Origin of the sequence: Enterobacter cloacae complex sp. IR5403 (genome assembly GCF_049238705.1) — a bacterium.
GTDB lineage: Bacteria > Pseudomonadota > Gammaproteobacteria > Enterobacterales > Enterobacteriaceae > Enterobacter > Enterobacter hormaechei_C.
On sequence record NZ_JBMKHP010000006.1, the window covers coordinates 171844 to 229514 of the forward strand.

Annotated in this window: 54 protein-coding genes (2 of these 54 only partly in view); 34 read left to right on the forward strand and 20 right to left on the reverse strand. The window is 55.7% G+C overall.

Features of this window, described 5'->3' with window-relative positions; translation table 11 throughout:
• The 6 genes from cheZ to ACOTW6_RS11210 form a co-directional block, all read left to right on the forward strand.
• A protein-coding gene (cheZ, locus tag ACOTW6_RS11185) for a protein phosphatase CheZ (protein WP_003859718.1) crosses the window boundary here: on the forward strand, positions 1-464 show its 3' portion. 181 nt of this gene lie to the left of the window's left edge; 464 of the gene's 645 nt are visible here — the last part of the coding sequence; its start codon lies off the left edge, out of view; its stop codon occupies positions 462-464.
• A 150-nt stretch (positions 465-614) separates the two neighbouring features.
• Positions 615-1763 carry a flagellar biosynthesis protein FlhB gene (flhB, locus tag ACOTW6_RS11190; RefSeq protein ID WP_062933460.1) on the forward strand — a complete coding sequence of 383 codons (1149 nt, stop codon included), beginning with the start codon at positions 615-617 and terminating at the stop codon, positions 1761-1763.
• Positions 1756-3834, forward strand: coding sequence for a flagellar biosynthesis protein FlhA (gene flhA / locus ACOTW6_RS11195; protein ID WP_003859723.1), 2079 nt, complete (start codon positions 1756-1758; stop codon positions 3832-3834). The genes flhB and flhA overlap by 8 nt, the downstream gene beginning before the upstream one ends.
• Entirely contained in the window at positions 3834-4226 is a 393-nt protein-coding gene (gene flhE / locus ACOTW6_RS11200) for a flagellar protein FlhE (RefSeq protein WP_062933461.1), read from the forward strand. The genes flhA and flhE overlap by 1 nt, the downstream gene beginning before the upstream one ends.
• 261 nt (positions 4227-4487) lie before the next feature.
• A complete protein-coding gene (locus ACOTW6_RS11205) occupies positions 4488-6071 on the forward strand; it encodes an MFS transporter (protein WP_003859727.1) in 1584 nt (527 codons plus the stop codon).
• A 4-nt stretch (positions 6072-6075) separates the two neighbouring features.
• Positions 6076-7215, forward strand: coding sequence for a glycoside hydrolase family 88/105 protein (locus tag ACOTW6_RS11210; RefSeq protein ID WP_026080697.1), 1140 nt, complete (start codon positions 6076-6078; stop codon positions 7213-7215).
• A 34-nt stretch (positions 7216-7249) separates the two neighbouring features.
• Here the strand turns inward: ACOTW6_RS11210 and argS are convergent, their stop codons facing one another.
• A complete protein-coding gene (argS, locus tag ACOTW6_RS11215; RefSeq protein ID WP_032648767.1) occupies positions 7250-8983 on the reverse strand; it encodes an arginine--tRNA ligase in 1734 nt (577 codons plus the stop codon).
• A gap of 238 nt (positions 8984-9221) precedes the next feature.
• Between argS and ACOTW6_RS11220 the strand changes: the two genes are divergently transcribed.
• Positions 9222-9782: a VOC family protein gene (locus tag ACOTW6_RS11220; RefSeq protein ID WP_015570274.1), complete on the forward strand. Its 561-nt coding sequence runs from the start codon at positions 9222-9224 to the stop codon at positions 9780-9782.
• Positions 9783-9860: 78 nt separating this feature from the next.
• Positions 9861-10604, forward strand: a complete 744-nt coding sequence (cutC, locus tag ACOTW6_RS11225) for a copper homeostasis protein CutC (RefSeq protein WP_062933462.1) — start codon at positions 9861-9863, stop codon at positions 10602-10604.
• A gap of 174 nt (positions 10605-10778) precedes the next feature.
• Here cutC and cmoB read toward each other — a convergent pair whose 3' ends face one another.
• Genes cmoB through ACOTW6_RS11250 form a run of 5 tightly spaced genes read right to left on the reverse strand, consistent with a single transcriptional unit; the run spans position 10779 to position 14359 of the window.
• The gene (gene cmoB / locus ACOTW6_RS11230; RefSeq protein ID WP_213789254.1) at positions 10779-11750 is read right to left on the reverse strand and encodes a tRNA 5-methoxyuridine(34)/uridine 5-oxyacetic acid(34) synthase CmoB; all 972 of its coding nucleotides are present in this window, start codon (positions 11748-11750) and stop codon (positions 10779-10781) included.
• A complete protein-coding gene (cmoA, locus tag ACOTW6_RS11235; RefSeq protein ID WP_003859735.1) occupies positions 11747-12490 on the reverse strand; it encodes a carboxy-S-adenosyl-L-methionine synthase CmoA in 744 nt (247 codons plus the stop codon). The genes cmoB and cmoA overlap by 4 nt, the downstream gene beginning before the upstream one ends.
• A 40-nt stretch (positions 12491-12530) precedes the next feature.
• On the reverse strand, positions 12531-12926 hold the full coding sequence (locus ACOTW6_RS11240) for an MAPEG family protein (protein WP_003859737.1): 396 nt from the start codon (positions 12924-12926) through the stop codon (positions 12531-12533).
• Positions 12927-12977: 51 nt separating this feature from the next.
• Positions 12978-13796, reverse strand: coding sequence for a DUF72 domain-containing protein (locus tag ACOTW6_RS11245; RefSeq protein WP_062933464.1), 819 nt, complete (start codon positions 13794-13796; stop codon positions 12978-12980).
• Positions 13793-14359, reverse strand: a complete 567-nt coding sequence (locus tag ACOTW6_RS11250; RefSeq protein ID WP_017384353.1) for a hydrolase — start codon at positions 14357-14359, stop codon at positions 13793-13795. Before ACOTW6_RS11250 ends, ACOTW6_RS11245 begins: the two co-directional genes overlap by 4 nt.
• Positions 14360-14622: 263 nt before the next feature.
• Here ACOTW6_RS11250 and aspS point away from each other — a divergent pair, with 263 nt between their 5' ends.
• The 6 genes from aspS to ruvB all read left to right on the forward strand — a co-directional run bounded on the left by aspS (position 14623) and on the right by ruvB (position 19877).
• Positions 14623-16395, forward strand: coding sequence for an aspartate--tRNA ligase (gene aspS, locus ACOTW6_RS11255; RefSeq protein WP_062933465.1), 1773 nt, complete (start codon positions 14623-14625; stop codon positions 16393-16395).
• A 1-nt stretch (position 16396) separates the two neighbouring features.
• A complete protein-coding gene (nudB, locus tag ACOTW6_RS11260; RefSeq protein WP_032653994.1) occupies positions 16397-16840 on the forward strand; it encodes a dihydroneopterin triphosphate diphosphatase in 444 nt (147 codons plus the stop codon).
• 26 nt (positions 16841-16866) lie between these two features.
• Positions 16867-17607: a YebC/PmpR family DNA-binding transcriptional regulator gene (locus ACOTW6_RS11265; protein WP_003859747.1), complete on the forward strand. Its 741-nt coding sequence runs from the start codon at positions 16867-16869 to the stop codon at positions 17605-17607.
• Between the two features lie 34 nt (positions 17608-17641).
• The gene (gene ruvC / locus ACOTW6_RS11270) at positions 17642-18163 is read left to right on the forward strand and encodes a crossover junction endodeoxyribonuclease RuvC (RefSeq protein ID WP_014884319.1); all 522 of its coding nucleotides are present in this window, start codon (positions 17642-17644) and stop codon (positions 18161-18163) included.
• A gap of 80 nt (positions 18164-18243) precedes the next feature.
• The gene (ruvA, locus tag ACOTW6_RS11275; RefSeq protein ID WP_003859751.1) at positions 18244-18858 is read left to right on the forward strand and encodes a Holliday junction branch migration protein RuvA; all 615 of its coding nucleotides are present in this window, start codon (positions 18244-18246) and stop codon (positions 18856-18858) included.
• A gap of 8 nt (positions 18859-18866) precedes the next feature.
• Positions 18867-19877: a Holliday junction branch migration DNA helicase RuvB gene (ruvB, locus tag ACOTW6_RS11280; RefSeq protein WP_003859753.1), complete on the forward strand. Its 1011-nt coding sequence runs from the start codon at positions 18867-18869 to the stop codon at positions 19875-19877.
• Positions 19878-19936: 59 nt separating this feature from the next.
• Here the strand turns inward: ruvB and znuB are convergent, their stop codons facing one another.
• Positions 19937-20722, reverse strand: coding sequence for a zinc ABC transporter permease subunit ZnuB (znuB, locus tag ACOTW6_RS11285; RefSeq protein ID WP_006811034.1), 786 nt, complete (start codon positions 20720-20722; stop codon positions 19937-19939).
• A complete protein-coding gene (znuC, locus tag ACOTW6_RS11290; RefSeq protein ID WP_121478810.1) occupies positions 20719-21474 on the reverse strand; it encodes a zinc ABC transporter ATP-binding protein ZnuC in 756 nt (251 codons plus the stop codon). Before znuC ends, znuB begins: the two co-directional genes overlap by 4 nt.
• A 77-nt stretch (positions 21475-21551) precedes the next feature.
• On the opposite strand from znuC, the gene znuA reads away from it, so the two are divergent.
• The 3 genes from znuA to lpxM all read left to right on the forward strand — a co-directional run bounded on the left by znuA (position 21552) and on the right by lpxM (position 24920).
• Positions 21552-22496: a zinc ABC transporter substrate-binding protein ZnuA gene (gene znuA / locus ACOTW6_RS11295; protein ID WP_003859760.1), complete on the forward strand. Its 945-nt coding sequence runs from the start codon at positions 21552-21554 to the stop codon at positions 22494-22496.
• 15 nt (positions 22497-22511) lie between these two features.
• Positions 22512-23831 carry a murein DD-endopeptidase MepM gene (gene mepM / locus ACOTW6_RS11300; RefSeq protein ID WP_121478811.1) on the forward strand — a complete coding sequence of 440 codons (1320 nt, stop codon included), beginning with the start codon at positions 22512-22514 and terminating at the stop codon, positions 23829-23831.
• A gap of 117 nt (positions 23832-23948) precedes the next feature.
• Positions 23949-24920, forward strand: coding sequence for a lauroyl-Kdo(2)-lipid IV(A) myristoyltransferase (lpxM, locus tag ACOTW6_RS11305; RefSeq protein WP_121478812.1), 972 nt, complete (start codon positions 23949-23951; stop codon positions 24918-24920).
• Between the two features lie 43 nt (positions 24921-24963).
• Here lpxM and pyk read toward each other — a convergent pair whose 3' ends face one another.
• Both pyk and ACOTW6_RS11315 read right to left on the reverse strand, forming a co-directional pair.
• On the reverse strand, positions 24964-26406 hold the full coding sequence (gene pyk / locus ACOTW6_RS11310) for a pyruvate kinase (RefSeq protein WP_003859767.1): 1443 nt from the start codon (positions 26404-26406) through the stop codon (positions 24964-24966).
• 114 nt (positions 26407-26520) lie between these two features.
• On the reverse strand, positions 26521-27390 hold the full coding sequence (locus tag ACOTW6_RS11315) for a MurR/RpiR family transcriptional regulator (protein WP_003859769.1): 870 nt from the start codon (positions 27388-27390) through the stop codon (positions 26521-26523).
• 356 nt (positions 27391-27746) lie between these two features.
• On the opposite strand from ACOTW6_RS11315, the gene zwf reads away from it, so the two are divergent.
• The 8 genes from zwf (at position 27747) to ACOTW6_RS11355 (ending at position 39291) form a co-directional block, all read left to right on the forward strand.
• On the forward strand, positions 27747-29222 hold the full coding sequence (gene zwf / locus ACOTW6_RS11320) for a glucose-6-phosphate dehydrogenase (protein ID WP_045328651.1): 1476 nt from the start codon (positions 27747-27749) through the stop codon (positions 29220-29222).
• A gap of 233 nt (positions 29223-29455) precedes the next feature.
• Positions 29456-31267, forward strand: coding sequence for a phosphogluconate dehydratase (gene edd, locus ACOTW6_RS11325; protein ID WP_063133351.1), 1812 nt, complete (start codon positions 29456-29458; stop codon positions 31265-31267).
• A gap of 39 nt (positions 31268-31306) precedes the next feature.
• Positions 31307-31948 carry a bifunctional 4-hydroxy-2-oxoglutarate aldolase/2-dehydro-3-deoxy-phosphogluconate aldolase gene (gene kdgA / locus ACOTW6_RS11330; protein WP_003859774.1) on the forward strand — a complete coding sequence of 214 codons (642 nt, stop codon included), beginning with the start codon at positions 31307-31309 and terminating at the stop codon, positions 31946-31948.
• Between the two features lie 337 nt (positions 31949-32285).
• Positions 32286-34799: a DUF2345 domain-containing protein gene (locus ACOTW6_RS11335; RefSeq protein ID WP_421766253.1), complete on the forward strand. Its 2514-nt coding sequence runs from the start codon at positions 32286-32288 to the stop codon at positions 34797-34799.
• Complete coding sequence (locus ACOTW6_RS11340) at positions 34796-36910, forward strand: T6SS effector phospholipase Tle3 domain-containing protein (protein WP_213789255.1); 2115 nt, start codon at positions 34796-34798, stop codon at positions 36908-36910. Before ACOTW6_RS11335 ends, ACOTW6_RS11340 begins: the two co-directional genes overlap by 4 nt.
• Positions 36911-36919: 9 nt before the next feature.
• Positions 36920-37627 (forward strand): T6SS immunity protein Tli3 family protein, encoded by a 708-nt coding sequence (locus ACOTW6_RS11345; RefSeq protein WP_062933471.1) that lies wholly within the window; start codon positions 36920-36922, stop codon positions 37625-37627.
• Positions 37628-37714: 87 nt separating this feature from the next.
• Positions 37715-37897 carry a PAAR domain-containing protein gene (locus ACOTW6_RS11350; protein WP_371306718.1) on the forward strand — a complete coding sequence of 61 codons (183 nt, stop codon included), beginning with the start codon at positions 37715-37717 and terminating at the stop codon, positions 37895-37897.
• A complete protein-coding gene (locus ACOTW6_RS11355; RefSeq protein WP_062933472.1) occupies positions 37897-39291 on the forward strand; it encodes a hypothetical protein in 1395 nt (464 codons plus the stop codon). The genes ACOTW6_RS11350 and ACOTW6_RS11355 overlap by 1 nt, the downstream gene beginning before the upstream one ends.
• Positions 39292-39352: 61 nt before the next feature.
• On the opposite strand, the gene purT is transcribed toward ACOTW6_RS11355, so the two are convergent.
• Positions 39353-40531: a formate-dependent phosphoribosylglycinamide formyltransferase gene (gene purT, locus ACOTW6_RS11360; RefSeq protein ID WP_062933473.1), complete on the reverse strand. Its 1179-nt coding sequence runs from the start codon at positions 40529-40531 to the stop codon at positions 39353-39355.
• Positions 40532-40702: 171 nt separating this feature from the next.
• On the opposite strand from purT, the gene ACOTW6_RS11365 reads away from it, so the two are divergent.
• Complete coding sequence (locus ACOTW6_RS11365) at positions 40703-41353, forward strand: tellurite resistance TerB family protein (protein WP_062933474.1); 651 nt, start codon at positions 40703-40705, stop codon at positions 41351-41353.
• Between the two features lie 75 nt (positions 41354-41428).
• Positions 41429-43504 carry an oligopeptidase B gene (gene ptrB / locus ACOTW6_RS11370; RefSeq protein ID WP_062933475.1) on the forward strand — a complete coding sequence of 692 codons (2076 nt, stop codon included), beginning with the start codon at positions 41429-41431 and terminating at the stop codon, positions 43502-43504.
• On the opposite strand, the gene exoX is transcribed toward ptrB, so the two are convergent.
• The 3 genes from exoX to ACOTW6_RS11385 form a co-directional block, all read right to left on the reverse strand.
• Entirely contained in the window at positions 43486-44148 is a 663-nt protein-coding gene (gene exoX, locus ACOTW6_RS11375; protein WP_015570288.1) for an exodeoxyribonuclease X, read from the reverse strand. The genes ptrB and exoX overlap by 19 nt on opposite strands.
• Before the next feature lie 24 nt (positions 44149-44172).
• Positions 44173-44823, reverse strand: a complete 651-nt coding sequence (locus ACOTW6_RS11380; RefSeq protein WP_062933476.1) for a nitrilase-related carbon-nitrogen hydrolase — start codon at positions 44821-44823, stop codon at positions 44173-44175.
• Positions 44824-44934: 111 nt separating this feature from the next.
• A complete protein-coding gene (locus tag ACOTW6_RS11385; protein WP_003859784.1) occupies positions 44935-45165 on the reverse strand; it encodes a DNA polymerase III subunit theta in 231 nt (76 codons plus the stop codon).
• Positions 45166-45302: 137 nt separating this feature from the next.
• Between ACOTW6_RS11385 and yobA the strand changes: the two genes are divergently transcribed.
• From yobA to ACOTW6_RS11400, 3 genes are read left to right on the forward strand one after another with little or no spacing between them, the layout of a single operon-like run.
• Complete coding sequence (yobA, locus tag ACOTW6_RS11390; RefSeq protein ID WP_213789271.1) at positions 45303-45674, forward strand: CopC domain-containing protein YobA; 372 nt, start codon at positions 45303-45305, stop codon at positions 45672-45674.
• Between the two features lies 1 nt (position 45675).
• Positions 45676-46545 (forward strand): copper homeostasis membrane protein CopD, encoded by an 870-nt coding sequence (gene copD, locus ACOTW6_RS11395; protein WP_421766254.1) that lies wholly within the window; start codon positions 45676-45678, stop codon positions 46543-46545.
• 16 nt (positions 46546-46561) lie between these two features.
• Positions 46562-46900 carry a YebY family protein gene (locus tag ACOTW6_RS11400; RefSeq protein ID WP_003859787.1) on the forward strand — a complete coding sequence of 113 codons (339 nt, stop codon included), beginning with the start codon at positions 46562-46564 and terminating at the stop codon, positions 46898-46900.
• A 124-nt stretch (positions 46901-47024) separates the two neighbouring features.
• On the opposite strand, the gene ACOTW6_RS11405 is transcribed toward ACOTW6_RS11400, so the two are convergent.
• The gene (locus tag ACOTW6_RS11405) at positions 47025-47222 is read right to left on the reverse strand and encodes a hypothetical protein (protein WP_213789256.1); all 198 of its coding nucleotides are present in this window, start codon (positions 47220-47222) and stop codon (positions 47025-47027) included.
• Between the two features lie 45 nt (positions 47223-47267).
• A complete protein-coding gene (locus tag ACOTW6_RS11410; protein WP_047051764.1) occupies positions 47268-48248 on the reverse strand; it encodes a VirK/YbjX family protein in 981 nt (326 codons plus the stop codon).
• Between the two features lie 167 nt (positions 48249-48415).
• Here ACOTW6_RS11410 and pphA point away from each other — a divergent pair, with 167 nt between their 5' ends.
• Positions 48416-49060 (forward strand): protein-serine/threonine phosphatase, encoded by a 645-nt coding sequence (pphA, locus tag ACOTW6_RS11415; protein ID WP_121478816.1) that lies wholly within the window; start codon positions 48416-48418, stop codon positions 49058-49060.
• Positions 49061-49094: 34 nt separating this feature from the next.
• Here pphA and ACOTW6_RS11420 read toward each other — a convergent pair whose 3' ends face one another.
• From ACOTW6_RS11420 to yebS, 4 genes are all read right to left on the reverse strand, one after another.
• Positions 49095-49334, reverse strand: a complete 240-nt coding sequence (locus ACOTW6_RS11420; RefSeq protein WP_006811010.1) for a YebV family protein — start codon at positions 49332-49334, stop codon at positions 49095-49097.
• 105 nt (positions 49335-49439) lie between these two features.
• The gene (gene rsmF / locus ACOTW6_RS11425) at positions 49440-50837 is read right to left on the reverse strand and encodes a 16S rRNA (cytosine(1407)-C(5))-methyltransferase RsmF (RefSeq protein ID WP_414665502.1); all 1398 of its coding nucleotides are present in this window, start codon (positions 50835-50837) and stop codon (positions 49440-49442) included.
• A gap of 122 nt (positions 50838-50959) precedes the next feature.
• Positions 50960-53593, reverse strand: coding sequence for a PqiB family protein (locus ACOTW6_RS11430; protein WP_213789257.1), 2634 nt, complete (start codon positions 53591-53593; stop codon positions 50960-50962).
• Complete coding sequence (yebS, locus tag ACOTW6_RS11435) at positions 53562-54845, reverse strand: membrane integrity lipid transport subunit YebS (protein ID WP_062933521.1); 1284 nt, start codon at positions 54843-54845, stop codon at positions 53562-53564. The genes ACOTW6_RS11430 and yebS overlap by 32 nt, the downstream gene beginning before the upstream one ends.
• A 132-nt stretch (positions 54846-54977) precedes the next feature.
• Between yebS and ACOTW6_RS11440 the strand changes: the two genes are divergently transcribed.
• The 3 genes from ACOTW6_RS11440 to prc form a co-directional block, all read left to right on the forward strand.
• A complete protein-coding gene (locus ACOTW6_RS11440) occupies positions 54978-55475 on the forward strand; it encodes a GAF domain-containing protein (protein ID WP_006811006.1) in 498 nt (165 codons plus the stop codon).
• Positions 55476-55571: 96 nt separating this feature from the next.
• Positions 55572-56258 (forward strand): RNA chaperone ProQ, encoded by a 687-nt coding sequence (gene proQ / locus ACOTW6_RS11445; RefSeq protein WP_003859895.1) that lies wholly within the window; start codon positions 55572-55574, stop codon positions 56256-56258.
• Between the two features lie 19 nt (positions 56259-56277).
• On the forward strand, positions 56278-57671 hold the 5' portion of the coding sequence (gene prc, locus ACOTW6_RS11450) for a carboxy terminal-processing peptidase (RefSeq protein WP_015570296.1). The gene runs 655 nt beyond the window's last position; the window shows 1394 of its 2049 coding nt (coding positions 1-1394); the start codon lies at positions 56278-56280; the stop codon falls past the right edge of the window.

A 57671-nucleotide genomic window follows, 5' to 3' on the forward strand; every position in this document is an offset into this window, starting at 1 on the left:
TGACTGCGCAGGCGGCCGAGCGTGCGCTGAACAGCGTTGAAGCCTCGCAGCCGCACCAGGATGCGATGGAGAAGGGGGCGAAAGCGCTGAGCAAACGCTGGGATGAGTGGTTTGAGAACCCTATTGAGCTGGCGGATGCTCGCGAACTGGTAACGGATACCCGTCAGTACCTGGGTGACGTGCCGGGCCACACCAGCTTCACTAACGCCCAGCTGCTGGACATCATGATGGCGCAGGATTTCCAGGACCTCACCGGCCAGGTGATCAAGCGCATGATGGATGTGATTCAGGAGATTGAACGTCAGCTGCTGATGGTACTGCTGGAGAACATTCCGGAACCTGCTGCCCGTCCGAAACGCGAGAACGAAAGCCTGCTCAATGGTCCACAGCTTGACACCAGCAAAGCGGGCGTGGTGGCAAGCCAGGATCAAGTGGACGATCTGCTGGACAGTCTTGGTTTCTGATTGCCCGTTTTGCCTCAGGTCGTTAACGCGGCCTGAGGCAGCTCAGAACAAAAACAGCGAAAAGAGCCCGAATAAACGGGCTTTTCCCGCCATTGGATTTTCTCTGCGCTGGCATGATACCCGTGAATTAATGGGCTGCGAGCAGGCACAGTGGCAGAAGAGAACGACGACAAAACAGAAGCCCCCACACCCCACCGACTTGAAAAAGCCCGTGAGGATGGGCAGATCCCCCGATCCCGAGAGCTGACATCCCTGCTGATCCTGGTGGTGGGCGTCTGCATAATCTGGTGGGGCGGGGAGCTGCTCGCCCGCAGACTGGCGGGAATGCTCTCGGCTGGCTTACGTTTTGATCACAGCATGGTCAATGACCCCAACCTGATCCTCATTCAGATCATCAACCTTGTGAAAAGCGCGATGATCGCCTTGCTGCCGCTGATCGCGGGGGTAGTCATCGTGGCCCTTGTTTCGCCGGTCATGCTCGGTGGCCTGGTGTTCAGCGGAAAATCGCTGCAACCGAAATTTTCCAAGCTCAACCCGTTACCCGGTATTGCGAAAATGTTTTCCGCGCAAACCGGGGCAGAGCTTATTAAAGCGATCCTGAAATCGCTTCTTATGGGCAGTACCGCCGGGTTTTTTCTGTGGCACCACTGGCCGGAGATGATGCGCCTGATCAGCGAATCCCCGATGACGGCGATGAAAAATGCCCTGAACCTGGTCGGGTTATGCTCGCTGCTGGTGGTACTGAGCATTATTCCGATGGTGGCGTTCGACGTTATCTTCCAGATCTATTCCCATATCAAAAAGCTGCGAATGTCGCGTCAGGACATCCGCGATGAATATAAACAGATGGAAGGCGACCCGCACGTTAAGGGCCGTATCCGCCAGATGCAGCGTGCCGCCGCGCGTCGGCGCATGATGGAAGATGTGCCGAAAGCCGACATCATCGTCACCAACCCGACCCACTACTCCGTGGCGCTTCAGTACGACGAAAACAAAATGAGCGCGCCGAAAGTGGTGGCGAAAGGGGCCGGGCTGATTGCGCTGCGCATTCGTGAAATCGCGACGGAAAACCGTGTGCCGATCCTCGAAGCACCGCCGCTGGCCCGTGCGCTGTATCGCCACGCGGAAATTGGACAACAGATCCCGGGCCAGCTCTACGCCGCTGTCGCAGAGGTGCTGGCCTGGGTGTGGCAACTTAAACGCTGGCGTTTAGCGGGCGGTCAACGACCTGTAAAACCTGAGAACCTTCCGGTGCCTGAAGCACTGGATTTTTTGAACGAGAAGGACACTGATGGCTAATCTGGTGGCAATGTTGCGCCTGCCCGGCAACCTGAAATCGACGCAATGGCAGATCCTTGCCGGACCGATTCTGATCCTGCTAATTCTGTCGATGATGGTGCTGCCGTTACCGGCATTTATCCTCGACCTGCTTTTCACCTTCAACATTGCGTTGTCCATCATGGTGTTGCTGGTGGCGATGTTCACCCAGCGCACGCTGGAGTTCGCCGCGTTTCCAACGATCCTGCTGTTCACCACGCTGCTGCGCCTGGCGCTGAACGTTGCCTCCACGCGTATCATCCTGATGGAAGGGCACACCGGCGCGGCGGCGGCGGGCAAGGTGGTCGAAGCCTTCGGTCACTTCCTGGTGGGCGGCAACTTCGCCATCGGTATCGTGGTGTTCGTCATTCTGGTGATTATCAACTTCATGGTTATCACTAAAGGGGCGGGGCGTATCGCAGAAGTGGGCGCGCGCTTCGTGCTCGACGGGATGCCGGGTAAGCAGATGGCCATCGACGCCGACCTGAATGCCGGGCTGATCGCGGAAGATGAAGCGAAAAAACGCCGTGCCGAAGTGACCCAGGAGGCAGATTTCTACGGCTCTATGGACGGTGCGAGTAAGTTTGTGCGCGGTGACGCCATCGCGGGCATTCTGATCATGGTGATTAACGTCGTCGGCGGCCTGCTCGTCGGCGTGCTGCAACACGGCATGGACATGGGCCACGCGGCGGAAAGCTATACGCTGCTGACCATTGGTGACGGTCTGGTGGCGCAGATCCCGGCGCTGGTGATCTCCACCGCGGCGGGCGTGATTGTGACCCGCGTCAGCACCGATCAGGACGTGGGCGAGCAGATGGTGGGGCAGTTGTTCAGCAACCCGCGCGTTATGCTGCTCTCTGCGGCGGTGCTGGGCCTGCTCGGTATGGTGCCTGGCATGCCAAACCTGGTATTCCTGCTGTTCACCGCCGCGCTGCTGGGGCTTGCCTGGTGGATGCGTGGCCGTGAAACGCAGCCTAAAGCAGAGCCAGCGCCGGTCAAAATGCCTGAGAACACCCAGGCGGTGGAGGCCACCTGGAACGACGTACAGCTCGAAGATTCGCTGGGGATGGAAGTGGGGTACCGCCTGATCCCGATGGTGGATTTCCAGCAGGATGGTGAGCTGCTTGGCCGTATCCGCAGCATTCGTAAAAAATTCGCCCAGGATATGGGCTTCCTGCCGCCGGTGGTCCACATCCGGGACAATATGGATCTCCCGCCCGCGCGCTACCGCATCCTGATGAAAGGGGTGGAAATCGGCAGCGGTGATGCGTACCCCGGTCGCTGGCTGGCGATTAATCCGGGCACCGCCGCAGGCACGTTGCCGGGTGAGCAGACGACCGATCCGGCCTTTGGTCTGGCGGCAATCTGGATTGAGAGCGCCCTGAAAGAGCAGGCGCAGATCCAGGGTTACACGGTCGTTGAGGCCAGTACCGTGGTGGCGACGCACCTCAACCATCTGATTGGCCAGTTCTCTGCGGAACTGTTTGGTCGTCAGGAGGCGCAGCAACTGCTCGACCGCGTAACGCAGGAGATGCCGAAGCTGACCGAAGATTTGGTGCCGGGCGTACTGACCTTAACCACCCTGCACAAAGTGCTGCAAAATCTGCTCGATGAGAAGGTGCCCATTCGCGATATGCGTACCATCCTTGAGACGCTGGCCGAACATGCGCCGCTGCAAAGCGATCCGCACGAACTGACGGCGGTGGTGCGCGTGGCGCTCGGACGCGCCATTACCCAGCAATGGTTCCCGGGAACCGGCGAAGTGCAGGTTATTGGCCTGGATACGCCGCTGGAACGTCTGCTGCTTCAGGCGTTGCAGGGCGGTGGCGGGCTGGAGCCGGGTCTGGCGGACAGATTACTGGCGCAAACCCAGGAGGCGCTGGCGCGTCAGGAGATGCTGGGCGCGCCGCCGGTGCTGCTGGTGAATCACGCGCTGCGTCCGCTGCTGTCGCGCTTCCTGCGCCGGAGCCTGAACCAGCTGGTGGTGCTGTCGAATATGGAGCTGTCCGATAACCGCAATATTCGCATGACGGCGACCATAGGAGGGAAATAATGCGTAAGTGGCTGTGGATCTTACTTTTCCCGCTGGCGGCGCAGGCCGCAGGCGAGGGGGCATGGCAGGCCAGCAGTATCGGCTTAACGCTCAACCATCGGGGGGAGTCGATCTCCTCCCGTCCGCTGTCCGCCGCTGAGCCCGTGTCCGGGCAGATGACGCTGGTGGCCTGGAATTACACCCTGACGGGACCTTCACCGGCCGGGTTGCGGGTGCGGCTGTGCTCGCTGACCCGCTGCGCGGAAATCGAGGGACAAAGTGGCACCACCCAGGCCTTCAACGGGGTGTCTGCTCAGGAGCCTTTACGCTTTATCTGGGAAGTGCCAGGCGGTGGACGTCTGATCCCGGCGCTGAAAGTTCAGCGCAACGAGGTGCTCGTCAACTACCGCTAACTGCCCGCCTTTTCGCCAGTCTTCAGGCATTTCTGAAGGCTGGCTCGCAAAAATGACCTTCCCTTTTGATACAAAAGAAACGCTGTTTTATAAATCAGTGACACGCGTATTGACACTCTTTGCATTTTTGCCATTCACCCCTTTGTGATGGCAGAAACAGAAAGGTATCAACAGGTCGATACTTTTACTGTAGCCGTGTAAAAACTCCCGGACGAGGTTTGCTTTCAGGGAGTCTCCCAAAACTGATTAGGGTTGACGGCAATGAAAACACGTAAAATTGGACTCGCAAATTATCTTGCTTACGGGTCAGGGGACTTCCTCGGGGCGGGAACCACCGCCCTGACGGCCGCCTGGCTTTTGTATTTTTATACCACCTTCTGTGGACTCACACCGATTGAAGCAACCTTTATCTTCGCCGCCGCAAGGGTGCTGGATGCGGTTGTCAGCCCGTTAATGGGCTTTTTAACCGATAACTTTGGCACCACCTGGCTGGGCAAGCGTTTTGGCCGTCGTAAGTTCTTTATCCTGCTCGGTATTCCCTGCGTTTTCAGCTACTCGCTGATGTGGGTAGGGGACATGAGTTTCTGGTACTACCTGCTGACCTATCTGATCTTTGATATCGTCTACACCATGATCCTGGTGCCGTACGAAACGCTGGTGCCGGAGATGACGGACGATTTCAAACAGAAAACCAAATTCTCCGGGGCGCGTATCTCTATGGCGCAGATGTCCGCCATTCTGGCCTCCTTCCTGCCGGGGATCCTGCTCACGCATTTCGGCAAAGACAACGCGATCTCCTTCTTCTATGCAAGCCTGGTCTTCTCCGTACTCTGCGCGCTGATGCTTACTTTCGTCTGGTTCTTCACCTGGGAGCGTCCGCGGGAAGAGTGGTCTGAAGCGGCCCTGCGTGCCGAGGAAGAGAAGAAAAAGCTGACCCTGGGCCAGAGCCTGAACCGTCTTTTTGTCGAATTAAGTTCGACGCTGCGTATCAAGATTTTCCGCCAGCATCTGGGGATGTACCTTGGCGGCTACATCGCCCAGGACGTCTTTAATGCGGTGTTCACCTATTACGTGGTATTTGTGCTGATGCAGGAGGCGTCAATGGCGTCCAACCTGCTGGGCACGATGGCCATCTTCCAGTTCCTCGCCGTGATCGGCATGATCCCGCTGTGCATTCGCTTCGGACCTGCGCCGTCTTACCGCATGGTGGTCGTGCTGTTTGGTCTGGCTTCGCTCTCTTACGCGGTGCTTTATTACGCGGGCCTGAGCGACGTTTACGCTCTGCTGCTGCTGATCTCTGCGGTTGCCGGTCTTGGCCGCGGGGGGATCAACTACGTACCGTGGAATACCTATACCTATATTGCTGACGTGGACGAAGTGATCACCGGTCAGCGTCGCGAAGGGATCTTCGCGGGCATCATGACGCTGACCCGTAAAGCGTCTCAGGCCGGTGCGGTGATGCTGGTGGGGATCGTGATGCAGATGTCGGGCTTTGTCAGCGGGCAAAAAGTGCAGCCTGCGGAAGTGAGCCACACCATTCTGATGATCCTGAGCGTTGGCACTATTCTGGTGCTGTTCTGCGGCTTCCTTGTCTCCCTGCGCTTCAAACTCAATTTGCAGACCCACAGCACCCTGCGTGAAGAGACCGCGAAAATGCGCGAGTCCGGCCATGCGATGCCAGAGGCGGTGACCCCGCAGGCCCGCGCCACCGTGGAGATGCTGGCCGGGATGCCGTATGAATCCCTGTGGGGCAACAACAATATCGGTTATCTGAATCGCAATAAGCCGGCGGCCCCTTCGCTGAAGGATCGCGCGGTACTGAATTCGACATACAACAGAGGTTAAGATGATGAAAGTTTGGCCTGTCAAACATAGCCCGTTACTGCGTCAGCCTGAGCGCTTTATCGCCAGGGATGAGCTGAAATCGCTGATTCAAAAGGTGACGCATAACCTGGTCAATATCCACGACAAAACGGGTGAGTTTTTGCTGCGGCTGGACGACGGGCGCGTGATCGACACCAAAGGCTGGGCCGGATGGGAATGGACCCACGGCGTCGGTTTATACGGTATCTGGCAGTATTACTGCCAGACCGGTGACGAAGGCATGCGCGAGATTATCGACAGCTGGTTTGCTGACCGTTTCGCTGAAGGCGCAACCACCAAAAACGTGAATACCATGTCGCCGTTCCTGACGCTGGCGTATCGCTACGAAGAGACCAAAAACCCGGCCTGGCTGCCGTGGCTGGAAAGCTGGGCGGAATGGGCGATGAATGAGATGCCGCGCACCGAACATGGCGGCATGCAGCACATCACCCTGGCGGAAGAGAACCATCAGCAGATGTGGGATGACACGCTGATGATGACGGTGCTGCCGCTGGCGAAAATCGGCAAGCTGCTGAACAAGCCGGAGTACGTCGAGGAGGCGATCTATCAGTTCCTGCTCCACGTACAGAACCTGATGGATCGGGAGACGGGGCTGTGGTTCCACGGCTGGAATTACGACGGCAATCACAATTTTGCCCGGGCCCGCTGGGCGCGCGGCAACAGCTGGCTGACCATCGTGATCCCGGATTTCCTCGAGCTGGTGGATCTGCCGGAAAACAACGCCGTACGCCGCTATCTGGTGCAGGTACTGAACGCGCAGATCGCCGCGCTGGCAAAATGTCAGGACGAGAGTGGATTGTGGCATACGCTGCTGGACGATCCTGATTCTTATCTGGAGGCGTCGGCCACGGCAGGGTTTGCCTACGGCATTCTGAAAGCCGTGCGCAAGCGTTATGTCGGCGCAGAGTACGCAGAGGTGGCGGAGAAAGCGATTCGCGGTATCGTGCAAAACATCTCGCCGGAAGGGGAGCTGCTGCAAACGTCCTTCGGGACGGGGATGGGCAGCGATCTGGCGTTTTACCGCCAGATACCGCTGACCTCAATGCCGTATGGACAGGCCATGGCGATTCTGTGTCTGACGGAATATTTGCGGAAATATTTCTGATAATAAAAAACCCGGCGCTCGCCGGGTTTCTTTTTTACATACGTTCTACGGTTTCGATACCCAGGGTATCCAGACCCAGCTTCAGGGTCTTCGCCGTCAGCTGCGCCAGCTTCAGGCGGCTGTGGCGCACCGCTTCGCTCTCGGCAGAGAGGATAGGGCAGTGTTCGTAGAAGCCAGAGAACAGACCGGCCAGATCGTACAGGTATGCACACATAACGTGCGGCGTACCGTCACGCGCGACCACGGAGAGCGTCTCTTCGAACTGAAGCAGGCGGGCAGCCAGCTGTGCTTCACGATCTTCGGTAATAGACACCGTGGCGTTCGCCAGCACGCTTTCGTCGATATTGGCTTTACGGAAGACGGAGAGTACGCGGGTATAAGCGTACTGCATGTATGGCGCGGTGTTGCCTTCGAACGCCAGCATGTTGTCCCAGTCGAAGATATAGTCGGTGGTTCGGTTCTTGGAGAGATCCGCGTATTTCACCGCGCCGATCCCCACCGCGTTAGCCAGTTTTTCCAGCTCGTCAGCAGGCATATCCGGGTTCTTCTCGGCCACCAGGCGACGGGCGCGCTCCAGCGCTTCATCCAGCAGATCGGAAAGCTTCACGGTGCCGCCCGCACGGGTTTTGAACGGCTTACCGTCTTTACCCAGCATCATGCCGAACATGTGGTGTTCCAGCGGCACGGAATCCGGCACATAACCTGCTTTACGCACGATAGTCCACGCCTGCATCAGGTGCTGGTGCTGGCGGGAGTCGATGTAGTACAGCACGCGGTCCGCATGCAGGGTTTCGTAACGGTATTTCGCACAGGCGATGTCGGTGGTGGTGTACAGATAGCCGCCATCTTTTTTCTGGACGATCACGCCCATCGGTTCGCCTTCCTTGTTTTTATACTCATCAAGGAACACCACCGTTGCGCCTTCGCTTTCCACCGCCAGATGTTTAGCTTTCAGGTCCGCCACAATGCCTGGCAGCATCGGGTTATACAGGCTTTCACCCATCACGTCGTCACGGGTCAGGGTCACGTTCAGACGGTTATAGGTAAGCTGGTTCTGGGACATGGTAATGTCCACCAGCTTGCGCCACATCTCGAGGAAGTACGGGTCGCCACCTTGAAGTTTTACCACGTAGCTGCGCGCGCGCTCGGCGAAGGCTTCATCTTCGTCATAGTGCTTTTTGGCTTCACGGTAGAAACCTTCCAGGTCTGCCAGCGCCATTTCGCCTGCGTTTTCCTGCTGCTGCTTTTCCAGATACGCGATCAGCATGCCGAACTGCGTGCCCCAGTCGCCTACGTGGTTAGCGCGGATCACCTTGTGACCAAGGAACTCCAGGGTACGTACCGCCGCGTCACCGATGATGGTGGAGCGCAGGTGACCGACGTGCATCTCTTTCGCCACGTTTGGCGCGGAGTAGTCAACCACCACGGTCTGCGCTTCTGGCTGAGCCACGCCCAGACGGTCAGACTTCAGCGCCGCGTCAACGTGGCTTGCCAGGAACGCAGGCTCAAGGAAAATGTTGATAAAGCCCGGACCGGCGATTTCGGTTTTGCTGGCGATGCCGGTAAGATCCAGATGCGTCAGTACCTGCTCAGCGAGCTGTCGCGGCGGCATGCCCAGTTTTTTAGCCACTGCCATCACGCCATTAGCCTGATAGTCGCCAAACTGTACTTTCGCTGACTGACGAACCTGTGGTTCGCAATCCGCAGGCGCACCTGCGGCAATCAGTGCCTGACTGACTTTTTCTGAGAGAAGAGCCTGAATATTCACCTGGATACCTTACGTTTTTGATGCGGGTAAAAAACACCCACGCCAGTTTAAGAATTTAGGGCGGGAGTATACTGCAAATGCCTGCGGGCGTCAGCCCTGCGGGGGGCGAAGATCGCTCAGAATCCAGGCGAAGACGGTATGCATAATCATGCAGTCGAAAAAACCGTGATTCTGCGGTTGGTCGACAGAGGGCAACAGAGTAAATTAGCGGCTTTGCGACACGAAACGAGACTGACCTATGGCGAACTGGCACACCATTGACGAACTGCATGATATTTCCGCAGATTTACCGCGCTTCACTCAGGCGTTCACAGAACTTGCCACCCGTCTCGGGCTGGATATCGCGCCGCTTGAGGCCGATCACATCTCTTTGCGCTGCCACCAGAATGCCACCGCCGAACGTTGGCGGCGTGGCTTTGAGCAGTGCGGAGAACTGCTGTCGGAGAATATCATTAACGGTCGCCCGATCTGCCTGTTCAAACTTCACGCGCCGGTAACGGTGGCGCACTGGCAATTCACCGTTGTGGAACTGCCCTGGCCAGGAGAGAAGCGTTATCCGCACGAAGGCTGGGAGCATATCGAAATTGTTCTGCCTGGGGAGCCCGAGACGCTGAACGCCCGTGCGCTGGCGCTGCTTTCCGACGAGGGGTTAAGCCAGCCGGGTATTTTCGTCAAAACCAGCTCGCCAAAAGGGGAGCGCGAACGCTTACCGAACCCTACGCTTGCCGTAACGGACGGCAACGTGACGGTGAAATTCCATCCCTGGACTATCGAGCAGATCGTCGCCAGCGAAGCGTAAGCATTGTGAGCGTCGATCCAGACACCAATCGGGTAACGTGCCACGATGGTACGTTGAGTGAAATTTAAGGAGGATGACATGGCGCTGCTGGAAATTTGTTGTTACAGCGTGGAGTGTGCCGTCACTGCGCAACGGCAGGGGGCCGATCGCATTGAGCTTTGCGCGGCACCGAAAGAAGGAGGATTAACCCCGTCCTTTGGCGTGCTGAAATCAGCCCGTCAGGCCATCACTATTCCGGTGCACCCGATTATTCGCCCGCGCGGCGGTGATTTTTGTTATACGGCGGGTGAGTTCAGTGCCATGCTTGAGGATATCGCCCTCGTCCGTGATTCCGGTTTTCCGGGGCTGGTGATCGGTGTGCTGGACGAAGACGGCAACATCGATCTTCCGCGTATGCGTCAGGTCATGCGCGCCGCCCGGGGGATGGCGGTCACTTTTCATCGTGCGTTCGATATGTGTAAGGATCCGATACAAGCCTTTGATACGCTGGCAGAACTGGGCGTGGCGCGCGTTCTGACGTCGGGCCAGCAGTCCTCGGCTGAAAAAGGACTGAAATTAATTACGGAACTAAAAGCACATTCCGGTGTTCCAATAATCATGGCGGGCGCAGGAGTACGCGCCAGCAATCTGGAACTGTTTTTAAACGCAGGGGTGGAAGAGCTGCACAGCTCGGCGGGTAAATGGATACCTTCACCCATGCGTTATCGCAATACAGGGTTGTCAATGTCGACGGATGCTGAAGCGGATGAGTACTCGCGCTACGGTGTGGATGGAGAGTCGGTTGCGGTAATGAAATCGTTGATTGAACGTCATCACGTGTAGCAACGTACCGATTTTTACCGCGCATCATGTCGCCCAATATGATGCTTGCTTGTACCAGGCCCCTGCAAATTACACAGGGGCCTTTTTTTCTTTTTTGCCCGGTGGCGCTGCGCTTACCGGGCCTACGAAATCACGCGTAGGCCGGGTAAGGCGCAGCCGCCACCCGGCTAAAGGCTACGGCTTGGTCGCAATCAATACCGCACGCATCGGGGCCGGATAGCCTTCGATGGTTTTACTGTGATCGTCCGGGTCGAGGAATTGCTCCAGCGATTCGGTGATCATCCAGTCGGTGCGGCGCTGTTCCTCAACTGACGTCACGCACACATCGGCGATGCGTACATCGACAAACCCACATTTCTCCAGCCAGTTCTTCAGCGCCAGCGCGGAAGGGATGAAGTAAACGTTGCGCATCTGCGCATAGCGATCGCCCGGCACCAGAACGGCATGTTCATCGCCTTCGATGACCAGCGTTTCCAGCACCAGTTCGCCGCCGCTGACCAGCTGATCTTTCAACTGCCAGAGATGCTCCAGCGGGGAACGACGGTGGTACAGCACGCCCATTGAGAAAACGGTATCAAACGCTTTCAGGGCAGGGAGTTGCTCGATACCCAGCGGCAGCAGGTGCGCGCGCTGGTCGTTACCCAGCAGCTTACGCACCGCTTCAAACTGGCACAGGAACAGCTGCATCGGATCGATACCGACGACCAGATGCGCGTCTGCGCCGATCATGCGCCACATGTGATAGCCGCTACCGCAGCCCACGTCCAGAATAGTGCGCCCGGTCAGGTCGGATAAATGCGGCAGAACGCGATCCCACTTCCAGTCAGAGCGCCACTCGGTGTTGATGTTTACGCCGTACAGCGAGAACGGCCCTTTGCGCCACGGCATCAGGTTACGCATCAGCGTTTCGATGCGGTTGAGCTGCCCGGCCGGGAGCGGCTCTTCGCTCTCTGCCGTCACGCTGTGCAGTAAATCCAGACGATGAGGCGTCAGTTCAGGCAGAAACTCCACGGCGTTGGACCACTGCTTCAACAGACCATGCTGCTGATCGCGCTGCCAGGTGGCAATTTGCGCAGGCAGGGTTTCCAGCCAGTGGGAAAGGTGGTTTTTGGCAATCAGTTGATAGAAATTACCGAACTCGATCATGCTGCGTCTCCGGCTTTCAGCGCCACCAGAGAACCAAAGTTAAAGCACTGGAACCACAGTTCGCTGTGTTCAAATCCGGCTTTACGCAGGCGCGCTTTGTGGGTTTCTACGGAATCCGTCAGCATGACGTTTTCAAGCATGCTGCGCTTCTGGCTGATCTCCAGCTCGCTGTAGCCGTTCGCACGCTTGAAATCATGGTGCATGTTGAACAGCAGTTCGCCCACGCTGGCGTCTTCAAAGCTGAATTTCTCAGACAACACCAGCGCGCCGCCCGGGTTCAGGCCCTGATAAATTTTATCCAGCAACCGCTGACGATCGTCCGGCACCAGGAACTGAAGGGTAAAGTTCAGGACCACCATCGAGGCGTTCTGGATGTCGATATCGCGGATATCGCCTTCTACCACCTCCACAGGCGTAGGGGCTTTATACGCGTCAATGTGGCGACGGCAGCGTTCGACCATGGCCGGTGAGTTATCGACAGCCACAATCTTGCAGCCTTCGTGATGAACGTTACGACGAATGGACAGCGTTGCCGCTCCCAGCGAACAGCCCAGGTCATAGACCTGCGTACCGGGTTGAACAAAACGCTCCGCCAGCATGCCGATCATGGAGATAATATTGGAATAACCGGGAACAGAGCGCTGGATCATATCCGGGAAGACTTCGGCTACCCGTTCATCAAAGGTCCAGTCGCCCAGGCTGGCGATAGGCGCGGAAAAAAGCGTGTCGCGATCTGACATAACGTAAAAATCCGGGAAAAATAAAGGGGCATATTGTGCGCTAATGGAAGGAGAAAACCAACTCCCACGGCATATACCAAAGGTTAGCCAGCACCATCAGCAAAAGCGAGCACCAGGTCGCGCTCATGCCGGAACGACGCCAGCGGATCAGGCGGTGGTGAAAACCATAATAATGCATCAAACGCCCTGCGATCAGCAGCAGCCCACAGACGTGCACCATCCAGGTTTCAGCGCCATCCATCTCCATTAACAGCAGTAAAATTAACGCGACGGGAATGTACTCGACCGCGTTGCCGTGGATCCGGATTGCGCTTTGCAGCTCAGAAAAGCCCCCGTCACCGTACGAGACGCGGTACTGCATTCTCAGGCGCACAACATCAAATGAAAATTTAATCAGCAGTAATGCACCTAACACCGCATACAGCGCGCTGACCATACTAACTCCCTGTTTTTGGCAGATGGCACGTCTCTATGATAGGGGGTGATTTCAGAAAAGAGAAGATTGTTGTGGGATGGACGGCGCGGGGCCAACCGACGGAACCGCCTGCTGCAAGGCCTGCCAGAGAGCATCGACCAGTTCAGGCGCCTGCGCGATATCCGGCGTATGTAAAAAAAGGTACGGCGTGGTGGTGTGCTCCCATTTCGCCAGCGTTTGCAGCCAGACGGCGAACATCTCCTCATTTTGCTGCATGTTATCGCTGCCGATAAACCGGACCATCGGGTTCTGCGCCGTTACGATCGCGTGGACGGGCACTTTCGGTTTTTTGCGCTGGGCATCAACAACCGCTTCGCTGTGCGGGATTGCGCTGTGCACAGGGCGGCTGTCGAGGATCACGCGGTTGACCGATCGTTCATGCAGGCCGCGATTGAGCGCTTTCTCCGCGTCGCCCTTGGCAAAGAATTCCGGATGCCTCACTTCTACGCCGTAGGTGAAGCCCTGTGGCAGGGCGTCGAGAAACTGCCAGAGGGCGGGCAGGTCGCGCGGGCCAAACGTGGCGGGAAGCTGGAGCCAGTACTGGCCAATACGGTTGGCCAGAGGCGACATGCGGGTGAAAAATTCGTGGGTTAAATCATCGCAGTTGCGCAGCGCGGCGTTGTGGGAGATGGTCGCCGGGAATTTAAAGCAAAAGCGGAAGTCGTCGCTGGTTTGCTCGCGCCAGCGTTCGACGATCTCCGCGCGGGGCAGGGCGTACAGCGTGGTATTGCCCTCCACGCAGTTAAAGTGTCGGGCATACTCTTCAATGCTGGTAATACCCAGGCGCACCCATTTCGGGTGCGACCACTGGGGCAGGCCCACGTACATCATAGCGCGCTGAGGATCTCATCCGTGCTGCGCACGCGACCGATACGCGGGAAGATATGGGTCATGCTGCCCTGATGCTGATCCGCAGAGGCTGCGCTGCACGCATCTTCCGCGATCACCAGGTTAAAGCCCAGCTCCCAGGCGTTACGGGCGGTGGATTCCACACCAATGTTGGTGGAGATCCCGCACAGAATAATCGTGTCGATCCCGCGACGGCGCAGCTGGAGCTCCAGGTCGGTGCCGTAGAATGCGCCCCACTGGCGTTTGGTGACTTCTATATCGCTGTCGCGTTTACCGAGCGAGACAGGATATGTCCACCAGTTGTCCGGCAGCGCCTGCGCCGGGGCCTGGGCATCAACCGGCTGTTTTAGCGCTTCGGCGAAATCAGCGGACCAGCCGACGCGCACCATAACAACAGGCGAGCCGCTGGCGCGGCATTTTTCTGCCAGGCGCGCAGCGCGGCTGACCACATCGTCAGCGGTGTGCGGTCCACCGGCAAAAGGCAGAATGCCTTCCTGTAAATCAATGACCACAAGGGCGGTTTTGGTGGCATCTAGTGTAAACATCGTCACTCCCGTCAAATGAATTGCTTTTCTACACCTTACGACGTGATGGCCTGTTATCGGTCGGATAATTTTGTTAATTTTTGTGAGAATAGGCAATAAGAGTTCAGCAAACGCGCGTCAGGCCGTGCTTCGCTCTTATCGTGCGGCAGAATTTCCAGTATAATAGCCGCCTTTTTTCATCCAGTTGTGACATACAGAAAGCTGCGACATCGTAGCCTGCGAGACAGGCGACAATCAGCCTGCGGCTAATTAAGGGATATCTCATGCGTACAGAATATTGCGGGCAGCTGCGTCAGTCCCACGTCGGGCAGCAGGTCACCCTGTGTGGTTGGGTCAATCGTCGTCGCGATCTTGGTAGCCTTATCTTTATTGATATGCGTGACCGCGAAGGTATCGTTCAGGTGTTCTTCGATCCGGATCGCGCTGATGCGTTGAAGCTGGCTTCTGAGCTGCGCAATGAGTTCTGCATTCAGGTGACGGGCACCGTGCGTGCGCGTGACGAGAAAAACGTCAACGCCGACATGGCGACCGGCGCTATCGAAGTGCTGGCGTCCGATCTGACGATCATCAACCGCGCGGAAGCGCTGCCGCTGGACTCCAACCACGTCAATACCGAAGAAGCGCGTCTGAAATACCGCTACCTGGATCTGCGTCGTCCGGAAATGGCTCAGCGCCTGAAAACCCGTGCGAAAATCACCAGCCTGGTGCGCCGTTTTATGGATGATCACGGTTTCCTCGATATCGAAACCCCGATGCTGACCAAAGCCACGCCGGAAGGCGCGCGCGACTATCTGGTGCCATCCCGCGTCCATAAAGGCAAATTCTACGCGCTGCCGCAGTCACCACAGCTGTTCAAACAGCTGCTGATGATGTCCGGCTTCGATCGCTACTATCAGATCGTGAAATGCTTCCGCGACGAAGACCTGCGCGCTGACCGTCAGCCAGAATTTACCCAGATCGATGTGGAAACCTCCTTCATGACCGCCGAGCAGGTGCGTGAGGTGATGGAAGCCCTGGTGCGTAGCCTGTGGAACGACGTGAAAGGCGTTGAGCTGGGCGATTTCCCTGTCATGACCTTCGCGGAAGCCGAGCGTCGCTACGGCTCCGACAAACCAGACCTGCGTAACCCGATGGAGCTGGTGGACGTGGCAGACCTGGTGAAAGCCGTTGAGTTCGCGGTCTTTGCTGGCCCGGCTAACGATCCGAAAGGCCGCGTGGCTGCCCTGCGCGTTCCGGGCGGTGCTGCCCTGAGCCGTAAGCAGATTGACGACTACGGCAACTTCATCAAGATCTACGGCGCGAAAGGTCTGGCCTATATTAAAGTAACCGAGCGTGCAAAAGGTCTGGAAGGCATCACCAGCCCGGTGGCGAAATTCCTGAATGCGGACATCGTGGAAGCGATCCTTGAGCGCACCGGCGCGCAGGACGGCGACATGATCTTCTTCGGCGCAGACAACAAGAAAGTGGTTGCGGATGCGATGGGCGCGCTGCGTCTGAAGCTCGGCAAAGACCTGAACCTGACCGACGAAAGCAAATGGGCGCCGCTGTGGGTAATCGACTTCCCGATGTTTGAAGACGACGGTGAAGGCGGCCTGACCGCGATGCACCACCCGTTCACCTCGCCAAAAGAGATGACGGCGGCAGAGCTGAAAGCGGCGCCGGAAAACGCGGTGGCAAACGCCTACGATATGGTCATCAACGGCTACGAAGTGGGCGGCGGCTCCGTGCGTATTCACAGCGGTGAAATGCAGCAGACCGTGTTCGGCATTCTGGGCATTAACGAGCAGGAGCAGCGCGAGAAGTTTGGCTTCCTGCTGGACGCCCTGAAGTACGGTACCCCTCCGCACGCGGGTCTGGCATTCGGTCTTGACCGTCTGACCATGCTGCTGACCGGCACCGACAACATCCGTGATGTGATCGCCTTCCCGAAAACCACCGCAGCGGCGTGTCTGATGACTGAAGCGCCAAGCTTTGCCAACCCGGCCGCGCTGGCTGAGCTGGGCATTGAGGTGGTGAAGAAGGAAGAGAAAAACTGATATGGCATATAAGCGTCCCGTTTCGGTTCTGGTGGTCATTTATGCAGAAGACACGAAGCGGGTGCTGATGTTGCAGCGGCGCGACGATCCGGATTTCTGGCAGTCGGTTACCGGCAGCCTGGAAGAGGGGGAGACCGCGCCGCAGGCCGCCGCGCGTGAAGTAAAGGAAGAGGTCGCCATTGATGTTGCTCGCGAGCAACTGACCCTGAAGGACTGTCAGCGCACGGTGGAGTTTGAAATTTTTAGCCATTTACGTCATCGCTATGCACCGGGAATTGAGCGCAATACGGAATCGTGGTTCTGCCTTGCGCTTCCCCATGAGCGGGAGATCGTGTTCACGGAACACCTGACCTACCGCTGGGTGGATGCGGCGGATGCCGCCGCACTGACCAAGTCGTGGAGCAACCGGCAGGCGATTGAAGAATTTGTAATTAACGCTGCCTGAGAAGGCGCGATTTTTGGAGAACTTTTATGGCAGGTCATAGTAAGTGGGCCAACACCAAACACCGCAAAGCGGCACAGGATGCCAAACGCGGTAAAATCTTTACCAAAATCATTCGTGAGCTGGTGACAGCGGCGCGTCTGGGCGGCGGCGATCCGGCCTCTAACCCACGTCTGCGCGCAGCGGTGGATAAAGCCCTGTCCAACAACATGACGCGTGACACCCTGAACCGTGCCATCGCACGTGGCGTGGGCGGTGATGAAGACGCGAACATGGAAACCATCATTTATGAAGGTTACGGTCCTGGCGGTACGGCGGTAATGGTTGAGTGCCTGTCCGATAACCGTAACCGTACCGTTGCGGAAGTGCGCCACGCGTTCACCAAAACTGGCGGCAACCTGGGCACTGACGGTTCTGTAGCGTACCTGTTCAGCAAAAAAGGCGTCATCTCCTTCGAGAAAGGCGACGAAGATGCGATCATGGAAGCGGCGCTGGAAGCCGGTGCGGAAGACGTAGTGACCTACGACGACGGCGCTATTGATGTTTACACCGCATGGGAAGAGATGGGTGCCGTGCGCGATGCGCTGGAAGCGGCTGGCCTGAAGGCGGATAACGCTGAAGTCTCCATGATCCCGTCTACCAAAGCGGACATGGACGCGGAAACCGCACCGAAACTGCTGCGTCTGATCGACATGCTCGAAGACTGCGACGACGTGCAGGAAGTTTATCACAACGGTGAAATCTCTGATGAGGTTGCAGCGACTCTCTGATGAGAGCCTGTAAACCGTTTACGGGAGACGCGTGATGTCGATTATTCTCGGGATTGACCCCGGCTCACGCGTCACCGGCTATGGCGTTATCCGTCAGGTGGGACGCCAGCTAACCTACCTCGGCAGCGGCTGTATTCGCACCAAAGTGGACGATCTGCCGTCGCGCCTGAAGCTCATCTATGCGGGCGTGTCGGAGATCATCACCCAGTTTCAGCCGGACTTTTTCGCCATCGAGCAGGTCTTTATGGCGAAAAACGCTGACTCGGCGTTAAAGCTCGGTCAGGCGCGCGGCGTGGCGATTGTTGCCGCCGTGAACCAGGATCTGCCGGTGTTTGAGTACGCGGCCCGTCAGGTTAAGCAGACGGTGGTGGGCATTGGTAGCGCGGAGAAAAGCCAGGTACAGCACATGGTGCGTACCCTGCTGAAGCTCCCTGCGAACCCGCAGGCCGACGCCGCGGATGCGCTGGCCATTGCGATTACCCACTGTCACGTCAGCCAGAATGCGATGCAAATGAGCGAGTCGCGGCTCAATCTGGCGCGAGGCAGGTTACGATAATGATAAATCAGGCTGGATGTTTATCCAGCCTTTTTTTATTATGTCGGCAGATAATTTCTTCCAGAACGCAGGAGCGTCACGTGATAGGCAGACTCAGAGGCATCATCATTGAAAAACAACCCCCGTTAGTGCTGCTGGAAGTGGGTGGCGTGGGCTATGAAGTCCATATGCCGATGACCTGCTTCTACGAGCTGCCGGAGGCGGGCAAAGAGGCGGTTGTCTTTACCCAGTTTGTGGTGCGTGAAGACGCTCAGCTGCTGTACGGATTCAATAACAAACAGGAACGCACCCTGTTCCGCGAATTGATCAAAACCAACGGCGTCGGGCCGAAGCTGGCGCTGGCGATTCTGTCCGGTATGTCAGCGCCACAGTTTGTGAATGCCGTTGAGCGTGAAGATCCGGCTGCGTTAATTAAACTTCCGGGCATCGGGAAGAAAACCGCCGAGCGTTTGATTGTCGAGATGAAGGACCGCTTCAAAGGTCTGCATGGCGATCTGTTCACTCCGGCAGCCGATCTGGTGCTGACTTCCCCGGGCGCGCCTGCATCGGATGATGATGCCGAGCAGGAAGCGGTTGCCGCGCTGGTGGCGCTGGGCTATAAACCTCAGGAGGCCAGCCGGATGGTGAGCAAAATTGCTAAACCGGATGCCAGCAGTGAAACTCTGATTCGTGAAGCGCTGCGCGCTGCATTGTGAGGTAAAGGATGATTGAAGCAGACCGCCTGGTATCGGCAGGCACTATTCAGCCAGATGACGTGGTGGATCGCGCGATCCGTCCCAAACTGCTGGATGAGTACATCGGCCAGCCGCAGGTTCGTTCTCAGATGGAGATTTTCATCCAGGCGGCAAAGCTGCGCGGCGATGCGCTCGATCACCTGCTGATTTTTGGTCCGCCGGGGTTAGGTAAAACCACCCTGGCGAATATCGTCGCCAACGAAATGGGCGTTAATCTGCGTACCACCTCCGGCCCGGTACTGGAGAAAGCAGGGGACCTGGCGGCGATGCTGACCAACCTCGAACCGCATGACGTGCTGTTTATCGACGAGATCCACCGCCTGTCGCCGGTGGTGGAGGAAGTGCTCTATCCGGCAATGGAGGATTACCAGCTGGATATCATGATCGGTGAAGGCCCGGCCGCGCGCTCGATCAAAATCGATCTGCCGCCGTTTACCCTGATTGGCGCCACGACCCGCGCCGGCTCGCTGACCTCACCGCTACGCGACCGGTTTGGTATCGTGCAGCGTCTGGAGTTTTATCAGGTGCCCGACCTTCAGCATATTGTAGGGCGCAGCGCGCGCTACATGGGGCTGGATATGAGCGAAGAGGGGGCGTTTGAAGTAGCGAAGCGCTCCCGCGGTACGCCGCGTATCGCCAACCGCCTGCTGCGCCGGGTGCGTGACTTTGCCGAGGTGAAGCACGACGGCACTATATCGGCCGAGATCGCCGCCCAGGCGCTGGATATGCTGAACGTCGATGCTGAAGGTTTTGACTATATGGACCGTAAGCTGCTGCTGGCGGTGCTGGATAAGTTCTTTGGCGGGCCGGTAGGGCTGGATAACCTGGCGGCGGCAATTGGCGAAGAGCGTGAGACTATCGAGGACGTGCTGGAGCCGTATCTGATCCAGCAGGGCTTTTTGCAGCGTACCCCGCGTGGTCGTATGGCGACGGTGCGGGCGTGGAACCATTTCGGCATTACGCCACCGGCAATGCCGTAATGCATTGTTCCCTCTCCCTGTGGGAGAGGGCCAGGGTGAGGGCATCAGCGCCCTCGATGTTAATTTGCGGTCTTCTTCATCATACTGAAAATAAACAACACCGCCGCGCACAGTACCACCGACGGCCCTGCTGGCGTGTCATAAAACGCCGAGAAGGTTAACCCGCCCGTCACCGCAATCATTCCGATAATCACCGCGATACCGGCCATTTGCTCCGGCGTACGTGCAAAACGGCGCGCCGTGGCGGCAGGGATTATCAGCAGCGACGTGATGATCAGCGCGCCAACAAATTTCATCGCCACGCCGATGGTTAACGCCGTCACCAGCATCAACAGCAGCTTCACGCGCTGAAGCTTCACGCCGTCGACAAAGGCCAGATCCGGGCTGACGGTCATTGCCAGTAAATTCCGCCACTGCCACAGCAGGATCCCGAGCACCACCGCCACGCCAATGGCAATGGAAATGAGATCTTCGGGCGTGACGGCCAGCAGATCGCCAAACAGGTAGGCCATCAGGTCCACGCGGATGTTTGACATCAGGCTCACTACCACCAGGCCCAGCGACAGGGCGCTGTGCGCCATAATGCCGAGCAGGGTATCAATTGCCAGGTGAGGGCGTTTTTCCAGCCAGACCAGACCGGCAGCCAGCAGCAGCGTGACGACAATCACCGCATAAAACGGGTTCACGTCCAGTAACAAACCAAACGCCACACCCAGCAATGAAGCATGGGCCAGCGTATCGCCGAAATAGGACATTCTGCGCCAGACGACAAACGAGCCGAGTGGACCCGCGGCGCAGGCAAGCATAATCCCGGCCAGCCAGCCGGGCAGTAACAGTTCAATCATGAGTGTCCATTTCCCCGACGCAGGACAATTCGTCCCTGTAAATCATGGCGGTGATTGTGATTATGACGATAGATGCCCAGTTGCTCGGCGCCGCGATGGCCAAACATAGAGATAAATTCCGGATGCATTGACACCACTTCCGGCGTGCCGGAACAACAAATGTGATGGTTCAGGCACAGCACTTCGTCGGTTTTGGCCATCACCAGATGCAGATCATGGGACACCATCAGCACTGCGCAGTTTAGCTCCCGACGGAGCTGGTCAATCAGATCGTACAGCGCAACCTGGCCGTTGACGTCAACACCCTGCGTCGGCTCATCCAGGACCAACAGCTGAGGGCTGCTGAGCAGGGCGCGGGCAAGCAATACGCGCTGGGTTTCACCGCCCGACAGCTTTTGCAAGGGCTCCTCAACAAGATGTCCCGCCTGAACGCGTTTCAGCGCCGGGAGGATATCCGCTTTACGCGTACCGGGGCGGAGGCGCAGGAAGCGGCTCACCGTCAGGGGCAGGGTGGCATCGAGGTGTAATTTTTGCGGCACATAGCCGATACGCAATTTGTCTTCGCGGACGATAACACCTGCGTCAGGGGCTACCAGGCCTAATACGACGCGTACCAGCGTCGACTTGCCTGCACCGTTAGGGCCGAGCAGGGTGAGTATTTTGCCGGGCTTCAGATTCAGCGACACGTCAGAAAGGACGCGGCGCTGGCCGAATGAGACCGAAACATTTTCAAGAGAAACTAAAGTCGTCATGTCAATTTAAGCTTGCAGAAGTCATCGAATGTTATAATATCACATTCCACGCATTCTTTACGATGATTAGTCGCATTATGTTACAGAAAAATACGCTTCTTTTCGCAGCTTTATCCGCTGCTCTTTGGGGTACAACAGCACAAGATGTTAACGCCGCCGTTGTCGCTTCGCTTAAACCGCTTGGATTTATCGCCTCCGCCATCGCGGATGGGGTCACTGAGACCCAGGTTCTGCTGCCTGACGGGGCTTCCGAGCATGATTATTCTCTGCGTCCATCTGATGTAAAACGCTTACAGAACGCGGACTTAGTGGTCTGGATTGGTCCTGAGATGGAAGCGTTCATGCAGAAGTCAGCCAGACAGCTTCCCGCTGAGAAACAGGTGACGATTGCCGGGCTGTCCGGCGTGAAACCGTTACTCATGAAAGGCGCTGAGGATGAGGGTGACGAACACGACCACGACCATGCTCACGGCGAAAAAGGTGACGACCATCACCATCACGGCGAATACAACATGCATCTCTGGCTTTCCCCAGAGATAGCGCGGCTTACAGCGGTTGCAATCCACGACAAATTAGTGGAACTTATGCCGCAAAGTCGAATCAAACTCGACGCCAACCTGAAGGATTTTGAGGCTCAATTAGCCGCAACCGACAAGCAGGTGGGTAACGAGCTCGCACCGCTTAAAGGAAAAGGGTACTTCGTTTTTCATGATGCCTACGGGTATTACGAGAAACATTACGGTCTGACCCCGCTGGGGCATTTTACCGTCAACCCTGAAATTCAGCCTGGTGCGCAGCGTTTACATGAAATCAGAACACAGTTGGTTGAGCAAAAAGCGACATGCGTTTTTGCTGAGCCACAGTTCAGGCCAGCGGTCGTAGAAGCCGTGGCCAGGGGAACATCCGTGCGCATGGGAACCCTTGACCCGCTAGGTACGAACATCCAGTTGAGCAAAGCGAGCTATTCGCAGTTCCTCAGCCAACTGGCGAATCAGTATGCGAGCTGCCTGAAAGGAGATTAACGAGGAAGTGAATACGTGCAACAGATAGCCCGCTCTGTCGCCCTGGCATTTAACAATCTGCCTCGACCCCACCGCGTTATGCTGGGGTCGCTTACAGTTCTCACGTTAGCGGTCGCCGTCTGGCGGCCCTATGTTTACCACCCGAGTTCTGCCCCCATCATCAAAACCATCGAACTGGAGAAGAGCGAGATCCGCTCTCTGCTGCCTGAGGCCAGCGAGCCTATCGATCAGGCCGCTCAGGAAGATGAAGCGATTCCCCAGGATGAGCTGGATGACAAGATCCAGAATGAAGCCGGCATTCATGAATACGTTATTTCCACTGGCGATACGCTGAGCAGCGTCCTGAACCAGTACGGTATCGACATGGGCAACATCAGCCAGCTCGCCGCATCCGATAAAGAGCTGCGTAACCTGAAAATTGGTCAGCAGCTTTCCTGGACCCTAACGCCCGACGGCGATCTGCAACGTCTGACCTGGGAGATGTCCCGTCGCGAAACCCGCACCTACGATCGCACTGCAAACGGTTTCAAAATGACCAGCGAATTGCAGCAGGGCGACTGGGTTAACAGCGTCATGAAAGGGACCGTCGGCGGCAGCTTTGTTTCCAGCGCACGCGATGCCGGCCTGACCAGCGCTGAAATCAGCTCGGTGATCAAAGCCATGCAGTGGCAGATGGATTTCCGCAAACTGAAAAAAGGCGATCAGTTCTCTGTCCTGATGTCCCGCGAAATGCTGGACGGTAAGCGCGAGCAGAGCCAATTGGTGGGCGTTCGTCTGCGTTCAGACGGCAAAGACTACTACGCCATTCGCGCGGAAGACGGTAAGTTCTATGACCGCAGCGGTACGGGTCTGGCAAAAGGCTTCCTGCGTTTCCCAACGGCGAAACAGTTCCGCGTCTCCTCCAACTTTAACCCGCGTCGTCTGAACCCGGTAACTGGCCGCGTAGCGCCGCACCGTGGCGTTGACTTCGCCATGCCGCAGGGCACGCCAGTGCTGGCGGTAGGGGATGGTGAAGTGGTCATGGCGAAACGCAGCGGTGCTGCTGGCTATTACGTTGCTATTCGTCACGGTCGTACGTACACCACCCGCTACATGCACCTGCGTAAACTGCTGGTCAAACCGGGCCAGAAGGTGAAACGTGGCGATCGCATCGCGCTGTCCGGTAACACCGGCCGGTCGACGGGCCCGCACCTTCACTATGAAGTGTGGATCAACCAGCAGGCGGTTAACCCGCTGACGGCGAAACTGCCGCGCACCGAAGGGCTGACCGGGAAAGATCGCAAAGATTACCTGGCGCAGGTGAAAGAGGTGATGCCGCAGCTGCGCTTCGACTAAGCTCTCCTGATTTAAAAAGCCGGCGTCAGTATGCGCCGGCTTTTTCTTTTGTGCGCGGGCGGCAGCCTCGCTACACTATCCGCATATATTTTTGCGTCACCAGACCCTGGAACCCGCATGGAAACCAAAAAAAACAATATTGAGTACATTCCCGAGTTTGAAAAATCTTTTCGCCACCCGCGTAACTGGGGCGCCTGGATTGGCGTATACGCGTTTGCTGGCATGGCGTTGCTACCTGCTTCACTCCGCGATCCGGTGCTCGGTAAAGTGGGGCGCCTGGCAGGGCGCTTGGGTAAAAGTGCGCGCCGCCGCGCGCAAATAAACCTGTTGTACTGTTTCCCGGATAAAAGCGACGCCGAACGCGAAGCAATCATTGATGACATGTATACGACCGCGCCACAGGCCATGGCGATGATGGCGGAACTGGCGCTGAAAGGGCCGGAAAAGATCGTCGAACGCGTTGACTGGAAAGGGCAGGAGATCATCGACGAGATGCGTCGCAATGATGAAAAGGTGATTTTCCTGGTGCCGCACGGCTGGGGGGTCGACATTCCGGCGATGTTAATGGCGTCGCAGGGCCAGAAAATGGCGGCGATGTTCCATAATCAGGGAAACAAAATCTACGATTTCGTCTGGAATACCGTGCGCCGTCGCTTTGGCGGACGTTTGCATGCCCGAAACGATGGCATCAAGCCTTTCATTCAGTCGGTACGTCAGGGTTACTGGGGCTACTATCTGCCCGATCAGGACCACGGCCCTGAGCACAGCGAGTTTGTCGATTTCTTCGCAACCTATAAAGCCACGCTACCTGCGATTGGACGTCTGATGAAAGTCTGCCGCGCCCGCGTGATCCCACTGTTCCCGACTTATGACGGTAAAACGCATCGCCTGAGCATTGAGGTACGTCCGCCAATGGACGATCTGCTGACCGCAGACGATCACACCATCGCACGCCGCATGAATGAAGAGGTGGAAGTGCTGGTGGGGCCGCATAAGGAGCAATATACGTGGATCCTGAAGCTGCTCAAAACGCGTAAACCTGGCGAAACAGAGCCGTACAAGCGTAAAGAACTTTTCCCGAAGAAATAGGAAACCTTCACCCCTCTCCCCTTAGGGGAGAGGGGATCGGAGCTTACTCTACGGTCAGTACGCGGGTGGTATTGGTTGAGCCGATGGTGCTCATCACGTCACCCTGCGTCACGATAACGATATCACCGGATACCAGATAACCTTTGTCGCGCAGCAGGTTCACGGCATCGTGCGCGGCGGCCACGCCGTCGTTGGTGCTGTCGAAGTATACTGGCGTCACGCCGCGATACAGCGCCGTCAGGTTCAGCGTACGCTCGTGACGGGACATGGCGAAGATCGGCAGACCGGAGCTGATACGGGACGTCATCAGCGCGGTACGGCCAGATTCGGTCATGGTGATGATCGCCGTGACCCCTTTCAGGTGGTTGGCTGCGTACATCGCGGACATCGCAATCGCTTCTTCCACATTGTCGAACTGGATATCCAGGCGGTGCTTGGAGACGTTGATGCTTGGGATCTTCTCCGCACCCAGGCAGACGCGCGCCATGGCGGCTACGGTTTCCGCCGGATACTGGCCCGCAGCGGTTTCTGCTGACAGCATCACCGCATCGGTACCATCCAGCACGGCGTTCGCCACGTCCATGACTTCCGCACGGGTCGGCATTGGATTGGTGATCATGGATTCCATCATCTGGGTGGCGGTGATCACCGCCCGGTTCAGCTGACGCGCGCGACGGATCAGCGCTTTCTGGATACCGACCAGTTCAGGGTCGCCAATTTCCACGCCCAGGTCACCACGGGCAACCATCACCACGTCAGAGGCCAGGATCACGTCGTCCATCGCGTCCTGATCGCAGACCGCTTCAGCGCGTTCCACTTTCGCAACGATTTTCGCATCGCAGCCTGCATCGCGCGCCAGGCGGCGAGCATAGTTCAGATCTTCGCCGCAGCGCGGGAAGGAGACGGCCAGATAATCCACGCCGATCTGCGCTGCGGTCACGATATCCGCTTTGTCTTTATCGGTCAGCGCTTCGGCAGACAGGCCACCGCCGAGTTTGTTGATGCCTTTGTTATTGGAGAGCGGGCCGCCGACGGTCACTTCGGTGAATACCTTCATACCCTGAACTTCCAGCACTTTCAGCTGTACGCGTCCGTCGTCCAGCAGCAGGATGTCGCCAGGCACAACGTCAGCAGGCAGACCTTTGTAGTCGATACCCACTTTTTCCTTATCGCCTTCGCCTTTGCTCAGGTTGGCATCCAGCAGGAATTTATCGCCGATGTTGAGGAAGACTTTGCCTTCTTTAAAGGTCGATACGCGGATTTTTGGACCTTGCAGGTCACCGAGGATAGCAACATGGCGGCCCAGTTTAGCTGCGATTTCACGCACTTTGTCGGCACGTAATTTATGGTCTTCTGGCGTACCGTGAGAGAAGTTCATGCGCACCACGTTGGCACCCGCAGCGATAATCTTTTCGAGGTTATTATCGCGGTCGGTGGCCGGGCCTAAGGTGGTGACGATCTTGGTTCTGCGAAGCCTTCTGGACATGTAATACTCCGTTGACTGAAACAACTTTGGTGTTGCGTGAACATAGAATCGGCCTTCATCTATCGCAAGGCAGTAGCGAGGGGACCGAATGCCGTAAATCGTACATCGTAGTTATTAGGGAACATCGCTCTTTATAAGCAATTCTTTATCAAAACGCGATTCTTTCAGGGCTTCCTTGACCCGCTTCAAGTTATCCCGGAATTTTGCGCCCCGGCGTAAGGTAAAACCGGTCGCCAGCACGTCGATGACCGTCAACTGCGCCAGGCGGGAGACCATCGGCATGTACATGTCGGTGTCCTCCGGTACGTCCAGGGTAATGGCGAGCGTCGCTTCCCGGGCCAGCGGCGTACCTGCCGTCGTCAGGGCGATGACCATCGCATCGTTGTCACGCGCGAGCTGCGCCAGCTCCACCTGGCTCTTGGTGCGGCCCGTATGGGAGATGAGTACCACGACATCATCTTCACTACAATTCATACAGCTCATGCGTTGCAGCACAATGTCATCGGAGTAAATCACTGGCACGTTAAAGCGAAAGAACTTATTCATGGCGTCATGCGCCACGGCAGCGGACGAGCCAAGGCCAAAGAAGGCAATCCGTTTGGCCTGCGTGAGAAGATCGACCGCGCGATTCACTGAACTCATGTCCAGAGACTGGCGAACGTGGTCGAGCGTGGCCATTGCCGATTCAAATATTTTTGCGGTGTAAGCATCAACGCTGTCGTCTTCATCGACATTGCGATTAACATACGGGGTACCGTTTGCCAGACTTTGAGCCAGATGCAGTTTAAAATCAGGAAAGCCGCGCGTGTCCAGACTACGACAGAATCGATTGACCGTCGGTTCGCTGACGCCCGATTCCTGTGCCAGAGCGGCGATGCTTGAATGAATCGCCTGAGCGGGCGCGGCGAGAATAACTTCAGCCACTTTGCGCTCGGATTTGCTAAGGTGTTCCAGTTGAAACTGGATTTTTTCCAGCATGTTCATTGTTAACAAGACGCTCATGAGGGCATAAACGATTTCATAAAGAGATGAAACCTTGATTCGATTTAGCCGATATTACCCCCGGGATTCCCGAAAGGGTAATCGTCGACAAGAAATGTTGTTGTTTTTTTTCATTACTTGATCAACGTCGGGTTTTGCTCTGACCCTGTTGCGCAAAGAATCGACGTTTGTTGCGTCATCAGACGGGCGTAATGGCCCGGGCGACGAAAAATCACCGTATCGCACGCGACGTTAAGCGCTAATGGTTTCAGGAAACGCGTAAAAGCAGTACAGTGCATTGTAATAAAATTACAACGATACCTGGCAGAGTACCAGGCGATCTAACTGAGGAGAATGACATGGCGGTAACGCAAACAGCCCAGGCATGTGACCTGGTCATTTTCGGCGCGAAAGGCGATCTTGCACGCCGAAAATTGCTGCCTTCCCTGTATCAGCTCGAAAAAGCGGGCCAGATCCATCCCGACACCCGAATCCTTGGGGTAGGGCGCGCCGACTGGGATAAGGAGGCTTATACCAAAGTCGTGCGCGAGGCGCTCGAAACGTTCATGAAAGAGAAAATCGATGAAAGCCTTTGGGATAAGCTGAGCGGGCGTCTCGATTTCTGCAACCTGGACGTCAACGATGTAGCCGCCTTTACCCGTCTGGGTGAAATGCTTGACCAGGAAAATCGTGTCACTATTAACTATTTCGCCATGCCGCCAAGCACCTTTGGCGCCATCTGCAAAGGTCTGGGCGAAGCGAAGCTGAACGCCAAACCGGCGCGCGTGGTGATGGAGAAACCGCTGGGTACGTCGCTGGCGACCTCGCGTGAAATCAACGACCAGGTGGGCGAGTTCTTTGAGGAGTGTCAGGTTTACCGTATTGACCACTATCTGGGCAAAGAGACGGTACTGAACCTGCTGGCGCTGCGTTTTGCCAACTCCCTGTTCGTGAACAACTGGGACAACCGCACTATCGACCACGTGGAAATTACCGTGGCGGAAGAGGTGGGCATCGAAGGCCGTTGGGGCTACTTCGACCAGGCTGGCCAGATGCGTGACATGATCCAGAACCACCTGCTGCAAATTCTGTGCATGATTGCCATGTCTCCACCGTCAGATCTGACGGCCGACAGCATTCGTGATGCCAAAGTGAAAGTGCTGAAATCACTGCGCCGTATTGACCGCTCCAACGTGCGTGAGAAAACCGTGCGCGGCCAGTACACCGCAGGTTTTGCCCAGGGGAAAAAAGTCCCTGGCTATCTGGAAGAAGAGGGCGCGAACAAGTCCAGCAACACCGAGACGTTTGTGGCGATCCGCGTGGATATCGACGACTGGCGCTGGGCCGGTGTGCCGTTCTACCTGCGTACCGGGAAACGTCTGCCGGCAAAATGCTCCGAAGTGGTGGTCTACTTCAAAAATCCGGAACTGAACCTGTTCAAAGAATCCTGGCAGGAACTGCCGCAGAACAAACTGACCATCCGTCTGCAACCGGACGAGGGTGTGGATATTCAGATCCTGAACAAAGTGCCGGGTCTTGATCACAAACACAACCTGCAAACCACCAAGCTCGACCTGAGCTACTCTGAAACCTTCAACCAGACGCATCTCGCCGATGCTTACGAGCGTCTGCTGCTGGAAACCATGCGTGGTATCCAGGCGCTGTTCGTCCGCCGCGATGAAGTGGAAGAGGCGTGGAAGTGGGTCGACTCCATCACCGAAGCGTGGGCAGCCGATCAGGACGCGCCAAAACCGTATCAGGCGGGAACATGGGGACCTGTCGCCTCCGTTGCGATGATCACCCGTGATGGACGCTCCTGGAACGAGTTCGAATAACCCCCCTCTCTAGCCCAAAGGTGTTATTTTACCGGTAACATGATCTAACACAGCAAGTGGCATAATTTTTATCTTTTAAGCTCCGCGTGGATTCACCCGCGGAGCTTTTTTTATTACACTCCCTTCAGACATTTTGCCCCTGCGCTCCGGATAACAGGCGTTTCAGCGTTGTTAACAACCGTCAGAAACTGTGTAAACTCCCGAGCCTGGACAGATAAATTAGAGGAGCTTTTATGAATCCGACATTGTTACGCGTAACACAACGCATCGTTGAACGCTCGAAAGAGACCCGTGCTGCCTACCTTGCCCGCATCGAACAGGCGAAGAGTGAAACTGTCCATCGCTCTCAGCTGGCCTGCGGGAATCTGGCCCACGGCTTTGCGGCCTGCCAGCCTGGTGATAAAGACGCGCTGAAAAGCATGTTGCGTAACAATATCGCCATCATTACCTCCTATAACGACATGCTTTCAGCCCACCAGCCGTATGAGGTCTACCCGTCTATCATCCGCAATGCGCTGCACAGCGTGAACGCGGTGGGCCAGGTTGCAGGCGGCGTGCCGGCCATGTGTGATGGCGTAACCCAGGGCCAGGATGGTATGGAGCTGTCCCTGCTGAGCCGCGAGGTGATCGCCATGTCAGCGGCAGTGGGCCTGTCTCACAATATGTTTGATGGCGCGCTCTATCTGGGCGTGTGCGACAAAATCGTCCCGGGGCTGGTGATGGCCGCGCTGTCGTTTGGCCATCTGCCAGCGATTTTTGTGCCGTCAGGCCCGATGGCTAGCGGTCTGCCAAACAAGGAAAAAGTCCGTATCCGCCAGCTGTATGCCGAAGGAAAAGCGGACCGTCAGGCGCTACTGGAAGCAGAAGCCGCGTCTTATCACGCGCCGGGCACCTGTACGTTCTACGGTACGGCCAACACCAACCAGATGGTGGTAGAGTTTATGGGGATGCAGCTGCCGGGCTCGTCGTTCATCCAGCCGGATGCGCCACTGCGCAAAGCGCTGACCGAAGCCGCAGCCCGTCAGGTGACGCGCCTGACCGGTAACGGCAATGAGTGGATGCCAATGGGCAAAATGGTGGATGAAAAAGTCATCGTTAACGGGATTGTCGCCCTGCTGGCGACCGGCGGTTCAACCAACCATACCATGCACCTTGTTGCGATGGCGCGCGCGGCGGGCATTCTGATCAACTGGGATGACTTCTCCGATATCTCCTCCGTGGTACCGCTGATGGCGCGTCTGTACCCGAACGGTCCGGCGGACATCAACCACTTCCAGGCCGCGGGCGGCGTGCCGGTGCTGATGCGCGAGCTGTTGAAAGGCGGCCTGCTGCATGAGGATGTCAACACGGTGGCGGGCTTTGGTCTGCATCGCTATACCCTTGAACCCTGGCTGAACAACGGTGAGCTGGACTGGCGCGAAGGGGCGAGCGCTTCGCTCGATCCTCAGGTTATCGCAACCTTCGAACAGCCGTTCTCACCTCACGGCGGCACCAAAGTGCTGAGCGGTAACCTTGGACGTGCCGTGATGAAAACTTCTGCCGTGCCGGAAGAGAATCAGGTGATTGAAGCCCCGGCGGTGGTGTTTGAAAGCCAGCACGACGTTTTACCTGCCTTTGACGCGGGTCTGCTTGATAAAGACTGCGTGGTCGTGGTGCGTCATCAGGGACCAAAAGCGAACGGGATGCCAGAATTACATAAACTTATGCCGCCGCTTGGTGTATTATTGGACCGCCGTTTCAAAATTGCGCTGGTAACCGATGGACGCCTCTCGGGGGCATCCGGTAAAGTGCCTTCAGCGATTCATGTCACCCCGGAAGCCTACGACGGCGGCCTGCTGGCGAAAGTGCGTGATGGTGACATGATCCGCGTTAACGGTCAGACAGGCGAGTTAACCCTGCTGGTGGATGAAGCAGAGCTGGCGGCGCGTCAGCCACATATTCCTGACCTGAGCGCGTCACGCGTGGGTACCGGACGCGAAATGTTTGGTGCGTTGCGTGAGAAACTCTCCGGTGCGGAGCAGGGCGCAACCTGTATTACGTTTTAAGACGACTTGATTTTAACGATCTGGCGAGAGAAAACTCTGATGAAAAACTGGAAAACAAGTGCAGAAGCAATCCTGACCACTGGCCCTGTCGTGCCGGTTATTGTGGTAAACAAACTGGAGCACGCTGTCCCAATGGCGAAGGCGCTGGTTGCGGGTGGCGTTCGTGTTCTGGAAGTGACCCTGCGTACGGCCTGTGCGATGGATGCGATCCGCGCTATCGCCAAAGAAGTGCCGGAAGCGATCATCGGTGCAGGTACGGTTCTGAATGCGCAGCAGCTGGCGGAAGTGACCGAAGCGGGCGCACAGTTTGCCATCAGCCCGGGGCTGACTGAGCCGCTGCTGAAAGCCGCGACCGAAGGTTCTATTCCGCTGATCCCGGGTATCAGCACCGTTTCTGAACTGATGCTGGGCATGGACTACGGCCTGAAAGAGTTCAAATTCTTCCCGGCTGAAGCGAACGGCGGCACCAAAGCGTTGCAGGCCATTGCGGGCCCATTCTCCCAGGTGCGTTTCTGCCCAACGGGCGGCATCTCTCCGGCCAACTACCGTGACTATCTGGCGCTGAAAAGCGTGCTGTGCATCGGCGGCTCCTGGCTGGTTCCGGCGGATGCGCTGGAAGCAGGCGACTGGGATCGCATCACTAAACTGGCTCGCGAAGCGGTAGAAGGCGCGAAACAATAAGCGATTCTCAGTGAGAAAAACGGGTCGTATGGCCTGATGCTGGTTACTTTATGTGACCAGCATGTATGAGTTCTTCTTCTTCTCCCCACAAACATTTTTAATATCCCTAACCGCCAGGCGTATCATTCTTCATTATTAAATAATCCCTCACTTATATATTTAATGAATAAATCATTCTTAATTTATCTGTGATAAGATTGCTTGGTCCTTTTTTATTTATTCTGTGAATAATTTTACTTCCCCTGAGTTAATTCAACTTGAAGTTGGGTATTTTAATAGGGGGCGATAGGTGTATTGTTTTTAATAAAAGGAATGTTTGTTAAAAGGATAGCTAATAATGTCAGGGGAATCTGAGGTAGCTCAACGGCGGGACACGTTAAACAGATATTTATTGTATTTCCCGCGTAGCAAAAATGTTATTTCTGATGTTCATTCTTTTACAGGAAAAGAGATATTAAGCGAGCCTTATCGCTATACCATTCGCTTTACCAGTCTGGATCAAAACATTGCCATTAATGCCGTTCTTAATCAGCGGGCTGAGTTTATTCTGCGTGCACCCAACCAGGAAGCCTCATGGCATGGGCAAACCTCCTGGCTGCCGGTTCGCCAGATTAATGGCACGATCACCCAATTTTCCCGGCTGACGTCTTCTGGTGATGAAGCCCTTTATGAATGCGTGCTGGAGCATGAGCTGGCGCTGCTGGATCAAAACTACCGTTCTGCGGTTTACATGAACATGACAGTCCCGGAGCTCGTTACAAAGCTGATGAAGGACAGTGGTCACTTTGACGGCTACAACATTGATTTTGACCAACTGAGCCACAGTTATCCACGACGGGAAATGATCGTTCAGTGGAAAGAAACCGATTTGCGGTTCATCCGTCGGCTGCTGGCAGAGATAGGGATCTGGTTCCGTTTTGAGAATCACAACAAAGTAAAAACAGAAACCGTCGTTATTTTTGGGGATTCTGCGCGTCGTTACAATTTCAGCGACAAACAGATGCCTTATGTCCGACATTCAGGCATGACCAGTTATAACGAATACATTACCGATCTGGAGGAGCAGCACGGTCTGATCCCAAGAAATGTGTTGGTTCGCACCTATAACTACCGTGACCCGCAATCGCCGCAGACGGATAAGACCGTTAAAACGTGCGATATTCCCGAAGGTGTAACGACAGGCCAACACTATCACTATGCCGATCACTATCTGGCTGCGGGTGATTTTTACGGTGAAGAGGCGGAAACCGCCGCATTTTACGCCCGTCTGCGTTATGAACGCCTGTTGAATGGACAGAGTGTTCTGGGGGCGACAACCAGCGATCCCGAGCTTCAGCCAGGCATTATGTTTTATCCCTCAGGGCCTGTACCTGACGGGTTTAAGTCCGGGTTTGTGATAACTGCGATGACTATCCGCGGCAGCCGTGCTGAACACTATCGCGCCGTACTTTCTGGGATCCCATATATCCAGGGCTATAGCTTCCGTCCTGAATACTTATCCCGGCCGGTGATAGCCGGAACGGTGCCCGCCAGAGTGAAGGCTATCGGGGGAGATAAAACCTATGCCGGACTTGATGCGGTTGGGCGCTACCGGGTTAAGTTCGATTTTGACCTTGATGAAAAACGGGTCGGATTCGAAAGCGCCCTGGTACGCCTCGGCAGGCCGTACGCCGGTGACACCTTTGGTATTCACTTTCCGCTACTGGAGGGGACTGAAGTTGCCGTTGGTTTTGAAGGCGGTGACCCGGACAGACCTTTTATCGCCCATGTCATGCACGACGGCAGCCACCCGGATTTAGTCACAAACCGTAACGATACACGAAACGTGATCCGCACGGCCGCGTTGAACAAGATCCGTCTTGAAGACCGTCGCGGGCAGGAGCACATCAAAATCTCTACCGAGTACGGCAAAGGGCAAGTGAGTGTGGGTCACCTGGTTGATGCTGAAGGCAAAAAACGCGGGGAAGGTGTGGAGGCTCGCACCGACGACTGGATGGCGCTGCGTGCTGCGAAAGGCGTGATGATCACCACGGAAGCCCAGCCCCGCGCGGGGGGGAAGCAACTGGATATGACAGCGGCTATTGCACAACTTGAAAAGGCGTTGTCGCTGGCGATGACCCTACAGCAAAGTGCGCTTACGGCAGGCGCAAGTAATGTGGAAACCGATCGGCAAAATGCGCTCAGCCAGACGCTGAGTCATCTCGCGGAGCCCGGTATTTTGGCATATGGAAAAAATGGAATTGCGCACGTTACGCCGGACAGCCTGCAACTGTCCGCCGGGAAAGACCTGATTGCCACAGCGGGCGGGAATGCCAGCGTGAATGTGGTGAAAAAATTCTCGCTGGCCGTAGGGGAAAAACTGTCGCTGTTTGCCCGGAAACTCGGCATCCAGATGATTGCCGGTGCGGGGGATATTACGACGCAGGCGCAGCGGGGCGAAATGCACATGCTGTCGCAGCAGGATTTCACGCTGACAAGCACCGCCGGGAAAATGAACGGCAGTGCCAGAAAGGGAATGCAGTTTGTCTGCGGGGGCGGCGGGATCCGTATCAGCCCGACCGGACTGGTCACCATTTTCTCGCCGACGGGCATTGAGCTCAAAGCGCCGAGCCTGAAATACGACGGTCCGGAAAGTGTGTCGGTACCGACGCCATCCTTTGAGAAAGGCGCCTTTAAACTTCGCTACAAACTGCACGCTGGCGATGATCCGGAGCAAATTCTGGCAAACAAAAAATTCAGGCTGACCAGTGCATCCGGACAGGTGGTGGAAGGCTTGACGGACAGCTGCGGTCGTTCACCCCTGCTCGATGCTGACGACCTCGACAGCTATAAAATGGAGATAATGGAATGACGGAGGCGAAGACAAAACCCTACGCTCCACGGGTGGTATCAGAAGGCGATATTCCGGTACACAAAACCCTGGGCGAAGTCGCCCAGACGCGCAACGTCGGAATACCGCGCCCGATGCCCGGCATTGTGATCCTCGTCCATGGCGTGAACGACGTGGGTGAAGCCTACCAGAACCAGGAGAAAGGTATACTTGCCGGGCTGGGTAAGCGACTTAACCGGCAGGATTTTTACGCCCACGAATGGAAAGACTACAGAATTATCACTCCAGGGCGTTCCCCCATCATCCCGTTTTACTGGGGATATAAACCGGTTACGCATGCTGATTACCGGGCGGACCAGAAGCGCTACCGGGAGGAGGACGGAAAGCTGAGTCACAAAGCGCATCTTCCCTATGATGCGTACCAGGAAGATAACGAGACGAATAAAAAGTCGCTGGGTAATGACGGAAAAGGGCCGTTTCAGTACCAGAACGATAACTTTAAAAACGCACTCGATACGAATTTTGCCAAGGGGGGCGGGACCTTTGCCAACGCGACGACGACGATCCCGGATATGCTGGGGCCCGGCGCCGGTGGCTTCGGCGTTGCCGCTGCGGGATTTGCCTCGCTGCACTTCAATGATGGCGATTATACCCATCCTATTTATGAAAACCCACACCGCATTTACCAGTTTTTTGCCGCTCAACGGCTGGCGGATTTGATTATTCAGATTCGAAGTGAGCCGATTACGGCGAAAGATGTGATTAACGTTGTGGCCCATAGTCAGGGCACGATTATTACTATGCTGGCAAATATGCTGGTGAAACAGGCCGGGTATGCTCCGGTAAACTGTGTGATTCTTAATCACTCACCGTATTCTCTTGAGTCGCGCGTGGCTGAAAATATTCAGCCGGGTTATCAGCAGACCGACGACGCCAGACAGCAGACATTTAAAAATTTCTGTCGCCTGATGCATACGCAATGGAAAGGTGGCGGGAAAATGGCAGAGAGCGAATTACTGGCTCTGGAGGCCTCCTGTACCCTGCGTAAACCTTCCGATAATCCGCTGCGAACGGATGACAGATATTGCCGAAGCAACGACGGTAAAGTGTATAACTACTTTTGCCCGAATGATGGCGTCGTGTCGCTGGAGAATGTTCAGGGGGTTGGCTGGCGGGGCATTCCTCAGAATATAGCCAGTGATATACCTAATCTGTTTCAGCGCGTGTTTTACCAGCATGGTGCAGTAGGAAACATTCCTGGCGCTAAACCCTTTGAGTTACCACCGCGAAATGAGGGGGATGCAAAATATGCCTTTCTCACGAGCGCCAGTTACAGCGCTCGCGATGTGGTGATAAACGGTGAGGAGTTACCGGAACCTTTTATTTTCAAACTTCAGGGGGAGGATAATCACCCGGATAACGATCCTAAAACCAGTGATAAACCGTATACCTATTATGTCGATCCGGACAGCCCGGACGCCTACATTTCCTATTCCGCCAAAGCCAGCGCCATTAAGCGCACAGTAACGACAACCTTTGCTGTGAACCGCTATCAAAATATTGGCTGGCAGCCTGGTCACGTTTTATCTGCTTCAGAGCTTAAAGAAGAGAGTTTTGAACGCAAGCATGAAGTTATTTATGGTGAGGTTTCAGGTTCGCGTGATTTTCAGCTAGTCACCCTTACCTGGAAGAAAACACCGGAAGAACTGCAAGCGGAATGGCAGAAAATCGACCCGGTGGGCTACAGCCAGCACTCCTCTATTGTGATGAGCGAATTTGCGCCATCGCACGCTATGGCGTTTGATTTGGCTATTGGGCAGTGCAAATCATTCGATTATCAGGCGGGGAAATTTTGGGAGGGGTTGTTACATCGTGCGGACTGGCGCGATCCGCAGAACGGCAATGCCGATGCCAGAGAATATTATCGTTCGGGAAGGTTGCCAATTGCTGAGACGAAAGACTTCATGAACAGACCTGACGAAGTGCTTCCAAAGAGCACTTACGGTGTGAAAAATCAGTTTAACAAACATACCTCATTCAAGCCTTCTCACGATCAGGTTGCAGGAAATCAAGAATTGAAAAACCTCCAATGGGATATGCCAAAACCAATGAGTGACAGTCAACTGGCGTAAGGACAAAACATGAAGGGATTATGCAAAGATCTTGCGGCTATAGCTATCTTGCTAACAACTGGATGCCAGGCAAAAGAGCCACCGACGCAGATAGTTTACCGGTTCGATGATCATCGCTACCTTGAGTTAAAAGGCTGGGGCTGTGAAGGCCAGCTCTGGTATACAGATACGAAAAGGGGGATTCATTCACAGCCTTATTTTCAATTTTATCGAGTATTTACCCGTAAGTTTATTCATCCATCAGAACGATATATTTCTATTCCTAACTGGGAGGTGGATGGATTTCATGTATCGAAAGACTATGGCGAAACATGGAAAGCCGTCGGTTTTTCCCCAGCGGGAAATGAACCAAATGGAGATAACAGAGCACCCGCAGAAGATGCTGTGTCTTTCACCGTCGTCAACGATCAGGGCTTTTTACTAACCAAACACCGGCTGTATATGTCATCAAAACCATTTGAAGACCCGCGGATTCTGCCCGGCGGGCCGGGGATTGCCTATACCGTGGATGACGGAATGGGAAATAAAGTAAGCGATACGCTGGACCCCCGTTTCCCTGGCTGGGCCTGGGGAATGGTCTATATGACTAAGCAGGGGCTAAAGCACAGCACGCAGCAATTTAAGGCTAACTGGCAAGATCTACCCGACAGCGTACCCGAAGTGAAAGGCTATACCGGCTGGGAGCACATGCAATGCAACATGGATGCGGGAAAATAGGGAGATAAAGTGATGAAAGGCGTCATTAGGTTAAACGATTCGCTGATAAGCGGAGGAAAAGTCACTAAGGCCTCTGGGGCAGACTTTATGGGTCAGCCCGTGGCCTTAAAAGATGATCTTGTGCAGTGTCCGCTCCATAAAGGAACGTTCGCGATCAATGAATGTCACCCAACCTGGACCATGCATGGCCGTGGGGTTGTGGTAGATGGCTGTCGCGCGGCGTGTGGATGTGAAATCAAAAGTACCTTACCTGTGGCGGGAGCTTCGTAATGCGCGCGTGGTGGTTATACAAAAAACAGCCAGACCCGGATTCCACTGTGCCAGTCGTCATGATTGTTTTCCTCTATGTGATAGCCGTCGCAATGGGCCTCGCGATCCGGGCTCTCACCTGGCCTGAACAGGAACACGTTACGGCTCTCTTTTTTGTGCCTTCAGTTATTCTGCCCATCTGTGTTGTGTCGTTGATAGTTTTTACAAGTTTCATATTTCATGACGCCAACATTCATTATGCTGAAACCCGAAAATTCATAGCAAAAGAGCAGGAGATTAATTTAAAGACGTATGCGCGGAAAAATATGGCTATCGCAGCATGGTCTTCAATCACTCCCCTGGAGCAACCCGCGCTGAATATGTTGAAACTGGAAGGCGAATTTCCGCTGGCACCGAAAACGCCGGTTAACATTCAGCTGGAAGATCGCTTCGACCAGACCAGGAATGAACAGATGTTTTACCGCTTACTGGACCCGATGGCAGAAAAATTGAAGGGCTATAACTACCGTATTTTTGAAACCGTTGTCTGGGTTCGTGGAGGAAGTGGATCCTGCATTGAAGAACTGAGACGCACTCTGGAGCGGTTGGGTATTGAAACGGCCAGCACGTGTAAAATTGAGTACAGCACAGAATGTCCTGACTACGCGATCGTTAGCCAATGGATGAACTTATCTGATTACAGAGTCGAAAACCGGTTGATTGTTATCGTTGATTTACATGAAGAAAGCGGCGAATCAAAGAGCATGGAAAATGCGTGTGCGTTCCTGCTGACCAGTCATTATGTCCGGGAGGAGGGCGAAAAACCGGTATATTTATATCAGCCTATGTCTGACGTGACCGATGTAGAGGACAACATGGCGGTCTTCCTTGAGACGGGTTCGGTACTTACGCCGAAAAATCTCTGGTATACCGGGCTGTCCCGTATTGAAAAATATCCATTAATGCAGGCACTGGACAAAAAAGCGCTCACGGTGGAACGGCTGGATATCGATGCCTCTCTGGGAGCAAAGAGTGCCGGGTATCGGTGGCTGGCTCTGGCATTTGCGGCGGATGCGGTAAAATATGCCCAGGGGGAGCAACTGGCAGCTTATTCAGACAAAAACAAATTTTGTATTACTTCGCTTTCCTCCATGAAGACAGCTATCCCAAAAAAACTTACCTGGTGTAACTGGAGTAATCCCCTTTATCCTGCGGGGATGGCGGCTTTATTCTGCGTGTTATCCCTCATTGCCTATCGCATCAGTTTCCTGGCGCAAAACGATCCGCCAGCAATCTGGGAACTGATTGCGAGCATCATCATTCCCTTCGTTATTTTTATTGGCCTCGGTATTTTTGTTTTCATCTCGAAAACGAATGAAGCCTACGAGGACATGGAATACGAATGGAAGCGATAGAAACGGAACAACATTAATCATGTAATGTGGCTGGTCGCTTAGTTGACCAGCCTTTAGTTATTTACCCTGTCACTTTTACCGCAGTGGCCGCTTTTTTCGCTCTGGCGACGGCTTCGTCCACGTTTTCCCCGGTCGCTAATGCCACGCCCAGACGACGGCTTCCGTCGATCTCCGGTTTGCCGAACATCCGGACCTGCAAACCTGCGCCAACCGCACCTTCGACGTTATCAAAGGTCACATTCTGGCTGGTCAGCTGCGGCAGGATCACCGCCGAGGCTGCCGGGCCGTACTGACGGATGCCGCCAACCGGCAGGCCGAGGAAAGCACGTACGTGCAGCGCGAACTCGGAGAGATCCTGTGAAATCAGCGTAACCATCCCGGTATCGTGCGGACGAGGGGAGACTTCACTGAAGATCACCTCGTCGCCGCAAACAAACAATTCCACGCCGAACAGGCCGTAGCCGCCCAGCGCCAGCACCGTCTTGCGGGCGATCTCCTGCGCGCGTGCCAGCGCCAGCGCGCTCATCTGCTGCGGCTGCCAGGATTCACGATAATCGCCGTCTTCCTGGCGATGACCAATCGGGTCACAGAAATAAACGCCATCCACGGCGCTGACGGTGAGCAGGGTAATTTCAAAATCAAACTTCACCACGCCTTCCACGATGACGCGCCCGGCCCCGGCTCGGCCGCCCTGCTGGGCATAGTCCCAGGCTTTGTCCAGCGTGCTGCTGTCGCGGATAAAGCTCTGCCCTTTGCCGGAGGAGCTCATTACCGGCTTAATGATGCACGGGTAGCCAATCTCCTCTACGGCCTGGAGAAACGCAGCTTTATCCCCGGCAAAACGGTAGCTGGAGGTCGGGAGCTGTAATTCTTCTGCCGCCAGGCGACGAATGCCTTCCCGGTTCATGGTCAGTTTTGCCGCAGTGGCGCAGGGCACCACGCGCTGGCCTTCCTGTTCAAGGGCAACCAGCATCTCAGTGGCAATGGCCTCAATTTCAGGTACCACGAAATCCGGTTTTTCGTCGGCAATTAACCCCCGCAGGGCATTACCGTCAAGCATATCAATGACGTGCGAGCGATGTGCGACGTGCATGGCGGGCGCATTCGCGTAACGGTCCACCGCAATCACTTCCACACCCAAACGCTGGCATTCAATGGCCACTTCTTTACCCAGTTCACCCGATCCCAACAGCATGACGCGCGTCGCGGCGGGACGCAGCGCGGTTCCTAAACGAGTCATAAAAATCCCCCTGAAAAAGATGCGGGCAGTATAAACGAAAACGTTTGCGTCTGTCTTGTATGGGGATAACCGGACAGGGGGGAAATTTGCGCTTCTTTAGCACTGACAGACATTTCCTGACACCCGCTCGCTTAGGCTGTGAAGGTTACGCACTGTTACGTGAGGAAAAATATGTCAGGCTGGATGAATCAACTGCAATCCCTGTTGGGACAAAAAGGCTCGTCGTCCGGCGAGCAGGGTCTGAGCAAGCTGCTGGTGCCGGGTGCGCTCGGCGGGCTGGCCGGTTTGCTGGTTGCCAATAAATCATCGCGGAAACTGCTTACCAAATACGGTACCGGCGCGCTGCTGGCGGGCGGAGGGGCTATTGCCGGTTCCGTCTTATGGAGCAAATACAAAGACAAGGTGCGCAACGCGCATCAGGATGAACCGCAGTACGGGAAGCAGGTATCGCCGTTAGATTTACGCACCGAGCGCCTGATCCTCGCCCTGGTCTTTGCGGCCAAGAGCGACGGGCATATTGATGCCAGTGAACGTGCCGCAATTGAACAGCAGATGCGGGAAGCGGGCGTTGAGGAGCAGGGCAGAGCGCTGGTGGCGCAGGCCATCGAACAGCCGCTCGATCCGCAGCGTCTGGCGCAAAGCGTGAAAAACGAAGAAGAGGCGCTGGAACTCTATTTTCTGAGCTGTGCCGCCATCGATATCGATCACTTTATGGAGCGCAGCTACCTGAACGCCCTGGGCGATGCGCTGAAGATCCCCCAGGACGTTCGCGAGGGGATTGAGCAGGATATTCAGCAGCAGAAGCAGACCCTCGCGGGCTAGAAGGCCATGTTTCGCTTGCATCATACGCGTGTTTTGCCAACCTTATAGGATGTAAAACGAAAAAGTAAGAATGCCATGCCTCCAAAAGCCCGACGTACTCCTTATGCGATCACCACGCATGGCGATACGCGTATCGATAACTACTACTGGCTGCGGGACGATTCACGTTCCCGGCCAGAGGTGCTGGACTATCTGCACGAGGAAAACGACTATGGCCGCCAGGTCATGGCCAGCCAGCAGGCGCTTCAGGATCAGCTCCTGAAGGAAATGGTGCAGCGTATCCCCCAGCGTGATGTCTCTGCCCCGTGGTGCAAAAACGGTTATCGCTATCGCCATATTTATGAGCCGGGAAATGAATATCCCATCTACCAGCGCCAGTCTGTGCTGAGCGCCGAGTGGGATGAATGGGAGATCCTGCTGGATGCCAACAAACGTGCTGCCCACAGTGAGTTTTATACGCTGGGCGGCATGTCCATTTCCCCCGATAACGCCATTATGGCGCTGGCTGAGGATTACCTCTCCCGCCGCCAGTACGGTTTGCGTTTCCGCAATCTTGAAACGGGGAACTGGTATCCCGAAATGCTGGATAATGTCTCCCCCGATTTCGTCTGGGGTAACGATTCAGAAACGGTCTACTACGTTAAAAAGCATGCCTCAACCCTGCTGCCTTATCAGGTCTGGCGTCATACGGTGGGGACCGATTCCGCCGACGATGAACTGGTGTATGAGGAAAAAGACGAGACGTTCTATGTCAGCCTGCATAAAACGTCTTCTCGCCACTATGTGATCATTTTCCTCTCCAGCGCCACCACCTCAGAAGTGCTGCTGCTGGATGCAGAGCTGCCGGATGCGCAGCCGCTGTGCTTCCTGCCGCGCCGTAAAGATCATGAGTACAGCCTGGATCACTTCCAGCACAGCTTTTACCTGCGTTCGAACCGCGAGGGCAAAAACTTTGGCCTTTATAAAACCAAAGTGCGCGATGAACGCAAATGGGAAGTGTTAATTCCCGCGCGCGATCAGGTGATGCTGGAGGGGTTCACCCTGTTTACCGACTGGCTGGTGGTGGAAGAGCGTCAGCGCGGACTGACCAGTATCCGCCAAATCAACCGCAAAACCCGCGAAGTGGTGGGCATTGCGTTCGATGACCCGGCTTACGTAACGTGGATCGGCTTTAACCCGGAACCGGAATCGTCCCGCCTGCGGTACGGCTATTCGTCGATGACCACCCCGGATACGTTGTTTGAACTGGATATGGACACCGGGCAGCGTCAGGTGATTAAACAGGCTGAGGTCCGGGGTTTTGAGTCGGAAAATTATCGCAGTGAGCACCTGTGGGTGACCGCACGCGACGGCGTTGAAGTCCCAGTGTCGCTCGTCTATCACAAGGCGCACTTCAACAAAGGTAAAAACCCCATCCTCGTCTATGGCTATGGCTCCTATGGATCCAGCATGGACGCCGATTTCAGCAGCAGCAGGCTGAGCCTGCTCGACCGCGGTTTTGTTTATGCGATTGCCCATATTCGCGGCGGCGGCGAGCTGGGTCAGCACTGGTATGAAGACGGAAAATTTCTCAAAAAGAAAAATACCTTTAATGACTACCTTGATGTTTGCGATGCGCTGATCGCGCAGGGTTATGGCGATCCGCAGCTCTGCTTTGGCATGGGGGGCAGCGCCGGGGGCATGCTTATGGGCGCCGTGATCAACCAGCGGCCTGAACTGTTTAAAGGCGTTATCGCCCAGGTGCCGTTTGTGGACGTGGTGACGACCATGCTGGATGAGTCCATTCCACTGACCACCGGGGAGTTTGAGGAGTGGGGGAACCCGCAGGATGAAACCTATTATCGCTACATGAAAGAGTACAGCCCGTACGATAACGTCGAGGCGAAAGCCTATCCGCATATGCTGGTGACCACCGGCCTGCACGATTCCCAGGTACAGTACTGGGAGCCCGCGAAATGGGTGGCGAAGTTGCGTGAGCTGAAAACTGACGATAATTTGCTGCTGCTGTGTACCGATATGGACTCGGGGCACGGAGGGAAATCAGGGCGATTTAAATCCTATGAAGGGGTGGCGCTGGAGTACGCCTTTTTGATTGGCCTGGCGCAGGATACGCTGCCAGGCCGGGCGGGGACTCAGGCTTCGCCTAAATAATGCTTCAGCGTCAGGCGCAGTTCCGGGCTCATTCTGTCGAGGTTGTTGTACAGCCAGCGCAGATAGCCCGGATCCTTGTCCGCCACTTCCGATACTGGCTTCCCGCGATATTTACCGAACGTAAAGGTGGTCAGTAGCGCGGGGCGCCCGGTAATGGTCGCCATATCGTCTGGCGTCCAGCCGGAAGTGTTCATGATATCAATCAGGAGCGCTGCGGTGATGTAGCAGTCATAGAGGGCACGGTGATGATGCAGCCCTTCCGGCGTCCGCACGCTGAGTTTGCGCGACTTATACAGCGCCATATTGCTGTATTTGATCCCCGGCCACAGACGGCGCGCCAGCTTCATAGTGCAAATCCATTCGCCGGGCATCTCCGGCAGCACGCGGCGGTCAAAGCTGGCGTTATGGGCGACATACCACTGGCTACCGTGGTAAAGAGGGATGATCTCTTCAATCCACGGCTTGTCCGCCACCATCGATTCCGTAATGCGATGTATCGCCATCGCCTGCGCACTGATGGGACGATCCGGGCGCACCAGATGGCTCATTGGGTTGACTATCTTTCCGTCAATCACGTCGACAGAAGCGACTTCCACAATTCCACCCTGCAAATCACAGGTTTCGGTATCGATAACGCGCAGCATTGATCGCTCCTGATCCTAAAATGCCTAGCCTAATGGAATGATATCGCCTTGCCAACCCTGTTGGCCTAAAGAACCGGTTAGCAGCAGTTCTCCCTTATCGGCACGTACAATCAGCTGACCTTTTTCATCCCATAATGCGCTACCGCCGCGCGCGTTCGCCATTAATACCGCGATGGCATACTTGTGCGCGAAGCGTTGTAACGAACCGATGGATTGCCGCCAGCGGTGCTCGCCCACGGCCAGGCTGCTGGTGAACAGCGTTGCCTCCGGGTCCAGTTCCGGGGCGTCAGCCTGGTTATCCACGATGGTTAACCGTTTATCGCCAGGAATAACACCCGCACCGTTGCCCTGCGGATAACGCCGGATGGTCGACAGGTTAGGGGTGAAAAGCGCGAGTCCTTTCTGGCGCTGGCCGTGTTGCTGGAGCGTAATACCAGCAATCACCGTGATGAAACGTGACTGGGCGGCGTGAAGGAGGGGGGCAAGCTGCAAATCGTCAGGGGGTGGGGGTAAGGTTGTTCCGCCAGGGCCGGTAAGCGAAAGCTCCGGAAAGACGATTAAATCGCACCCATGCCCGGCAGCCTCGGCAATAAAGTGCAGGTGATGTTTTACGTGCTCATCAACACAGTTGTGCCGCGGGGCATACTGAGCCGCGGCAATATTCCATCGTGACATCGTGACTTCCTTATACACTAAGTCGCTGGGATTTTAAGATTACACCTAAACTTATCAGGGTTTTCTTATCCTGCCACATAACGCGTAAGGAAGTGTAACGAGACGTTAAGCTTATTTAACTTTAGGTTCGTACGGCAGGCGCGAGAGATTGACGGAGGCGAGGCGATGCGCAATGAGACGTTCGCGAAACCAGTCGCGCAGATGCGCGGGTTGTTCACGCTCTACCACTTCAGCCACGACGGGCATGTTGTAACGCTCTTTGAATGCGACCCCCGCGGCGGCGAGATCGACATTCACTTTGTCCATCTCGTCCTGAGGCAGGGCGGCCAGGTTAACGTTCATTTCCTTCTCCTTTTTCTGCGGCGCCAACGTTACCGCGATTGTTCAACGATGACAAGGGAGCAAAGGATGTTCCTCGACTCGTTAATTATACAGAGTTATTCTTTAGCATTCAGGCATAACGAAAAGGAATGATTGTGATGCATTTTACCCCTTCCCGTGTCGCGTGCGCGCTGGTATTTCTGCTCTCTTCAGCCATCACGCCCTCAGTTCTGGCCCATGCGCATCTTAAGCAGCAATCTCCGCAGGCTAATACCGTCGCGGTGGCACCAGAGGTTATTACCCTGAACTTCTCGGAAGGCATTGAGCCTGCCTTCAGCGGCGTGGTGGTGACGGACGCGCAGCAGCACAAGATCCAGACGGGCGCAGTGAAGCGTGACGAGAAGGATAACGCAAAGCTGATTGTTCCTCTTGAGAAATCGTTGACGACCGGCACCTACACGGTGGACTGGCATGTGGTCTCCGTGGATGGCCACAAAACCAAGGGCAGCTATCATTTTAGCGTGAAATAGCATGCTGGCCCTGAGCTACGTCGCGTTACGCTTTATCCATTTTGCTGCGCTGATGCTGGTTTTTGGCAACGCGCTTTACAGCGTCTGGTTTGCGCCGTCTTCGTTGCAGCGTCTCATGACCCGGCGTTTCCAGCGGCAGCAGAAACTCGCGGCCTTAATCAGCCTGATGGCGGCTCTGCTGATGTTCGGCCTGCAAAGTGGGTTGATGGGCAACGGCTGGGGGGATGTCATTCGTCCGGCGGTCTGGCGCAGCGTGCTGGGAACGCAATTTGGCGGCGTCTGGTTATGGCAGATGGTACTGTCCGCTGTGACGGCGGGCGCTGCCTGGCTTACCCCGCAAAAAGGCTCACGGCTGTTACTGCTCGCGATGGGGCAGTTGGTGCTGCTGGCGGGCGTGGGACATGCCGCGATGAACGGTGGCGCGCCGGGAGCGTTGCATCGTCTGAACCATGCGCTTCACCTGCTCTGCGCCGCGACCTGGGTGGGTGGTTTACTGCCGCTGCTGTTTTGCATGCGTCTGGCGAAAGGCCGCTGGCAGCCAGCCGCTATTTTTACCATGATGCGCTTCTCCCGTGTGGGGCATTACGCCGTGGCGGGCGTGCTGCTGACCGGGATAATCAATACGCTCTTTATTGTTGGCATAAACGTGCCGTGGCAGGCGCCTTATGTCCAGCTGTTGTTGTTCAAATGTGTGCTGGTCATGATGATGGTGGCTATTGCGCTGGCGAATCGGTATTTTCTTGTGCCACGCTTTCGCCCGGAGGCCGGGCGGGAACAACAGATTTTTATCAGGATGACACAGGCAGAAGTGGTGCTGGGCGCGCTGGTACTGGCGGTCGTCAGCCTGTTCGCGACCTGGGAACCCTTCTGACAAGGTTAAATAACATATGAAAAAGACACTGCTTTCTCTTTTACTTCTCACCTGTGCCAGCAGTGCGCTGGCCGCGCCGCAGGTCATCACCGTCAGCCGGTTTGAAGTGGGCAAGGACAACTGGGCATTTAATCGTGAAGAGGTCATGCTTACCTGCCGTCCCGGTAACGCGCTGTATGTCATCAATCCCAGTACGCTCGTGCAGTATCCGTTAAATGACGTGGCGGAGCAGCAGGTTGCCAGCGGGAAAAGTAACGGACAGCCTGTCAGCGTGATCCAGGTGGATGACCCGGCAAACCCCGGGCAGAAGAAGAGTCTGGCGCCGTTTATTGAGCGCGCTGAAAAGCTCTGCTAGCCGTCAGGTTTCCAGTAAAAAAAACCGCAGGTGCTTGTAAAAGCTCTGCGGTTTTTCACATTTAGTGATGTTCTGACGCTTTTTTTCAGACCACTTTTGCTGTGGACTGGAAAACCTGACGTCGTCATCTATTCTTAAAGGGCAAGGCGATTGAGCCTGCATTAATGCCAACTTTTAGCGCACGGCTCTCTCCCAAGAGCCATTTCCCTGGACCGAATACAGGAATCGTATTCGGTCTCTTTTTATCTGCTTGAAAATAAACGATAAAATCCGGTTTTCGTCTCGGCAGAAGGTTCACTTCCTTTGCGCCTGCTTCAAACATACCACAACCCGGCAGGCGTAAGTCCAGTCCTTTTTGGCTGTTTTGTTAAATTTTTGTTTGTTTTTTGCCTGAGACGACTGCGGGATCAATGCGCGCCTGTACGCAAGCCGCAATATCATCAAGTAACGCAAAGCGGCGACGGTATTCGGCGCGTTTTTTGCTGGCAATCTCCTCCAGCGCTTTACGCTCCATCTGGAGCGGCAACTGCCAGCAGAAGGGGGAGAGTTTCTTTCCGTTCAGGCCTTCCCAGAACTCGTCGTAGCTGGCGTGAAAATGACGGCCTTTGCTCAGACGGTAGCGCAGCGCGCGGAAAACATGGCCTTCATCGCTGACGGCAAAAATCGCGCTGATGTTCGAGCGTGAGGCAAGCTGGAAGATCACCTCCATCAGCACGCGTTTCGGGAAAAGACCATGGCAGGCACGGGTAGCCTGCTTAATCACCTCCCGTGAAACATGACGACGTGGACCCTGGAGGCCGCCGATCACCAGCACCATACGGCCGTTACTGCGTGCGACACAGAACGTCAGGCTGGCAAGCAGCGTATTGTCATTGTCGTGCAGCCAAAGCGTGCTTTCGCCTTCGCGTTCGGCCTTACCTGCGGACGAGGCGTGGACGGTATAGATTTCGCCGTTTTTTGCCTCGAACCGGACAACCGGCACCTCTTGCGGGCTGGTCAGCGCGTGGGCGAGGGCGATGTTTTTCAGACTATCAATCCACTGATAGTGGCTGACGATAGCATCGGCCCGGTCGTTTGAGTTCAGGCCGCGCATCAGATACTGGCGGTGAGTTTTGCTCGGCAAGGTAATTTGAGAGGTGAGCAGCCTGTCGAAATCATCGCGCCCGGACAGGGCCTCCAGCATGCGATGGGTGGAGGACCAGAATAAAAGCGAGCGCAGAAGGAACTTTAACCGGTAATCACGTTTGTGCCAGATTGGGCCGGGAACGCGTTTCCCTCTCACCAGTTCAGAAATAATATTTGTGCGATGCGGATAAAACACATCGTTTTGCAGGTGTATGTTTGACACGTGAAAATCCCTCTTTTTATTCCGCGCTATTTTAAAGGCCAGGGAATAAGGGATTAATAGCGCAGCGATCTTTATTTCCGGCTGGTTTATGGTTTGTTGGGATTCGCGATATCCAACGCCGGCTCATGACATTTTCTGTGGCAGCTATACTTCTTACAGGAGGCGTTATGTATCAGAAAATAGAGGGAGAATACTGGCGTCATGTCTGGGTTGTCAGCGATATTCATGGTTGCTATCAGTGGCTTATGGATGAGCTGAAACGACGGCATTTTAATCCTGATATGGATCTGCTGATCTCGGTGGGGGATATTATCGATCGCGGTCCTGACAGCGTGAAATGTTTACAACTGATGCAGGAAAACTGGTTTTATGCGGTACGCGGTAATCACGAGCAAATGGCGTTAGATGCGCTTGAAAATAATGAGTTTAGTCTCTGGTCGATAAATGGCGGTAACTGGTTTACAGGGCTTACGGTCGCTCAACAAAAGCAGGCGAAGGATTTACTCGACGCGTGTCAGGACTTACCGCACATTATTGAAATAACCTGCAAAAACGGTCTTAACGTGATTGCTCATGCGGATTATCCCTCCGCCGAATATGGCTGGCATAAGCCGGTGGATGTCCGGCGCGTGCTGTGGGATCGCGACCGGTTAATGGGCTTTATGGTGGGTAAAGGGCAGGGCATTAGCGGTGCGGATCACTTCTGGTTCGGGCATACGCCTCTGGACAAACGCTACGATTTTAACAATCTGCACTACATTGATACGGGGGCGGTGTTCGGGGGCTTTCTGACGCTGGCGCAGCTTCAGTAATAAATAACCCGCCTTCGGGCGGGTTCTCTTTGGGTCAGGCAAGACGCAAGACCCAGGCATCGGTTTTACTGTCGTAATGCTCACGGTACAGAACGGAATGTTCCCCATCTAGGATTGCCGGGACGCTGGTATCTGCATCCCAGGCGTCCAGCTGCATGCACAAATCCGGATCGGATTTGCAGGGAATACTTAACGTTCGTTCGCCTTGTGCTTCGCCGCGCAATTCAGCGTCGTCGATTTCAAAAGCGCCAATGCGTACGCTGGTTTTCGTCATAATGCTCTCCGGTTTGTTGCCCATAATCTGGTATGACCAGTGCAGTCACCCATTTTTGATCCTAGACAAGGAGAGCGAAATCGCCAGTAAAAAAATGCGCTTTTTTCAGGCGCTGCGGTTGTTACCGGTAAACAGGCGGCCATCGCGTACCAGTTCGCGCGGATAGCTGTTTTTCAGCCGCGAGCCGACTTTTTTCGCCAGCCCCAGCGGATAGCCCTGATACGTCACGATGACTTCATCCTGTGACGGGCCGTCTTCCGGGTAAACGTCACGACCGCGATACCACTCTTCCGCTTCCTGATGCGTCAGGGCGAAGGTGTTCTCACTGCCGGCCAGCGCAATGACCGCTTCGTGCTGCCAGCGATAGCCTTTGTTGTGGATCTCCGCCAGGCGAATACCGAGGCGGGAGAAACGCACCTTACCAATCAGCGGTTCGATGTTGACCGGGAACAGCCACAGCTCTTTGTCACGCATCCAGAGGCGCAGGCTCTCATCCCAGTGCAGACCCACTTTGCCCGCAGCCGCTTGCGCCTGTGCCGCCTCACGGCCTTTGACCGGCGCGAACGGGAAGTTGCCGACCTTAAACTTAGGGGCAGGCAAGGGATCGACGGCGCGGGTTTTACGCAGTCGTGCAACAAAGAACCCCTCGCAATCGTAAATCTGTGGGAAGACATGCAGGAAGCCTTCAGGCGTGGCCGCATGCCTGGCCGAGTCGAAGAGGGAGTCCAGCGGCAGAAACTCGACGGCATCCGCATAGCGTTGCTTGAGCCACAGGCAGACGTCCTCGTTCTCATCGCGATTCAGGGTGCAGGTGGAATAAACCAGCGTCCCGCCTGGGCGCAGGGCATGAAACGCACTGTCGATCAGTTCGCGCTGCGTGGCGGCGATCTCCAGGTTGCTTTCAACGGACCAGTTTTTTAACGCATCAGGATCTTTTCGCACCACGCCTTCGCCGGAGCAGGGCGCGTCGAGCAGGATGGCATCAAAGGCTTCCGGCAGGGCAGCGCCAAACACGCGACCGTCGAAGTGCGTTAACGCGACGTTGTGGATCCCGCAGCGGCTGATATTGGCGTGCAGGACTTTGACGCGGCTGGCGGAAAATTCGTTGGCGAGGATCGCGCCGCGGTTGTTCATCCGGGCGGCAATCTGCGTGGTTTTAGAGCCCGGCGCCGCCGCGACATCCATAACCCGCTCAGGCTGGTTCCCGTCGGCAAACAGCGCGGCAACCGGCAGCATGGAGCTGGCTTCCTGAATATAAAACAGCCCGCTCAGGTGCTCGGCGGTGCTGCCGAGCGGCAGGCTCTCCTCGTCATCCCGTTCGATCCAGAACCCCTCTTCGCACCACGGCACCGGCGTTAATTGCCAGCCGTAGGGGGAGACGAGATCCAGAAACGCCCCGACGCTGATTTTCAGCGTATTGACGCGAATACTCCGGCGCAAAGGGCGCTGGCAGGCGGCGACGAAATCGTCGAAAGAGAGATGAGCTGGAAGCGCCTCGCGCATCTGTGCGAGGAATTGTTCGGGAAGAAATACGGAGTTTTGAGCCACGGGCACACCACAGGGAAACATTCAGGCGCGCAGTGTAACATAAAGGCTCCGGCGCGTTGACACCGGAGCCTGCGAGATTAACGCGGCAGCGCCGTTCCCCATTCGCGCCACTCTTTCGGTTCACTTTCCAGCAGCAGGAAGTGTTTACCTGCCTGCGCCTTAGGCGCCAGAGGCGTGCCAGGCGGCGTCGCGAAGGCAATGCCGCCGCGAATGAACTGGTTAAAGGTCCCCGTTTTGACCACGCCACCGGTCAGGCCGAAGTCCAGCGAGTAGCCTGAAGCGAGCCAGAACACCGAGTTGTTGCGCACCAGATGCTGATAACGCTGGCTGATGCGCAGGCCGACCATCACGCGATCGGACAGATTACCCAGCGTCAGGCTTGTTACTGTCCCCACTTCAATGCCGCGGAACAGGACCGGCGTACCGATGCCCAGCGAGCCGGCTTCCGGCACTTCAACCACAATGCTCAGACCGTCCAGATAACGGGAGTCGGTGATGGTTGCCTCCTGCAACTCAAATTCACGACGCGCGTTGCCGCGACCCGGTTCAACGTTAATGTATGGCTGAAGTATGGTGTCGAGATGCTCAACCCCTGCGGCAGAAATTTGCGGCGTAACCACCGAGAAGCGCGAGCCTGCCCGGGCGAACGTCTGCACATATTCCGGATAAAGCACGGCGGTCGCCTGCACTTCATTGCGCGCGGTGATCAGCGTTAGCTTCTGGACCTGCCCGATATCAATGCCGAGATAGCGGATGGGCATGCCTTCCGCCAGTTTACCGGCATCAAAGGTGTGCAGGGTAATCTGCCCCCCGACGGCGCGCGCCGCAGTTTCGGACGGGAAGAGGATCCGCTTGTCACCTTTGCGCATGTTGCCGCCCGCGCCGCTCAGGTTATCGAAGCTGATCGCACCGCGCAGGGCACGGGAGAGGGGAGACGCCTGTACGGTCAGCCCGCTGCCGTTGAGCTGCACTTTCGCGCCGCCTTCAGCCCAGAACACGCTGTTTGGCGTGAGCAGCTTGAGGTACTCCGGCTTGATATGCAGTTCGATATCAAACGCGTCCGCACGAGGACGAACGGTGATCACTTCCCCGACCTCAAACTTACGATAAAGCACGACGGAGCCTGCCTGGACATCCGGCAGCGTTTCAGCGCTTAAGGTCAGCGTGGTGGTCGGCAGGTCGCCGAGGCTGTTTTCAATGGCTTTGTCGAGATTGGCGAACAGCGGATAACTCTCGCGCAGCGCACCTTTGCTGCCCGGCAGAATGCGGATCCCGCCGTTAACCCACTCGCTGGCGCTGGCGCCGAGGAACTCAACCCCGTCCAGACCCACCTTCACGTCGACCCGGCTGTTAACCACAAATTTACTGTCGCCGTGGACCAGGTTGCCGTACTGCGGATCGATGGCGGCGGAGAAGGAGACCCCTTTTTCCGACAGCTTACGTTCGAGGACCTGGCCCACCTGCACACCGTGCAGGATCAGCGGTTGCCCGGCTTCGATACCGTAGCTTTCCGGCGCATTCAGCGTAACCGTCAACACGCCCGGTTTTTGCAGCAGGGCTTTATCCGCCGGCGCGATAACAAAGTTTTTGTTCGGCGCACCTTCGCCGGGGATCAGCTCAAAGGTGCTTCCCGTCAGCAGAGAACTGATGCTGGCGTCGCTGAGGGAGAGCTTCGGATTACGCAGTTCAATGCGCGTTTTTTCCCGCAGGAGATCCACCACGCTCGGATCCACCGTCATTTCGCCGGTAACGGAACCGCCCGCATTGAGGGTTAATTTTGTCAGTTGCCCGACCTCTAAACCCTGGTACATCAGCGGGGTCGAACCGGCTTTCAGGCCTTTGGCATCCGGCAGGGTCAGCTTGACGATGACACCGCGCTGGCTGTGCGCCAGGTCGGCGTACAGGCCAAAGGTATCTTCTGCGGCGGCAGGGCTGGAGTTAGCAGGTGAGTCAAAGGCGATAGCGCCATTCACCAGCGCCGCCAGGCTCTCAAGCTTCACTTTCGCACCGCTTAAGCTCAGGTCGGCATCGACGCCTGAGACGTTCCAGAAGCGGCTGCCTTTTTTAACCAGGTTGGTAAAACGGCGCTCGATGAGTACATCAATGGTCACGCCATCTTTGTTCGGGTTAATGGCGTAGTCGTAAACGCGGCCTACCGGAATTTTGCGGAAATAGACCAGAGAACCACTGTTCAGCGAGCCCAAATCCGGCGCGCGGAGATGGATCATCAAATCGCCGTTATTCAGCCGATATTTCGGCTGGGTATCCAGCGCAACAAAGTGATCCTGTGGCTCACCTTTGCCGGGCATCATGCCGATATAGTTACCGCCCACAAGCGCATCCAGTCCGGAAACGCCGGCCAGGGAGGCTTTAGGCGTGACCAGCCAGAACTGCGTTTCGGCACGCAGGGCATCCTGCATATCAGACTTAATGCTCGCCCGGACCTGGATTTTGTTCAGCCCTTTGCCAAGGGAAATATCCTGCACGGTACCCACTTCCACCCCCTGGAAGCGAACGGGGGTACGTCCGGCGACAATGCCGTCCGCAGACTGGAAATCAATCGTGATGGTACTTCCGCGATCTTCATAGCTCGTCCAGATAAGCCAGCCTGCGATCATCAGCGCGATGACAGGCAGCAACCAGAATGGCGAAATGCGGCGTTTTGTTTTAATTCTCGCTTCAGTCGGCGAAGCGGGCGTTTCCTGACTCATGTGCGTCCCAAAGTAAGCGGCTGTCCAGCCATTCCACTGCAAGAATAGTCAATATCACCGCAGAGCCGAAATAAAAAGCTGCGGGTCCCATGGTAAAAGCAAGTAACTGATCGCGATTGATGAGCGACATCATCAGCGAAATCACGAACAGATCCAACATCGACCAGCGACCAATCCAGGTCACGAATCGCAGAAGCAGGATGCGGGTGCGTAGTCCTTGTTCGCATTTAAAGTGAATGCTGATAAGCAGCGTAAACATCACCACCACTTTGGTAAAGGGCACCAGAATACTGGCAATGAAAACAATGGCGGCGACCCCCACGTTACTGTGCGCCAGAGAGATAATCCCTGAAAGGATAGTATCTTCCTGACGGGTGCCGTTCACATAAATTACGGAGATCGGCAGCATGTTGGCCGGGAACAAAAATACCAGGGAGGCGATAAGCGCCGCCCAGCATTTTTGCAGGCTGTTGTTGCGTCGCAATCTTAACGGAATGTGGCAGCGCGGGCACCTCCCGCGTTTATCCGGAAAACCGGTGTAATGGCAGCCCAGGCAGACGCGCAGGTTTTCATCAGGCCGGGTCGCGGGGCGCTGCGGATAAAATCGCTCCCAAAGCTGTTCAACATTGAGATGAATCAGGGTCAAAATACTCAGCAGGACCAGTGAAATAAACGCAAAAAGGCCAATGCCGGGTTGTAAAAACGCATAATCCTGCACCTTGATGGAGGCCACGCCGACGCCCACCAGATAGATGTCCAGCATCACCCACTCCTTGAGCTTTTCCAGCATGAGCAGGACGGGGCGCAGGTTCATCCCCAGTATGTTGCCAAACCACAGGTAGGCAATTGCCGCGACCAGCACCAACGGCGCGCCGACGACGCAGAACAGCACCATGGCGGCCGTAAGCGGATCGCCCTGGCGCGTCATCTGCCAGATCCCCTGCAACACGTTAGCGTCAATACGCACGCCAAGCAGGTAGAGCTTTAACAGCGGCTCGGTCCAGGCGAAGGGCATCAGCAGCAGCATGGTGACCGCCATTGCCGCCAGACGCGTCAATGACCAGTCCCGGCCATCGCGAATTTTGGCATCGCAGCAAGGACAAAAAGCACTTTGGTGCGATTTCATCTTCGGCAACATAAAAAGCGTATCGCACTGGGGACAACGCTGATAATGTGCACGGGGCAGAGCCTGGCTTACCGTACGGACAACGATCTTTCGTGTCGGCGTAATTTGGGGTGTTTTTAGGGCCATCAGTCGCACACAGATTATTATTGTTGAAAGTTATAATAACTCATGAACGGATTCATCTTGAGCATGAGCGCATTTAATGCTTATTTTAATAGGCTATGCGGTAACTATGTAAGATAACTAAGTGATTGAATAATGAACAAAACAGAATTCTACGCGGATCTGAATCGCGATTTTAAGGCATTAATGGCAGGGGAAACCAGTTTCTTAGCCACTCTGGCAAATACCAGTGCGCTACTGTTCGAGCGCCTTTCTGACGTGAACTGGGCGGGCTTTTATCTGCTGGAAGGCGACACGCTGGTGCTCGGTCCTTTCCAGGGTAAACTCGCCTGCGTACGCATCCCGGTAGGTCGCGGCGTGTGCGGTACCGCAGTGGCGACCCGTCAGGTTCAGCGTGTCGAAGATGTTCATGCGTTTGACGGCCACATTGCCTGCGATGCCAGCAGCAATTCTGAAATCGTACTGCCGCTGGTGGTTAAAAATCAGATTATTGGCGTTCTGGATATCGACAGCACGGTCTTCAGCCGCTTTACTGCCGAGGATGAGCAGGGGCTGCGCGCGCTGGCCGCAAACCTGGAAAATGTTCTGGCAGAGACCGATTATCATAAATTCTTTGCGAGCGTCGCAGGATAATCAACGGATAACGTAGCATTTACTGATAGCGTCATTATAATGTCGCCTGTTCATGCCTGCGCTTGTTGGCAACGTCCGTTGTAATCAGGAAATTTCATGGAAAATCAACCTAAGTTGAATAGCAGTAAAGAAGTTATCGCATTTCTGGCCGAGCGTTTCCCGCAGTGCTTCAGCGCTGAAGGTGAAGCGCGTCCTCTGAAAGTCGGTATCTTTCAGGATCTGGTCGCGCGCGTTGAGGGGGAGATGAACCTCAGCAAAACGCAGCTTCGTTCTGCCTTGCGCCTTTATACCTCGAGCTGGCGTTACCTGTACGGTATCAAGCCGGGTGCGACCCGTGTCGACCTTGACGGCAACCCGTGCGGTGAGCTGGACGAGCAGCACGTAGAACATGCGCGTAAGCAGCTTGAAGAAGCCAAAGCTCGCGTGCAGGCACAGCGTGCAGAACAGCAGGCGAAAAAACGCGAAGCCGCAGCGGCAAACGGTCAGGAAGACGCCCCTCGTCGCGAGCGTAAACCGCGCCCGGCACCGCGTCGTACTGAAAATAACGATCGCAAACCGCGTGCTGACAAACCAGCAGCTAAAGCCCCACGTGCGCCGCGCGAAGAGCCGCGCCACACCCCAGTTTCTGACATCAATGCGCTGAGCGTAGGTCAGTCTCTGAAGGTGAAAGCGGGTAACAACGCGATGGACGCCACCGTACTGGAAATCACCAAAGATGGCGTTCGTGTACAGCTGACTTCTGGTATGTCAATGATTGTACGCGCAGAACACTTGTTGTTCTGAAACGGAGGCCGAGCCTGGCATGAACACTTTTTTTAAGCTCACCGCGCTGGCTGGCCTGTTTGCTATAACAGGCCATGCTTTCGCTGTGGACGATATTACGCGTGTTGATCAAATTCCGGTTCTCAAGGAAGAGACTCAGCACGCGACGGTGAGTGAGCGCGTGACGTCGCGCTTTACTCGTTCGCACTATCGTCAGTTCGATCTCGATCAGGCCTTTTCGGCCAAAATCTTTGACCGTTATCTGAACTTGCTGGATTACAGCCATAACGTACTGCTGGCCAGCGATGTCGAACAGTTCGCTAAACGCAAATCCGAAGTGGGTGATGAGCTGCGCTCCGGAAAACTCGATCTGTTCTACGATCTGTACAATTTATCGCAAAAGCGCCGTTTTGAGCGTTATCAATACGCGCTGAAAGTGCTGGAACGTCCGATGGACTTCACCGGCAACGACACCTTTAATCTGGACCGCAGCAAAGCGCCATGGCCGAAAGACGAGGCTGAACTGAATGCGCTGTGGGACGGAAAAGTCAAATATGACGAACTGAGCCTCAAGCTCACAGGCAAAGACGAGAAAGAGATCCGTGAGACGTTAAACCGTCGCTACAAGTTCGCTATTCGTCGTCTGGCGCAGACCAACAGTGAAGATGTTTTCTCGCTGGCGATGACCGCGTTTGCGCATGAAATTGATCCGCACACCAATTATCTCTCTCCACGTAACACCGAACAGTTCAATACCGAAATGAGCCTGTCTCTGGAAGGTATCGGTGCTGTGCTTCAGATGGACGATGACTACACCGTAATCAACTCCATGGTGGCTGGTGGCCCTGCATCGAAAAGCAAAGCGATCAGCGTAGGCGACCGTATTGTCGGTGTGGGCCAAACCGGAAAGAGCATGGTGGACGTGATTGGCTGGCGTCTTGATGACGTTGTTGCGCTGATCAAAGGGCCGAAGGGCAGCAAAGTTCGCCTGGAGATCCTGCCTGCCGGTAAGGGGACCAAAACCCGTATCGTTACTCTGACTCGTGAGCGCATCCGTCTGGAAGATCGCGCGGTGAAAATGTCGGTGAAAACCGTGGGTAAAGAGAAGGTTGGCGTTCTGGATATCCCAGGTTTCTACGTCGGCCTGACCGATGATGTGAAAGTGCAGCTCCAGAAGCTTGAAAAGCAGAATGTCAGCAGCGTGATCATTGACCTGCGCAGCAACGGCGGCGGGGCATTGACCGAGGCCGTCTCGCTTTCCGGGCTGTTTATCCCGTCTGGCCCGGTGGTACAGGTGCGCGATAACAACGGTAAAGTGCGTGAAGATGCCGATACCGATGGCGTGGTCTACTACAAGGGGCCGCTGGTGGTGCTGGTCGATCGCTTCAGTGCCTCTGCATCGGAAATCTTCGCTGCTGCCATGCAGGATTACGG

Excerpts from the sequence above, each read along its gene's own strand:
- flhA (WP_003859723.1), top strand. The coding sequence starts at position 1,756 with ATGGCTAATCTGGTGGCAATGTTGCGCCTGCCCGGCAACCTGAAATCG.
- flhE (WP_062933461.1), top strand. The coding sequence starts at position 3,834 with ATGCGTAAGTGGCTGTGGATCTTACTTTTCCCGCTGGCGGCGCAGGCC.
- ACOTW6_RS11205 (WP_003859727.1), top strand. The coding sequence starts at position 4,488 with ATGAAAACACGTAAAATTGGACTCGCAAATTATCTTGCTTACGGGTCA.
- ACOTW6_RS11210 (WP_026080697.1), top strand. The coding sequence starts at position 6,076 with ATGAAAGTTTGGCCTGTCAAACATAGCCCGTTACTGCGTCAGCCTGAG.
- ACOTW6_RS11220 (WP_015570274.1), top strand. The coding sequence starts at position 9,222 with ATGGCGAACTGGCACACCATTGACGAACTGCATGATATTTCCGCAGAT.
- cutC (WP_062933462.1), top strand. The coding sequence starts at position 9,861 with ATGGCGCTGCTGGAAATTTGTTGTTACAGCGTGGAGTGTGCCGTCACT.
- cmoB (WP_213789254.1), bottom strand. The coding sequence starts at position 11,750 with ATGATCGAGTTCGGTAATTTCTATCAACTGATTGCCAAAAACCACCTT.
- cmoA (WP_003859735.1), bottom strand. The coding sequence starts at position 12,490 with ATGTCAGATCGCGACACGCTTTTTTCCGCGCCTATCGCCAGCCTGGGC.
- ACOTW6_RS11240 (WP_003859737.1), bottom strand. The coding sequence starts at position 12,926 with ATGGTCAGCGCGCTGTATGCGGTGTTAGGTGCATTACTGCTGATTAAA.
- ACOTW6_RS11245 (WP_062933464.1), bottom strand. The coding sequence starts at position 13,796 with ATGATGTACGTGGGCCTGCCCCAGTGGTCGCACCCGAAATGGGTGCGC.
- ACOTW6_RS11250 (WP_017384353.1), bottom strand. The coding sequence starts at position 14,359 with ATGTTTACACTAGATGCCACCAAAACCGCCCTTGTGGTCATTGATTTA.
- aspS (WP_062933465.1), top strand. The coding sequence starts at position 14,623 with ATGCGTACAGAATATTGCGGGCAGCTGCGTCAGTCCCACGTCGGGCAG.
- nudB (WP_032653994.1), top strand. The coding sequence starts at position 16,397 with ATGGCATATAAGCGTCCCGTTTCGGTTCTGGTGGTCATTTATGCAGAA.
- ACOTW6_RS11265 (WP_003859747.1), top strand. The coding sequence starts at position 16,867 with ATGGCAGGTCATAGTAAGTGGGCCAACACCAAACACCGCAAAGCGGCA.
- ruvC (WP_014884319.1), top strand. The coding sequence starts at position 17,642 with ATGTCGATTATTCTCGGGATTGACCCCGGCTCACGCGTCACCGGCTAT.
- ruvB (WP_003859753.1), top strand. The coding sequence starts at position 18,867 with ATGATTGAAGCAGACCGCCTGGTATCGGCAGGCACTATTCAGCCAGAT.
- znuB (WP_006811034.1), bottom strand. The coding sequence starts at position 20,722 with ATGATTGAACTGTTACTGCCCGGCTGGCTGGCCGGGATTATGCTTGCC.
- znuC (WP_121478810.1), bottom strand. The coding sequence starts at position 21,474 with ATGACGACTTTAGTTTCTCTTGAAAATGTTTCGGTCTCATTCGGCCAG.
- znuA (WP_003859760.1), top strand. The coding sequence starts at position 21,552 with ATGTTACAGAAAAATACGCTTCTTTTCGCAGCTTTATCCGCTGCTCTT.
- lpxM (WP_121478812.1), top strand. The coding sequence starts at position 23,949 with ATGGAAACCAAAAAAAACAATATTGAGTACATTCCCGAGTTTGAAAAA.
- pyk (WP_003859767.1), bottom strand. The coding sequence starts at position 26,406 with ATGTCCAGAAGGCTTCGCAGAACCAAGATCGTCACCACCTTAGGCCCG.
- ACOTW6_RS11315 (WP_003859769.1), bottom strand. The coding sequence starts at position 27,390 with ATGAACATGCTGGAAAAAATCCAGTTTCAACTGGAACACCTTAGCAAA.
- zwf (WP_045328651.1), top strand. The coding sequence starts at position 27,747 with ATGGCGGTAACGCAAACAGCCCAGGCATGTGACCTGGTCATTTTCGGC.
- edd (WP_063133351.1), top strand. The coding sequence starts at position 29,456 with ATGAATCCGACATTGTTACGCGTAACACAACGCATCGTTGAACGCTCG.
- kdgA (WP_003859774.1), top strand. The coding sequence starts at position 31,307 with ATGAAAAACTGGAAAACAAGTGCAGAAGCAATCCTGACCACTGGCCCT.
- ACOTW6_RS11335 (WP_421766253.1), top strand. The coding sequence starts at position 32,286 with ATGTCAGGGGAATCTGAGGTAGCTCAACGGCGGGACACGTTAAACAGA.
- ACOTW6_RS11340 (WP_213789255.1), top strand. The coding sequence starts at position 34,796 with ATGACGGAGGCGAAGACAAAACCCTACGCTCCACGGGTGGTATCAGAA.
- ACOTW6_RS11345 (WP_062933471.1), top strand. The coding sequence starts at position 36,920 with ATGAAGGGATTATGCAAAGATCTTGCGGCTATAGCTATCTTGCTAACA.
- ACOTW6_RS11350 (WP_371306718.1), top strand. The coding sequence starts at position 37,715 with ATGGGTCAGCCCGTGGCCTTAAAAGATGATCTTGTGCAGTGTCCGCTC.
- ACOTW6_RS11355 (WP_062933472.1), top strand. The coding sequence starts at position 37,897 with ATGCGCGCGTGGTGGTTATACAAAAAACAGCCAGACCCGGATTCCACT.
- purT (WP_062933473.1), bottom strand. The coding sequence starts at position 40,531 with ATGACTCGTTTAGGAACCGCGCTGCGTCCCGCCGCGACGCGCGTCATG.
- ACOTW6_RS11365 (WP_062933474.1), top strand. The coding sequence starts at position 40,703 with ATGTCAGGCTGGATGAATCAACTGCAATCCCTGTTGGGACAAAAAGGC.
- ptrB (WP_062933475.1), top strand. The coding sequence starts at position 41,429 with ATGCCTCCAAAAGCCCGACGTACTCCTTATGCGATCACCACGCATGGC.
- exoX (WP_015570288.1), bottom strand. The coding sequence starts at position 44,148 with ATGCTGCGCGTTATCGATACCGAAACCTGTGATTTGCAGGGTGGAATT.
- ACOTW6_RS11380 (WP_062933476.1), bottom strand. The coding sequence starts at position 44,823 with ATGTCACGATGGAATATTGCCGCGGCTCAGTATGCCCCGCGGCACAAC.
- ACOTW6_RS11385 (WP_003859784.1), bottom strand. The coding sequence starts at position 45,165 with ATGAACGTTAACCTGGCCGCCCTGCCTCAGGACGAGATGGACAAAGTG.
- yobA (WP_213789271.1), top strand. The coding sequence starts at position 45,303 with ATGCATTTTACCCCTTCCCGTGTCGCGTGCGCGCTGGTATTTCTGCTC.
- copD (WP_421766254.1), top strand. The coding sequence starts at position 45,676 with ATGCTGGCCCTGAGCTACGTCGCGTTACGCTTTATCCATTTTGCTGCG.
- ACOTW6_RS11400 (WP_003859787.1), top strand. The coding sequence starts at position 46,562 with ATGAAAAAGACACTGCTTTCTCTTTTACTTCTCACCTGTGCCAGCAGT.
- ACOTW6_RS11405 (WP_213789256.1), bottom strand. The coding sequence starts at position 47,222 with ATGTTTGAAGCAGGCGCAAAGGAAGTGAACCTTCTGCCGAGACGAAAA.
- pphA (WP_121478816.1), top strand. The coding sequence starts at position 48,416 with ATGTATCAGAAAATAGAGGGAGAATACTGGCGTCATGTCTGGGTTGTC.
- ACOTW6_RS11420 (WP_006811010.1), bottom strand. The coding sequence starts at position 49,334 with ATGACGAAAACCAGCGTACGCATTGGCGCTTTTGAAATCGACGACGCT.
- rsmF (WP_414665502.1), bottom strand. The coding sequence starts at position 50,837 with ATGCGCGAGGCGCTTCCAGCTCATCTCTCTTTCGACGATTTCGTCGCC.
- ACOTW6_RS11430 (WP_213789257.1), bottom strand. The coding sequence starts at position 53,593 with ATGAGTCAGGAAACGCCCGCTTCGCCGACTGAAGCGAGAATTAAAACA.
- yebS (WP_062933521.1), bottom strand. The coding sequence starts at position 54,845 with ATGGCCCTAAAAACACCCCAAATTACGCCGACACGAAAGATCGTTGTC.
- ACOTW6_RS11440 (WP_006811006.1), top strand. The coding sequence starts at position 54,978 with ATGAACAAAACAGAATTCTACGCGGATCTGAATCGCGATTTTAAGGCA.
- proQ (WP_003859895.1), top strand. The coding sequence starts at position 55,572 with ATGGAAAATCAACCTAAGTTGAATAGCAGTAAAGAAGTTATCGCATTT.